The 57671-nt window shown below is 64.8% G+C and carries 46 protein-coding genes and 1 tRNA gene (2 of these 47 cut by a window edge); 23 read left to right on the forward strand and 24 right to left on the reverse strand.

From position 1 onward, the window contains the following. The 4 genes from htpX to purH all read left to right on the forward strand — a co-directional run. On the forward strand, positions 1-310 hold the 3' portion of the coding sequence (htpX, locus tag WHT83_RS02935) for a zinc metalloprotease HtpX (protein WP_406872920.1). The gene continues 710 nt to the left of window position 1, outside the view; the window shows 310 of its 1020 coding nt (coding positions 711-1020); its start codon lies off the left edge, out of view; its stop codon occupies positions 308-310. Further along, positions 307-1710, forward strand: a complete 1404-nt coding sequence (locus WHT83_RS02940; RefSeq protein ID WP_406872921.1) for an RsmB/NOP family class I SAM-dependent RNA methyltransferase — start codon at positions 307-309, stop codon at positions 1708-1710. The genes htpX and WHT83_RS02940 overlap by 4 nt, the downstream gene beginning before the upstream one ends. An 87-nt stretch (positions 1711-1797) precedes the next feature. Next, positions 1798-3519 carry a heparinase II/III family protein gene (locus tag WHT83_RS02945; protein WP_108606369.1) on the forward strand — a complete coding sequence of 574 codons (1722 nt, stop codon included), beginning with the start codon at positions 1798-1800 and terminating at the stop codon, positions 3517-3519. Positions 3520-3712: 193 nt separating this feature from the next. Next, positions 3713-5329, forward strand: coding sequence for a bifunctional phosphoribosylaminoimidazolecarboxamide formyltransferase/IMP cyclohydrolase (gene purH / locus WHT83_RS02950; protein ID WP_406872922.1), 1617 nt, complete (start codon positions 3713-3715; stop codon positions 5327-5329). A 203-nt stretch (positions 5330-5532) separates the two neighbouring features. Here purH and WHT83_RS02955 read toward each other — a convergent pair whose 3' ends face one another. The 3 genes from WHT83_RS02955 to WHT83_RS02965 form a co-directional block, all read right to left on the reverse strand. After that, positions 5533-6906 (reverse strand): MFS transporter, encoded by a 1374-nt coding sequence (locus WHT83_RS02955; protein WP_199914567.1) that lies wholly within the window; start codon positions 6904-6906, stop codon positions 5533-5535. A gap of 117 nt (positions 6907-7023) precedes the next feature. Beyond that, positions 7024-11808: an NAD-glutamate dehydrogenase gene (locus tag WHT83_RS02960; RefSeq protein WP_406872923.1), complete on the reverse strand. Its 4785-nt coding sequence runs from the start codon at positions 11806-11808 to the stop codon at positions 7024-7026. Positions 11809-11996: 188 nt separating this feature from the next. After that, positions 11997-12608: a LysE family translocator gene (locus WHT83_RS02965; protein WP_406872924.1), complete on the reverse strand. Its 612-nt coding sequence runs from the start codon at positions 12606-12608 to the stop codon at positions 11997-11999. Between the two features lie 203 nt (positions 12609-12811). Between WHT83_RS02965 and WHT83_RS02970 the strand changes: the two genes are divergently transcribed. After that, complete coding sequence (locus tag WHT83_RS02970) at positions 12812-13126, forward strand: YciI family protein (RefSeq protein WP_108606365.1); 315 nt, start codon at positions 12812-12814, stop codon at positions 13124-13126. Positions 13127-13201: 75 nt separating this feature from the next. Here WHT83_RS02970 and typA read toward each other — a convergent pair whose 3' ends face one another. The 3 genes from typA to WHT83_RS02985 all read right to left on the reverse strand — a co-directional run bounded on the left by typA (position 13202) and on the right by WHT83_RS02985 (position 18201). Next, entirely contained in the window at positions 13202-15022 is a 1821-nt protein-coding gene (typA, locus tag WHT83_RS02975) for a translational GTPase TypA (RefSeq protein ID WP_108606364.1), read from the reverse strand. Between the two features lie 132 nt (positions 15023-15154). Then, positions 15155-16114: a small ribosomal subunit Rsm22 family protein gene (locus tag WHT83_RS02980; protein WP_318763391.1), complete on the reverse strand. Its 960-nt coding sequence runs from the start codon at positions 16112-16114 to the stop codon at positions 15155-15157. A 32-nt stretch (positions 16115-16146) separates the two neighbouring features. Continuing rightward, entirely contained in the window at positions 16147-18201 is a 2055-nt protein-coding gene (locus tag WHT83_RS02985; RefSeq protein WP_406872925.1) for a M3 family metallopeptidase, read from the reverse strand. 131 nt (positions 18202-18332) lie between these two features. Here WHT83_RS02985 and WHT83_RS02990 point away from each other — a divergent pair, with 131 nt between their 5' ends. After that, positions 18333-18809 carry a MarR family winged helix-turn-helix transcriptional regulator gene (locus WHT83_RS02990; protein ID WP_108606361.1) on the forward strand — a complete coding sequence of 159 codons (477 nt, stop codon included), beginning with the start codon at positions 18333-18335 and terminating at the stop codon, positions 18807-18809. Next, the gene (locus tag WHT83_RS02995) at positions 18806-20062 is read left to right on the forward strand and encodes a multidrug effflux MFS transporter (protein WP_406872926.1); all 1257 of its coding nucleotides are present in this window, start codon (positions 18806-18808) and stop codon (positions 20060-20062) included. The genes WHT83_RS02990 and WHT83_RS02995 overlap by 4 nt, the downstream gene beginning before the upstream one ends. A 2-nt stretch (positions 20063-20064) precedes the next feature. On the opposite strand, the gene WHT83_RS03000 is transcribed toward WHT83_RS02995, so the two are convergent. Genes WHT83_RS03000 through WHT83_RS03015 form a run of 4 tightly spaced genes read right to left on the reverse strand, consistent with a single transcriptional unit; the run spans position 20065 to position 22395 of the window. Continuing rightward, positions 20065-20469, reverse strand: coding sequence for a nuclear transport factor 2 family protein (locus WHT83_RS03000; protein WP_406872927.1), 405 nt, complete (start codon positions 20467-20469; stop codon positions 20065-20067). 27 nt (positions 20470-20496) lie between these two features. After that, positions 20497-21249: a DUF429 domain-containing protein gene (locus WHT83_RS03005; protein WP_108606358.1), complete on the reverse strand. Its 753-nt coding sequence runs from the start codon at positions 21247-21249 to the stop codon at positions 20497-20499. After that, positions 21246-22133, reverse strand: a complete 888-nt coding sequence (pdxY, locus tag WHT83_RS03010; RefSeq protein WP_406872928.1) for a pyridoxal kinase PdxY — start codon at positions 22131-22133, stop codon at positions 21246-21248. Before pdxY ends, WHT83_RS03005 begins: the two co-directional genes overlap by 4 nt. Before the next feature lie 4 nt (positions 22134-22137). Further along, positions 22138-22395 (reverse strand): hypothetical protein, encoded by a 258-nt coding sequence (locus tag WHT83_RS03015; RefSeq protein ID WP_055975022.1) that lies wholly within the window; start codon positions 22393-22395, stop codon positions 22138-22140. 103 nt (positions 22396-22498) lie between these two features. Here WHT83_RS03015 and WHT83_RS03020 point away from each other — a divergent pair, with 103 nt between their 5' ends. The 5 genes from WHT83_RS03020 to ppa all read left to right on the forward strand — a co-directional run bounded on the left by WHT83_RS03020 (position 22499) and on the right by ppa (position 26137). Then, the gene (locus tag WHT83_RS03020) at positions 22499-23134 is read left to right on the forward strand and encodes a LemA family protein (protein WP_183262831.1); all 636 of its coding nucleotides are present in this window, start codon (positions 22499-22501) and stop codon (positions 23132-23134) included. 234 nt (positions 23135-23368) lie between these two features. Beyond that, on the forward strand, positions 23369-24196 hold the full coding sequence (locus tag WHT83_RS03025; RefSeq protein ID WP_406872929.1) for a TPM domain-containing protein: 828 nt from the start codon (positions 23369-23371) through the stop codon (positions 24194-24196). 6 nt (positions 24197-24202) lie between these two features. Next, entirely contained in the window at positions 24203-24841 is a 639-nt protein-coding gene (locus WHT83_RS03030) for a TPM domain-containing protein (protein WP_406872930.1), read from the forward strand. Positions 24842-24981: 140 nt separating this feature from the next. Continuing rightward, positions 24982-25488 carry a GNAT family N-acetyltransferase gene (locus WHT83_RS03035; protein ID WP_055975030.1) on the forward strand — a complete coding sequence of 169 codons (507 nt, stop codon included), beginning with the start codon at positions 24982-24984 and terminating at the stop codon, positions 25486-25488. Between the two features lie 115 nt (positions 25489-25603). Then, positions 25604-26137 (forward strand): inorganic diphosphatase, encoded by a 534-nt coding sequence (gene ppa / locus WHT83_RS03040; RefSeq protein ID WP_108606355.1) that lies wholly within the window; start codon positions 25604-25606, stop codon positions 26135-26137. Between the two features lie 63 nt (positions 26138-26200). Here ppa and WHT83_RS03045 read toward each other — a convergent pair whose 3' ends face one another. The 3 genes from WHT83_RS03045 to WHT83_RS03055 all read right to left on the reverse strand — a co-directional run bounded on the left by WHT83_RS03045 (position 26201) and on the right by WHT83_RS03055 (position 27530). Then, positions 26201-26806: a hypothetical protein gene (locus tag WHT83_RS03045; protein ID WP_406872931.1), complete on the reverse strand. Its 606-nt coding sequence runs from the start codon at positions 26804-26806 to the stop codon at positions 26201-26203. A gap of 102 nt (positions 26807-26908) precedes the next feature. Continuing rightward, on the reverse strand, positions 26909-27229 hold the full coding sequence (locus tag WHT83_RS03050; RefSeq protein WP_406872932.1) for a DUF167 family protein: 321 nt from the start codon (positions 27227-27229) through the stop codon (positions 26909-26911). A gap of 10 nt (positions 27230-27239) precedes the next feature. Further along, entirely contained in the window at positions 27240-27530 is a 291-nt protein-coding gene (locus WHT83_RS03055; protein WP_055975475.1) for a YggT family protein, read from the reverse strand. A gap of 311 nt (positions 27531-27841) precedes the next feature. Here WHT83_RS03055 and WHT83_RS03060 point away from each other — a divergent pair. Continuing rightward, positions 27842-27917, forward strand: a tRNA-Ala gene (locus WHT83_RS03060). Between the two features lie 266 nt (positions 27918-28183). Beyond that, entirely contained in the window at positions 28184-29257 is a 1074-nt protein-coding gene (locus WHT83_RS03065; RefSeq protein WP_245439644.1) for an AraC family transcriptional regulator, read from the forward strand. 88 nt (positions 29258-29345) lie between these two features. Here WHT83_RS03065 and WHT83_RS03070 read toward each other — a convergent pair whose 3' ends face one another. Beyond that, on the reverse strand, positions 29346-30362 hold the full coding sequence (locus WHT83_RS03070) for an outer membrane protein (protein WP_406872933.1): 1017 nt from the start codon (positions 30360-30362) through the stop codon (positions 29346-29348). A gap of 191 nt (positions 30363-30553) precedes the next feature. Here WHT83_RS03070 and WHT83_RS03075 point away from each other — a divergent pair, with 191 nt between their 5' ends. Both WHT83_RS03075 and WHT83_RS03080 read left to right on the forward strand, forming a co-directional pair. Next, positions 30554-30778 (forward strand): hypothetical protein, encoded by a 225-nt coding sequence (locus tag WHT83_RS03075; protein WP_108679418.1) that lies wholly within the window; start codon positions 30554-30556, stop codon positions 30776-30778. Positions 30779-31001: 223 nt separating this feature from the next. Then, entirely contained in the window at positions 31002-31376 is a 375-nt protein-coding gene (locus WHT83_RS03080; RefSeq protein WP_108606351.1) for a hypothetical protein, read from the forward strand. Between the two features lie 141 nt (positions 31377-31517). Here the strand turns inward: WHT83_RS03080 and WHT83_RS03085 are convergent, their stop codons facing one another. Continuing rightward, on the reverse strand, positions 31518-32594 hold the full coding sequence (locus tag WHT83_RS03085; RefSeq protein WP_108606350.1) for a substrate-binding domain-containing protein: 1077 nt from the start codon (positions 32592-32594) through the stop codon (positions 31518-31520). Between the two features lie 231 nt (positions 32595-32825). Between WHT83_RS03085 and WHT83_RS03090 the strand changes: the two genes are divergently transcribed. Together WHT83_RS03090 and WHT83_RS03095 are read left to right on the forward strand one after the other, a co-directional pair. After that, entirely contained in the window at positions 32826-34280 is a 1455-nt protein-coding gene (locus WHT83_RS03090; protein WP_406872934.1) for an aldehyde dehydrogenase family protein, read from the forward strand. Positions 34281-34396: 116 nt separating this feature from the next. After that, positions 34397-35380 (forward strand): methionyl-tRNA formyltransferase, encoded by a 984-nt coding sequence (locus WHT83_RS03095; protein ID WP_406872935.1) that lies wholly within the window; start codon positions 34397-34399, stop codon positions 35378-35380. Positions 35381-35476: 96 nt separating this feature from the next. Here WHT83_RS03095 and WHT83_RS03100 read toward each other — a convergent pair whose 3' ends face one another. After that, the gene (locus WHT83_RS03100) at positions 35477-37846 is read right to left on the reverse strand and encodes a DUF1989 domain-containing protein (protein WP_406872936.1); all 2370 of its coding nucleotides are present in this window, start codon (positions 37844-37846) and stop codon (positions 35477-35479) included. 133 nt (positions 37847-37979) lie between these two features. After that, positions 37980-39062, reverse strand: a complete 1083-nt coding sequence (torT, locus tag WHT83_RS03105; protein WP_108609655.1) for a TMAO reductase system periplasmic protein TorT — start codon at positions 39060-39062, stop codon at positions 37980-37982. 53 nt (positions 39063-39115) lie between these two features. Here torT and torS point away from each other — a divergent pair, with 53 nt between their 5' ends. Next, on the forward strand, positions 39116-42034 hold the full coding sequence (torS, locus tag WHT83_RS03110; RefSeq protein ID WP_406872937.1) for a TMAO reductase system sensor histidine kinase/response regulator TorS: 2919 nt from the start codon (positions 39116-39118) through the stop codon (positions 42032-42034). Between the two features lie 15 nt (positions 42035-42049). Here the strand turns inward: torS and torR are convergent, their stop codons facing one another. Then, positions 42050-42784 carry a two-component system response regulator TorR gene (torR, locus tag WHT83_RS03115; RefSeq protein ID WP_318763345.1) on the reverse strand — a complete coding sequence of 245 codons (735 nt, stop codon included), beginning with the start codon at positions 42782-42784 and terminating at the stop codon, positions 42050-42052. Positions 42785-42996: 212 nt separating this feature from the next. On the opposite strand from torR, the gene WHT83_RS03120 reads away from it, so the two are divergent. The 3 genes from WHT83_RS03120 (at position 42997) to WHT83_RS03130 (ending at position 47041) form a co-directional block, all read left to right on the forward strand. Beyond that, positions 42997-43923: an ABC transporter substrate-binding protein gene (locus WHT83_RS03120; protein ID WP_108606345.1), complete on the forward strand. Its 927-nt coding sequence runs from the start codon at positions 42997-42999 to the stop codon at positions 43921-43923. A 104-nt stretch (positions 43924-44027) separates the two neighbouring features. Next, positions 44028-45056 (forward strand): glycine betaine/L-proline ABC transporter ATP-binding protein, encoded by a 1029-nt coding sequence (locus WHT83_RS03125; protein WP_406872938.1) that lies wholly within the window; start codon positions 44028-44030, stop codon positions 45054-45056. Then, on the forward strand, positions 45053-47041 hold the full coding sequence (locus WHT83_RS03130) for an ABC transporter permease (protein ID WP_406872939.1): 1989 nt from the start codon (positions 45053-45055) through the stop codon (positions 47039-47041). The genes WHT83_RS03125 and WHT83_RS03130 overlap by 4 nt, the downstream gene beginning before the upstream one ends. Before the next feature lie 42 nt (positions 47042-47083). Here the strand turns inward: WHT83_RS03130 and WHT83_RS03135 are convergent, their stop codons facing one another. The 5 genes from WHT83_RS03135 to WHT83_RS03155 all read right to left on the reverse strand — a co-directional run bounded on the left by WHT83_RS03135 (position 47084) and on the right by WHT83_RS03155 (position 54201). After that, complete coding sequence (locus tag WHT83_RS03135) at positions 47084-47542, reverse strand: TetR/AcrR family transcriptional regulator (RefSeq protein ID WP_406872940.1); 459 nt, start codon at positions 47540-47542, stop codon at positions 47084-47086. Beyond that, positions 47539-50682 (reverse strand): multidrug efflux RND transporter permease subunit, encoded by a 3144-nt coding sequence (locus WHT83_RS03140; RefSeq protein ID WP_406872941.1) that lies wholly within the window; start codon positions 50680-50682, stop codon positions 47539-47541. The genes WHT83_RS03135 and WHT83_RS03140 overlap by 4 nt, the downstream gene beginning before the upstream one ends. Before the next feature lie 12 nt (positions 50683-50694). After that, the gene (locus WHT83_RS03145; protein ID WP_406872942.1) at positions 50695-51912 is read right to left on the reverse strand and encodes an efflux RND transporter periplasmic adaptor subunit; all 1218 of its coding nucleotides are present in this window, start codon (positions 51910-51912) and stop codon (positions 50695-50697) included. 79 nt (positions 51913-51991) lie between these two features. Then, on the reverse strand, positions 51992-52579 hold the full coding sequence (locus WHT83_RS03150) for a TetR/AcrR family transcriptional regulator (protein WP_406872943.1): 588 nt from the start codon (positions 52577-52579) through the stop codon (positions 51992-51994). 527 nt (positions 52580-53106) lie between these two features. Beyond that, on the reverse strand, positions 53107-54201 hold the full coding sequence (locus tag WHT83_RS03155; protein WP_406872944.1) for a fatty acid desaturase: 1095 nt from the start codon (positions 54199-54201) through the stop codon (positions 53107-53109). A gap of 216 nt (positions 54202-54417) precedes the next feature. On the opposite strand from WHT83_RS03155, the gene WHT83_RS03160 reads away from it, so the two are divergent. Then, positions 54418-55683, forward strand: coding sequence for an AGE family epimerase/isomerase (locus WHT83_RS03160; protein ID WP_406872945.1), 1266 nt, complete (start codon positions 54418-54420; stop codon positions 55681-55683). A 29-nt stretch (positions 55684-55712) separates the two neighbouring features. Here the strand turns inward: WHT83_RS03160 and WHT83_RS03165 are convergent, their stop codons facing one another. Continuing rightward, positions 55713-57671, reverse strand: the 3' portion of a protein-coding gene (locus WHT83_RS03165; protein WP_406872946.1) for an acyltransferase family protein. The gene runs 24 nt beyond the window's last position; only the last 1959 of its 1983 coding nucleotides appear in the window; its start codon lies beyond the right edge, outside the window; the stop codon is at positions 55713-55715.

Consider the following 57671-nt stretch of genomic DNA (forward strand, 5'->3'; position numbering starts at 1 on the left):
CGAGCGCAATCCTGCCATGGCTCCCCTCTTCATCATCAATCCTCTATCCGGCGAGCGCATGGACAATCTCTTTTCGACCCACCCCAATACCGAAAACCGCATCGCCGCCCTTCAGGCGATGGCGAATGAGGGTGTCAGTCGTCCTGCATCGCGCACGGCACCACAGCAACCGACCGCCCAGCGCACCGCTCCTTCCAGCCAGCAGGGCCCGTGGGGCGGTCGCCCCTCCGAGGAGGCGGCACCCGAGCAGCCGCGCCCGTCCGGCCCATGGGGCCGCAATCCGACCGGGCCGAAAGGCCCGAGGTCGTGAGCGCCGACCAGCGCGACCCCAAGCGCAACCGCGCACGCACCGGCGACAGCAAGGGTAACCGGCCATCCATCGTCCCCGATGTCCCCGGCATCGCCGCGCGCATGGCCGCCGCGCGCCTGCTTGCCGCCACAATTGACGCCAGGACGCCGCTCGACGGCTTGACCGATCACGAGCACGGCCATCCGCAGTTCCGGGCGCTGGACCTGCGCGACCGCGGTCTCGTCCGCGCCATCCTCGCCACGGCGCTGCGCTATCGTGTCACCATCGCCAAGCTGCTCGCGCGGCGCTTGGAGAAGCCGCTCCCGGCCAACGCCACGGTGCTCTCCCATATCCTGCATGTCGCGGCGGCCCAGATCCTGTTCCTCGACATCCCCGACAGCGCTGCCGTCGACCTCGCTGTCACCCACGCCAAGGCGGACCCGCGCACCGTGCGTTTTTCAGGCCTGGTCAACGGCGTGCTACGCACCCTTGCCCGTGCCAAGGATGCCGAGCTTCCCGAGATGCTGGCGGCGACAAACGACGCCCCGGGCTGGTTCGTCGAGCGGCTGACCGCAGCCTATGGCGCGGACGAAGCTCAAAAGATTCTCGCAGCGCATCGCATCGAAGCACCTGTCGACTTCTCCATCAAGGCCGATGCCTCGAAATGGGCCGAGCAGTTGGGCGGCATAGTCCTGTCCACCGGCTCGGTGCGCATCGAGCGCCTCGCCGGTCCGGTCGCCGAATTGCCCGGTTTCGCTGAAGGCGCCTGGTGGGTCCAGGACGCCGCCGCAGCGCTCCCGGCAAAGCTGTTTGGCGATGTCGCCGGCCAGCGCATCGCCGACCTGTGCGCCGCTCCCGGCGGCAAGACCGCCCAGCTCGTGCTCACCGGTGCCAAGGTCACTGCGGTCGAAGCCTCGAAGAACCGCCTCGCTCGCCTTGCCGGCAATCTCGAGCGCCTTGGCCTCGACGCCGACAAGGTCAATGCCGACATTCTCGCCTACGAGCCGGAGGAATTGTTCGACGCCGCGCTGCTCGACGCGCCGTGCTCGTCGACCGGCACCGTGCGCCGTCACCCCGACGTGTTGTGGACGAAATCACCTGATGACATCACCAAGCTCGCCGGCGTGCAGCGCGGCCTGCTCGACCGCGCGGTGAAGCTGGTGAAGCCGGGTGGCCGGATCGTCTTTTCCAACTGCTCGCTTGATCCCGAGGAAGGCGAGGCGCTCGTCGCCGGCTTCCTCGCCGATCACAAGGGCAAGGTCGAACTCGATCCGATTCGCGTCGGCGAGGTCGCCGGTATCGACGATTTCGTCACTGCCGCAGGATATTTGCGTACCACGCCGGCAGGCCTCGACCTCGGCAATCCCGCCGTCTCCGGCCTCGACGGCTTCTTTGCCGCGCGCTTCCGTCGTCTCGCCTGATCCACGCATTTACCAAAAATTCACCCTCGCGCCCGCCATTGAAACAACCTAATTTGAACCATGACGTGGGTTGCGTCGGGAGGGCTTTTGTCGATTACGGCGGACAACACGACGCGCCTGTGGACGCTCGTCGCCAAGGAGTTCTGGCGCAAGGCACGCCGGCGTTTGCGCGCCGGCCCGGCCTATCGCTGGCGCTACTCCGGGCGCACGCCCGAACGCGTGCTCATTGCGCCGCCCGACCTGCGTCTCGCCGATCCCCAGATCGCACTTGAGATTTACTATGGCCGCTTTCCGCTGTCCGGCCATCTGGTCGAAACAGGCGGCCAGTCGCCCTTCCTCGTCGACGTTCCCAATCGCGGCTGGCAACGCAGCCTGCACGGTTTCCGCTGGCTGCGCCACATGCGCGCTGCCGGCACTGAACTCGCCGCGGCGAACGCGCGGGCGCTCGTCTCCGACTGGATCGCCATGCATGGCAACCGCATTTCAGGCGTCGCCTGGGAGCCGGCGACCACCGCCAAGCGCATCATCGCCTGGCTGCAGCATTCCTCGGTAGTGCTCCAGGGCGCCGAATTCGCCTTCTACCGGTCCTTCCTGCGCTCGCTGGCGATGCAGATTCGTTACCTCCGGTCGATGGCGCGCGAAATGCCCGCCGGCAAGGACCGGCTGAGAGCCCGCATAGCGCTTGCCTTCGCCGCCCTTTCCCTGCCAGCACCGGTCTCGGCGCTGCGCTCGGCCACGCGCAGTCTCGCCGAAGAACTCGACCGCCAGATCCTGCCCGACGGCGGTCATGTCTCGCGCAACCCCATGGCGGTGCTGGAGATCCTCGCCGACCTCCTGCCGCTGCGCCACACCTATGCCAATCAGGCCGAACAGCCGCCCTTGGCGCTGATCAATGCTGTCGAGCGCATGCTGCCAGCGCTGCGCTTCTTCCGCCACCAGGACGGCAGCCTCGCGCGCTTCAATGGCATGGGCGCCACCATCCACGACCGCATCGCCGCGATCCTGCGCCACGACGACACCGCCGGCTCGCCGCCGCTGCATGCCACCCATTCCGGCTACGAGCGCCTGGCCATGGGCGGCACGACGGTCATTGCCGACACCGGCACGGCCCCGCCCATCGACGTGTCGAACCACGCCCATGCCGGCTGCCTGTCCTTCGAGATGTCGTCGGGCCGGCAGCACTACATCGTCAACGCCGGCGTCGACACCTATGGCATCGCCGAACTGAGGCCGCTGGCGCGCGCCACCGCCGCGCATTCGACAGTGACGATCAACGACACCTCGTCGGCGAGTTTCGCCCATTCGCAGCGCGTCAGCGGCCTGCTCGGCAGCCCGCTGTTCGGCGGCCCCAAGTCGGTGCCCACCCAGCGCCTCGACAAGCCCGGCATCCATGGCTTTGTCGCCAGCCACGACGGCTACGCCCAGCGCTTCGGGCTCCATCATGAGCGCGAGCTCAGCCTGTCGGCCGGCGGCAGCATCCTGTCGGGTTGCGACCGCCTGCTTCGCGCCGGCAAGGCGCCAATCAAGAACGACGGCCGCGATCTCGTTGCCGTGCGTTTCCACGTCCACCCCGACGTCCAGCTGTTCCGTGACCAGAAGGAGCGGCTGGTGCTGACCGGCCCGGATATCGACACCTGGGTCTTCATCTCCCCGGACATTCCTGCCGAGGTCGAGGAATCGATCTATTTCGCCGGTCTCGGCGGGCCCCGCCGCTCGCGCCAGATCGTGCTGTCGTTCAAGGCTTCGGAAGTCTCCGAGGTGCACTGGCAATTCTCCCGAACTCGCATCATCAGCCGCCTCGAAAACTGAGCGAAAGGCGCTGCGCGCCTTGATTTCCAAGCGTCATATGGTACGCCGCCCTAGTGCATGACCCCGAAAATCGGTAACGATTTTCGGAAAGGATCATGCACCAATTAATTTGCTACAGCGTCCTTTGCGCGTCCCAAAAGACGCGCGGCGCTGTAGTCGCGTCTCTCATCCAGCCGTGAAAGGCCCCCTCGCCATGGCCGTCGTATCCAAGAAGATCCCCGCTCCCGATCTGGTGCCGATCCGCCGCGCCCTGCTGTCGGTTTCCGACAAGACCGGCCTGATCGAATTCGCCAAGTGCCTCGCCAATGTCGGCGTCGAACTCGTGTCGACGGGCGGCACGGCCAAGAGCATCGCAGCCGAAGGGATCGCAGTCCGCGACGTCTCCGAACTGACCGGCTTTCCCGAGATCATGGACGGTCGCGTCAAGACGCTGCATCCATCGGTCCACGGCGCGCTGCTCGGCGTTCGCGACGATCCCGAGCACGCTGCCGCCATGGCCGAACACGGCATCGAGCCGATCGACCTTGTGGTGGTCAATCTTTACCCGTTCGAAGAGGTCCGCGATTCCGGCGCCCACTACGCCTCGATCGTCGAGAACATCGACATCGGCGGTCCGGCCATGGTCCGCGCCTCGGCCAAGAACCACGCCTATGTCGCCATCGTCACCGATCCGGCCGACTACAAGGACGTGCTCGACTCCATCGTCGCCAACAATGGCTGCCTGTCCTACGAGGCGCGCAAGAAGCTCGCCGCCAAGGCATTCGCCCGCACCGCCGCCTATGACGCCGCGATCTCCGGCTGGTTTGCCGAAGCGCTCGAAATCGACACGCCCGACTGGCGCGCATTCGGCGGCAAGCTGCAGAGCGTCATGCGCTACGGCGAGAACCCGCACCAGTCGGCCGGATTCTACCTGACCGGCGACAAGCGCCCCGGCGTTGCGACCGCAACCCAGCTGCAGGGCAAGCAGCTCTCCTACAACAACATCAACGACACCGATGCCGCTTTCGAGCTCGCCGGCGAGTTCGATCCGGTGCGCACCGCAGCGGTGGCCATCATCAAGCACGCCAACCCGTGCGGCGTCGCCGAAGGTGCCTCTCTTGCCGAGGCCTATGCCAAGGCGCTGGCCTGCGACCCGGTCTCCGCCTTCGGCGGCATCGTCGCGATGAACCGCATCCTCGATGCCGAAGCGGCCGACGAGATCGTCAAGATCTTCACGGAGGTCATCATCGCGCCCGACGCCACGCCGGAAGCCCAGGCCATCGTCGCCGCCAAGAAGAACCTGCGCCTGCTGGTGACGGGCGGCCTGCCCGATCCCGATCGCGCCGGCCTTTCGGTCAAGTCGGTTGCCGGCGGCCTGCTCGTCCAGTCGCGCGACAACGCCATCGTCGACGCCCTCGACCTCAACGTCGTCACCAAGCGCCAGCCGACCCAGCGCGAGATCGAGGATATGAAGTTCGCCTTCCGTGTCGCCAAGCACGTCAAGTCGAACGCCATCGTATATGCCCGCGACCTTGCCACCGTCGGCATCGGCGCCGGCCAGATGAGCCGGGTCGATTCCTCCCGCATCGCCGCGCGCAAGGCCCTCGACGCGGCAGAGGCTGCCGGCCTCGCCGAGCCTCTGACCAGGGGCTCTGTCGTTGCCTCCGACGCCTTCTTCCCCTTCGCCGACGGACTGCTGTCAGCCGTCGAGGCAGGCGCCACCGCCGTCATCCAGCCGGGCGGCTCGATGCGCGACGAAGATGTCATCGCCGCGGCCGACGAGCACGGCATCGCCATGATCTTCACCGGCGTCAGGCATTTCAGGCACTGAGGCAACGTTCCTTCTCCCCTTGGGGGAGAAGGTGGATCGGCGCGAAGCGCCGAGACGGATGAGCGGTGTTGGACGGAGTACTGCAGGTTCGATGCGTCCACCGCTCAGCGCGCTCGCCGCAGCTTCTCATTTCTTCCAGCACGCTTCATCCGTCGCCTGCGGCGACACCTTCTCCCACAAGGGGAGAAGGAAGTACGCGCTTACTACACCTCGTCCGCCGGATAAGGCGTCCGCAGCAGCACCGCCAGGCCGACGGCAAAGAAGATGATGATCATCGCCATGCCCAGGCGCGGCGAACCGCTCAACGCGGTGACGGTTGCGACCACGAAAGGCGCAACGAAGCTCGTCGCCCGGCCCGACAACGCATAGAGGCCGAAATAGCGCCCGGCCTCATCGGCCGAGACGCTGCGGGCCATGTAGGAGCGCGACGAGGCCTGCACCGGACCGAAGGCGATACCGACCAAAAGGCCGAAGGCGATGTAGGCCTTTTCCGCCGGGGTGCCGAACAGCCCGCCGGTGTCGGCGCCTGGCATCTGCCAGATACCGAACAACGTGTAGCCCGGCCCGGTCGAGACGATGCCGATGGTGGCAATCGTCAGCAGCACCAGTGAAACCACCACCACCACCTTCGAGCCGAAACCAGTGTCGAGCCTACTAGCGACGAGGCAGCCGAAGATCGCTATGACGTTGAGAATGATGCCGTAGATGCCGATCTCGGTGATGGTCCAGCCAAACATCGCTGCGGCGAACGCGCCGCCGAGCCCGAGCAGTGCATTGACGCCGTCCTGGTAGATCATGCGGGCGACAAGGAAGCGGAAGATGCCGGTGCGCTGGCGCACCTCGCCCAATGTCGATTTGAGTTCGCTCAGGCCCAGGCGCACGGCCGGGCGGATGGCAATGCCCTTGCCGCTGTCGGGCGTGAGCAGGAACATGGGCAGGATGAAGATCAGGTACCACAGCGCCGAGATCGGGCCGGTGGCACGTGCATCCTCGCCGAGTTTCGGATCGATGCCGAACAGCGGGTCGGCGCCGATGATGGTCTTGCCGGTTTCGGGCGATGCCGCCAGGAAGCCTACGACGAAGATCAGGACGATCATGCCGCCGAGATAGCCGAGGCCCCACGCTATGTTCGAAATCTTGCCGATCTCGTCCTTCGACACCAGGCGCGGCATCATCGAATCGTTGAACACGATCGAGAATTCCGCCGCAACTGACGCCAGCGAAAACAGCAAAACGATCGGCACGAGCGGCGAGCCGGGTTCGGCAAACCAGAGCATGCACAGGCTTAGCACCTTGATCGTCGCGAAGAAGGCGATCCACGGCTTGCGCGGCCCGGTCTGGTCGGCGATCGAGCCGAGGACGGGCGACAGGATGGCGATGACGAAGCCCGCTGCAGCGATGCCGTAGCCCCACGCTGCCTGGCCCATGGCCGGATCGGTCGCCATGCGCGAGACGAAGTAGGGGCCGAAGATGAAGGTGGTGACCACCGTGAAGAAGGGTTGCGCCGCCCAGTCGAACAGCATCCAGCCCCAGACGCCACGCCGCGGCGTACGTTGAACCACCATCGTCTCAGCCATCGTCCCTCCACGCGCGCCGCATCTGCGCGTCGTTGCGAGCTATAGCGCAGTTCGCTTGCGTGGTCCTTGAGGAAAATGCCCGCCGCGATCTCCGCGGCAGGCCGGTTTGACGAGCCACTATCGGCCTGACAGGTCGCTCATCAGGCCCGCCGCGACGGTCAGGCGCGACACGCTGATATCACCGCCCTCGGTCAGCGCCTGCAGCCGTTCGCGGGTACGGTTGATGCGCTCGCCGCCCGCCTCGAGCCAGGCCGCGACAGGGTCGGCAGCCTTGCCGAAGCCTGTAAGGGCCGCCACCGCAATGCCGCGCCGTGCCGCCCCGATCGTGTCCGACGCCCTAGAGAGGGCCAGCCCCTCATAGTAGTCGGAGCTCGATATCGCATTGGCAGCGTCTTCGATGCGCGGGATGCGGAACGCCTCGCTGACGCCGAAGAACGACTTGGCGGCCGCGACGATATCGGCCTTGGCGGTCTTCGCCACCAACGCGATGTCGGGCACCAATTCGCCGACTTCGAGCAGCGACAGCCGCTCGGCCAGCTTCTCCGGCGCACCCGCCGCGGCAAAGCCCGCCTTCCGCTTCTGGATGCGGTCCTGGGTGAAGGCTGGCAGCATGCCGGCGAACTTGTGCTCGAGCGCCGCGCGTGCGCCATGCAACTCAGCGATGCGGCTTGCCAGCGGGGCGTCGCCGTGGTCGTTCCTGAGGTACCAGCCGCAGGTCACAAAGAGCAGCCTGCTCACCGCCTGGTAGAGATCGAGCTGCGTCATGCCATCGACGACATTGTCCAAAGCATCGATCTCGGCATAGAGTCCCGGCAGCGCAAAGCCGTCGCGTACAACCGCAAAGACGCGCGCCACATCCGCTGCCGACCGGCCGCTTGCTTCCTGCAGGCGGTTGACGAAGGATGGTCCGCCGCGATTGACGAGATCGTTGACCAGCACGCGCGTGATGATCTCGCGGCGCAGCCGGTGGCCGCCAATCTCAGCTTCGTATTTCTTGGCCATGCGGCCGGGGAAATAGCCCATCAGGTCGTGCGCGAACTGGGCATCGTCGGGCAAGTCGCTGGCGACGATATCGGAGAACAGCACGATCTTGGCATAGGCCAAAAGCACACCGAGCTCGGGCCGGGTCAGCGGTTCGTTGCGCGTCTGCCGCTCGGCGAGCGCTGCCGCGCTTGGCAGGTCCTCGACCGCGCGGTCGAGCAGGCCGCGCGTTTCGAGCGCACTCATGAAGCGGCCCTGGTGCGCGATGTCCTGCATGCCGCGGCGGGCGGCGAGAGACAGCGCCAGCGTCTGCTCGTAGTTGTTGGCAAGAACCAGCCCGGCCACTTCCTCCGTCATCTCGGCAAGCAGCTTGTTGCGCGCCGGGCGCTGGAGCGAGCCGGCGCGCATCGCCGAAGCCAGTGCGATCTTGATGTTGACCTCGACGTCGGAGGAGTTCACGCCGCCCGAATTGTCGATGGCGTCCGAATTGCAACGCCCGCCCTTGAGGCCGAATTCGATGCGCGCCCTTTGCGTTGTACCGAGATTGGCGCCTTCGCCGATCACCTTGGCGCGAACCTCGTTGGCTGTAGCGCGGATCGCGTCATTGGCCCGGTCGCCGGCCTCCTGGTTGGTTTCGCCGGTCGCCCGCACATAGGTGCCGATGCCGCCGAACCACAACAGGTCGACCGGCGCCCGCAGGATGGCGCTCATGATCTCGGTCGGCGAAGCCGTGGTCTTCTCCAGCCCGATCGCGGCAGCCGCCGCAGCCGGCAGCGACACCGATTTCTGCGCCCGCGAGACGATCACGCCATCCGCCGACAGCTTCGACTTGTCGTAGTCCTGCCAGCTCGACCGCGGCAGCGCGAACATGCGCTTGCGCTCGGCAAACGACGCCGCCATGTCGGGATCGGGATCGATGAAGATGTCGCGATGGTCGAAGGCCGCAATCAGCCGTGTCTGCTCGGAGAGCAGCATGCCATTGCCGAACACGTCGCCCGACATGTCGCCGACACCGACCACGGTGAAGGGCGAGGTCTGGATGTCGCGGTTCATCTCGCGGAAATGCCGTTTCACCGCCTCCCAGGCACCGCGCGCGGTGATGCCCATCTTCTTGTGGTCGTAGCCGGCCGAGCCGCCCGACGCGAAGGCATCGTCGAGCCAGAAGCCGTGCTTGTCGCTGATGCCGTTGGCGGTGTCCGAGAAGGTTGCCGTGCCCTTGTCGGCGGCGACAACGAAATACGGATCGTCGACATCGCGCCGCACCACGTCCTTCGGCGGCACAACCTTGTCGCCGTCGATATTGTCGGTGATCGACAGCATCGAGGAGACGAAGTTGACGTAGGCTGCCCTGCCCGCCTCGAAGATGGCATCGCGGCTGCCGCCGACCGGCAGCCGCTTGGGGAAGAAGCCGCCCTTGGCGCCGACCGGAACGATGACGGCGTTCTTGACCTGCTGCGCCTTCACCAGGCCCAGCACTTCGGTGCGGTAGTCCTGCGCCCGGTCCGACCAGCGCAGGCCGCCGCGGGCCACCGCGCCGAAGCGCAGATGCACGCCCTCGACCTCGGAGCCGTAGACGAAGATCTCGCGCCAGGGCCGCGGCTCCGGCAGGCCGTCGACGCTGCGCGAGTCGAGCTTGATCGCCAGCGACTGGCCCCGCTCCTTCTTGCCGGCGACGAAATGGTTGGTCCGGAGCGACGCCTCTATCAGGTTGACGTAGCGCCGGATGATGGTGTCGTCGTCGATGTTCGGAACGGCCTCCAGCGCATCCTTGATCTTGGCCTTGAGATGCTTTGCCGTGACCAGCCCGTCCTTCTCCTGTGCCGGGTCGAGTCGGGCGAGGAACATCTGGTGCAGGCCGCGCGCGATATCGGGGTAGCGGTTGAGCGCTGCTGCGATGAAGTCCTGGCTCTGCGGAATGCCGGCCTGCTGCAGGTAGCGGCCATAGGCGCGCAGGATGACGATCTCGTTGGAGCCGAGCCCCGCCGTCTGCGCCAAAGCGTTGTAGCCGTCATTGTCGGCGTCGCCGGTCCACACCGACAGGAACACCTCCTCGAACAGCAGTCCGCCGTCGGCGAGGTCGACCGGCTGGCCGTAGGCGTTCTCCAGTTCCATGTCGTGGATAAAGATCTGGTCTTCGCCCTTTTCGCCGAGCTCGAAGGTGCGCTCGCTGATGACGCGGAAGCCCATGTTCTCGAGCAGCGGCACACGCCGCGACAGCGCCAGCGGTGCGCCGTAGTGGTAGATCTTCAGCGAAGCCTGTTCCGGCGCCTGGCCGGCGTCGCGGTAGCAGTCGATGACGATCGGATTGGCGGCGCTGATCGTGGAAATCCGTTCGGCGTCGAGCAGGGCCGCGCCCGGCGAGAAGCTGTTCTGGTAGTCCTGCGGAAAATGGTTGGCGACGCTGACCAGCGACGCGGGCGAACCCGCCTCTGCCGAAGCTTCGCGCAGCCCGTCCTCCCAGGTGGTGACGATATCGCGGATCGCCGCCTCGATCGCTGCCTGCTCGACCTTTGGCGTCTTGCCGCCGGAGCGGCCGATGATGAAGTGAACGCGCGCCAGCCCGCCTTCGGGGAAGGCCGGGTAATAGGCTGACAGACGGCCTTCGAAGACCTTCCTGAGATAGGCGCCGATCCGCTCGCGGGCGACCGAATCGTAGCGGTCGCGCGGCACGAAGACGAGGATCGAGACGAAGCGGTCGAACTGGTCGACACGGACCAGCGCCCGAACGCGCGGCCGCTCGACCAGGCCGAGGATCGCCTCGGCATGCTTGCGCAGCGCCGGCACCGCTATCTGGAAAAGCTCGTCGCGCGGATAGGATTCGAGCACGTTGATCAGTGCCTTGCCGGAATGATCGGCAGGATCGAAGCCCGACTTCTGGATCACCGCTTCGGCCTTGGAGCGCAGATAGGGGATCTTCATCACTGAGCGGGTGTAGGCCGTCGAGGTGAACAGGCCGACGATGCGCAATTCGCCCGAAAGCTGGCCCTTGGCGTCGTAGGTCTTCACGCCGATGTAGTCGAGATAGGCGCGGCGGTGCACCGCCGACTTGGCATTGGCCTTGGTGACGATCAGCGGATCGGGGCCATGCAGGAAGACGCGGATCTCGGGCGTCGTAGAGATCGCATCGACGGTGTCGCGGCGCAGCACCAGCACGTCGGGGTCGGCAAGGATGCCCAGGCCCGGCTTGTCGGCGCGCTCCAGCGTGCCGCTCTTTTCGCCGCCCGAATATTTGAACTCGCGCATGCCAAGGAAAGTGAAATTGTCGTCGCGCAGCCATTCCAGGAAGGCGATCGCCTCGGTCACCGCGTTCTTGTCGAGCGGGATCGGCGCATAGCGGAATTCCGAGATCGCCTGGTCGAGCCGGGCCAGCATGCGCTTCCAGTCGGTGACGGCGGCGCGGACTTGGCCGAGCAGCTTCTTCAGCCGTTCGCGCAGCGCTTCGGCGGCGTCCTTGCCGAGCAGCGGGATGTGCACATGGATGACGCTCAGCTTGTCGACGCCCTGGTCGCCCTTGCCGTCGCCCAGGATTTCGTCGACGCCGGTGCGACCGTGGCGCACGTGGAGGACCGGATGGGTGACGAGTACCGGCTCGCCTGCAGCCTCGGTGATCTCGCCGAGGACCGAATCGAACAGGAACGGCATGTTGTCGTTGACGACGGTTACGACAGTTACCGGCCGGCCATGGCGGATAACCCCCGCCCCGGTCTCGATGTCGATCACCGAAGATCCCTTGCGATGCTTGAGAACGGCCTGTTCGGCCAATTGGGCGGCCCGTTCCAGCATGCCGGGTTCGTAGTCCGCCACGTCCTCGGCCGGAGCGCGACCAAGCAACAGTTCGAGAATCTGGGGAGGTCTGTTGGAGGATTTCGAGGAAGATGCAGTCTTGGCGGAACTCGCCTTCGACTTCATTGGTTCGGCCATGACGCTAGTTTCTCCCGTCCCGTCACATGCTTTTGCGACTATCGTAGCAGATGGCCCGCCTTTAGCGACAAAGGTTTGACGGAACGTATGGAAAAACGCCTAGGGAATGGGCAGAAAATGCCTGAATTCTAGGCTGACGCAGCGCCCGCAAGGCGCCCACCACCGACACGTTGCCGAAACCGTTGTCATTACCTCACGGCAATCGCGGCGGCGGCCCCGGCCATCGTCGTCGCACTCACCCGATTGGCGATTCGCATCGCCTGCTGGCTCCTCAAAAGCTTGCGCGCGTGCGCGGCCGCAAACACCCAACAGAGGTCGATGGCGATCAGCACGGCCGCCATGGTCAGCGTCAGTTCCAGCCAGCCGACAACAGTGACGGAAGCGAGGTCGATGATGGTCGGCAGCAAAGCGAGGTAGAACATCATGATCTTGGGGTTGCCCAGCGTCACCGCCATGCCGGCGGCAAACAGCCTGACGGCTGAATCCTGGCGCGGCATCTCGCCTTCACGCGCCTCGACCGGCGCAGTCCACATCTTCCAGGCAAGATAGACGAGATAGGCGACGCCGAGCCATTTCACGACCACGAAGGCCAGGTGGAAGGACTGCGCCACGAAGGCGAGCCCGAACACCGCCAGCGACAGCCAGATCGCCTCGCCGATCCACATCGCGGCCAGAAACGGCAGCACGTCGCGAAACCCCTTGGAAATCACCCGTGCAACCAGGGCGGCGATCGACGGGCCGGGCGAACCCGCGGCGACAAGCAGCGCACCGGCAAAGATCAGAAGCGACATCGGTTCCATCGTCTTTCCCTCAAACTGGCAGCCAGAGCTTATGGCAACGAGCGGAACTTGCAACTGGCGGACGATCGCCGGCCGTAATGGCGCAACTTGATAGAGCGGGACGCCAGGAGGCCTTGCTCGCGACAAGCTTCGGGCAGATGGTTCGTCCCGCGCTGGCAAGATGCCGGGTGGCCGGCCTGTCGGCACGCCACGGGAGATTGATCATGGCCAAGTTTCTCTTCGTCTATCATGGCGGTGCGATACCGCAGTCCGAAGAAGAAGGCGCAAAGGTGATGAAGGCCTGGATGGACTGGTTCGCCGGCTTGGGTGCCGCCGTCGTCGACGGCGGTGCACCGGTCGGCAAATCCCAGACGGTCGCCGCCAACGGCGCGGTCAGCAATGACGGCGGCGCCAATCCGGTGAGCGGCTATTCGGTCTTCGACGCGAAAGATGCTGCCGACGCCGCGCGCATCGCCAAGGGTTGCCCGATCCTTGCGGCCGGCGGTTCTGTCGAGGTGGCGCCGATCATCGAGATGTGACGCTGGACGCAATCTATCCTGCAAACAAAAAAGGCGCCTCCAGTGGAGACGCCCTTTTTGATCAAATCTGGTGGCTTACGCCGCGCCCTTCGACTTTTCGAAGCGCTTGCGCTCGTTCGGGTCGAGATAGAGCTTGCGCAGGCGGATGGTCTTCGGCGTCACCTCGACCAACTCGTCGTCCTGGATCCAGGCCAGAGCGCGCTCGAGCGTCATGCGGATCGGCGGCGTCAGGCGCACTGCTTCATCCTTGCCGGCGGCGCGGATGTTGGTCAGCTTCTTGCCCTTCAGCACGTTGACCTCGAGGTCGTTGTCGCGGCTGTGGATGCCGATGATCATGCCTTGGTAGACCTTGACGCCGGCGTCGATGACCATCGGGCCGCGATCTTCGAGGTTCCACATGGCGAATGCCACCGACTCGCCCTGATCGTTGGAGATCAGGACGCCATTGGTGCGGCCTGGCAGCTCGCCCTTGTAGGCCTGATAGGAGTGGAACAGGCGGTTCATGACAGCCGTGCCGCGCGTATCGGTCAAAAGCTCGGACTGGTAGCCGATCAGGCCGCGCGTCGGCGCGTGGAACACCAGGCGCTGGCGGTTGCCGCCCGAAGGACGCAGCTCGACCATCTCGGCCTTGCGCTCCGACATCTTCTGCACGACGATACCGGCATGCTCCTCGTCGACGTCGATGACGACTTCTTCGACGGGCTCAAGCAGTTCGCCGTTCTCGTCCTTTTGCATGACCACGCGCGGACGCGACACGGCAAGCTCGAAGCCTTCGCGGCGCATCGTTTCGATCAGCACCGCGAGCTGCAATTCGCCACGGCCGGAAACGAAGAATGAGTCCTTGTCAGGCGATTCCTCGATCTTGAGTGCGACGTTGCCTTCGGCTTCCTTGAGCAGGCGGTCGCGGATGACGCGGCTGGTCACCTTGTCGCCCTCGGTGCCGGCCAGCGGCGAGTCGTTGACGATGAACGACATGGTGACGGTCGGCGGATCGATCGGCTGGGCGGCCATCGGCGCGTTCACTGACGGATCGCAGAAGGTGTCGGCCACGGTGCCCTTCGAAAGACCGGCAATGGCGACGATGTCGCCTGCATGGGCTTCTTCGATCGGCTGGCGCTCGATGCCGCGGAAGGCGAGGATCTTGGTAACGCGGCCGTTTTCCAGCAGCGTGCCGTCATGGTGCAGCACCTTGACCGCCTGGTTGGGCTTCAGCGTGCCCGCCGCGATACGGCCGGTGATGATGCGGCCGAGGAACGGATTGGCCTCGAGAATGGTGCCGATCATGCGGAACGGGCCGGGGTTAACCGTCGGCGCCGGAACATGCTTGAGCACGAGATCGAACAGCGGCGCCAGGCCCTGGTCCTTGGGGCCTTCCGGATTCTCGGAAACCCAGCCATCGCGGCCCGAACCGTAGAGGATCGGGAAGTCGAGCTGCTCGTCGGTGGCGTCGAGCGCTGCGAAGAGGTCGAACACCTCGTTGATGACTTCCTGGTGGCGGGCGTCGGGGCGGTCGATCTTGTTGATCACCACGATCGGACGGAGGCCGACCTTGAGCGCCTTGCCGACCACGAACTTGGTCTGCGGCATCGGGCCTTCGGCAGCGTCGACCAGAACGATGGCGCTGTCGACCATCGACAGGATGCGCTCGACCTCGCCGCCGAAATCGGCGTGGCCCGGCGTGTCGACGATGTTGATGCGGGTATCCTTCCAGTCGACCGAGGTCGCCTTGGCCAGGATGGTGATGCCACGTTCTTTTTCGATGTCGCCCGAATCCATCGCGCGCTCGGCGACGCGCTGATTTTCACGGAACGAACCGGATTGCTTGAGAAGCGCATCGACCAGGGTTGTTTTGCCATGGTCGACGTGCGCGATGATCGCGATATTGCGGAGGTTCATATGTCTACTCGGGAGCGTTGCGGGCACTGCCTGACGACGCGCCGCGTTTCGTGTGGCCGGGCTCTTACAGCTTTTTTCGCAAATGCGAAAGGGGGGCGGACAAATCGACTGATTTTCCGTGCCCCCGCAAGGCTACAAAATGTCGCCCCAGTCGACCCGGCGCGCCGTCTTGAACAGCTCGCCGTCGCGCTTGGTCAAAAGCTTCTCCTCCACCGAACCGTTGGCCTGGCAGAGTTTGAGCTGGACCTTCCCCGACCCGCCGCGCGCCGGCGCCAGCACCCGGGCGGCAAAGGGTTCAACTGGCGCCCGTGAAGCTGCAAGGAAGATGTATTTCTCGTCTTCCCACGGCACGTCGCCGCGCTTGGTCAGGCGATGCAGGCGCGAGCGCGCCACGCGCCGCGAAAAATGGCACCAGTCGGGCTCGACGATCGGGCAGGTCTGGCTGTGCGGGCAAGGCGCCACCAGATGTGCTCCCAGCTCGATGAGCCGCGACCGCACCACCATCATGCGCCGCCAGCCGGCCGGCGTGCCCGGCTCCACGATCACCAGCAGTCCCGATGCGGCAGCCCAAAGCCGCTCGACCAACGCAAGCCCTTCCGCGGCCGACAGCTCGTCCAGCACATAGGCCAAGGTGACCAGATCGGCTTTTTCCGCCTCGAAGCTCTTGGAGGCATCTGCCGCGCGCCATTCGACCTTATCGACGCCTGAATGTGCGGAAAGCTCCGCGCCGACCTTGCGGATCGACTGGCTGGCCTCCAGCATGAGGGCTTGCGATAGCGAAGGCCAGCAATCCGAAACTGCCCAAAGTGCCGTTCCCGGTCCGGCACCGACATCGAGCAGGCTTTTCGGCGCGAACTCCGGCACCAGCTCAGCCGCGCTCTCGAGGCTCGCCCGCACGGCGGCAAAGGTCGCCGGCAGCCGTGTCGCCAGATAGGCGCGCGCAAACATCTCGTCGGACAGGTGCAGGCGGCCATCGCGCGTCTCGGCACGATAGCGCAAGGACAGCGTGTCGGCGGCGCGCTGCAACTCGGCGAGCGGCACGCCTTCCAGTGCACGGTCGACCGCCGCCCGCAATGTTGCTGGTAGTTCCATCTGCCTTCGGGATCCGCGTTAGCTCAGGAGATTCAGGTCAGGCCGCGCTTTTCCATCATCGCTTCGGGCGACGGCATCTTGCCGCGGAAGGCCTTGTAGAGTTCTTCCGGGTCGGCCGAGCCGCCGGCCGAATAGATGTGCTTGCGCAGCTTTTCGGCCATCGCCGGATTGAATGCGTCACCAGTCTCCTCGAATGCGGCGAAAGCATCGGCATCGAGCACTTCCGACCACATGTAGGAGTAATAACCGGCCGAATAGCCCTCGCCCGAGAACACATGCAGGAAGTGCGGCGTGCGGTGGCGCATGACGATGGCCTCGGGCATGCCGAGCTTTTCCAGCGTCTCCGCCTCGAAGGCCGCGGGCTCCGCCGGCGCATCGGGACGCGCGTGATAAGCCATGTCGACCAGCGCCGACGAGGTGAACTCGACGGTGGCGAAACCGGCGCCGAACGTCTTGGCCGCCAGCATCTTGTCGAGCAGTTCCTTCGGCATCGCCTTGCCGGTCTTGTAGTGCAGCGCGTGCTTTTCGAGCACCGCCGGAACTGTCAGCCAGTGTTCGTAGAGCTGCGACGGCAGCTCGACGAAGTCGCGGCTGACCGAGGTGCCCGACACCGACGGCCAGGTGACGTCGGTGAGCATGCCGTGCAGCGCGTGGCCGAACTCGTGGAACAGCGTCTTGGCCTCGTCGAGCGACAGCAGCGCCGGCTCGCCTGCCGCCGGCTTTGCGAAGTTCATGATGTTGTAGATGACGGGCGTCGAGCCCTTGCCCAGCCTGTGGCCCGATTGCAACGAACTCATCCAGGCGCCGGAACGCTTCGACTGCCGCGCGAAATAGTCGGCCAGAAACAGGCCACGCTTGCTGCCGTCGGCGTTGAACACCTCGAAAACCCGGGCATCCGGGTGCCAGGCGGCAATGCCCGGCTTTTCCTTGAAGGTGACGCCGAACAGCCGCGTCGCCACGTCGAAGCAGGCGTCGATGATCTTTTCGAGTTGGAGATAGGGCTTCAGTTCGGCCTCGTCGAAGGCATATTTCTCCGCCCGCAGCTTCTCCTGGTAGAAGCGCCAGTCCCAGGCGGCGAGCTTGTCGTTGCTGCCAGCCGCTGCCGCCAGCCTCTGCAGTTCGGCCTCGTCGGCGGCAGCCTTTTCGCGCGCCTTGTTCCAGACGGGCTCGAGCAGCTCCATCACCGCTTTCGGCGTCTTGGCCATGGTGTCGTCGAGCTTGAGCGCGGCATAGCTGTCGTAACCCAGCAGCTTCGACTTTTCCGCGCGAAGGCGAAGCGTATCGCGCACCACGCCGGCATTGTCGGTCGCACCGCCGGTTTCGCCACGGCCGGCAAACGCCTTGAAGGCCTTTTCACGCAGGTCGCGCCGCTCGGAGAAGGTGGTGAAGGGCTCATAGATCGAGCGCGACAGGGTGACGGCATATTTGCCCTTCTGGCCGCGCGTCTCGGCAGCCTGGGCCATCGCGCCGCGCACGAATTCGGGCAAGCCGGCAAGATCCTCCTCGTCGAGGAACAGCACCCATTCCTTTTCGTCGGCAAGCACGTTCTGGCCGAACTTGGCGCCGAGCGACGCCAGTTCCTCCTGGATGGCGGCCAGCCGCTTCTTGCCCTCGGGGTCGAGCTTGGCGCCGGAGCGGACAAAACCCTTCCAGGTCTTTTCCAGCACCCGCAGCGTCTCGGCATCGAGACCGAGCGCCGCCCGGCGGGCGTAGAGATCGTCAATGCGGGCGAACAGCTTCTCGTTCATCGAGATGGCCGAGAAGTGGCGGGCCATCTTCGGCGAGATCTCGCGCTCCATCGCCTGGATCGCATCGTTGGTATGGGCACCGGCCCGGCACCAGAAGATCGACGAGACACGGTCGAGCGCGACGCCTGCCAACTCCAGCGCCTCGAGCGTGTTGGCAACCGTTGCCGGTTCGGCGTTGGCCGCGATCGCGTCGACCTCTGCGGCATGCGCCGCGAGTGCCGCGTCGAACACAGGCCCGAAATCGCCGTCCTCGATCCTGGTGAAATCCGGCAGGCCAAGCGGCCCGGCCCAATGGGTCAGCGGATGACGCGCGAGATCGATTTTTGGACTGACGGACATGGAATGGCTTTCTCGATTGGCATTCGGTGCGGACAGCTTCGATGTAGGGCCGGACCGGAAGCTGCGCAACCGCATTGACTCGTCGCCCATGGTAAACTAAGCAAGCCATATAATAAGGATTACTTATTAATATGCCCGCCAGCAGCGAAACAGACACGTTCGGCTTCATCGTCAACGACCTGTCGCGCATCATCCGCGCCGAGATGGACCGCCGTACCGGAGAAGCGGGCCTTGGCCTGACCACCGGCGAAGGCCGCGTGCTGTTCAACGTCCGCCGTGCCGGCCCGATCCGCCAGACCGCTCTCGCCGAGCGCCTCGGCATCGAGGCGATGACGCTGAGCGGTCTTGTCGACCGGCTCGAAGGCAAGGGCTATGTCGCGCGCCAGCCCGACCCGGCCGATCGCCGCGCCAAGCTCGTGACGCTGACCGACGCGGGCGCGGCCGTTGTCGCGCAGATCGAACCCATCGCCGCCGGCATCCGCAGCGACGCGGCGCAGGGTATCGATCCCGACGACTGGCAGCGCCTTCTCGTTGCCCTCAGGGCTGCCCGCGCCAATCTGCTGACCTCCCGCTCCGAAGCCCAGTCGACCGAAAGCACGGCGGCATGAACATGCGTCCCGACGTTGCCGCTGCTGCCGAACAGCTGGAAGCTGCCCCCGCTCCGATCATGAGCGAACGCCGGGTTTCCCTGATCGGCGGCCTGATGGTCGCCATCGGCCCGATCTCGCTTGCGCTCTTCACCCCGGCCATGCCCGAGATCGTCCAGGCCTTCGGCACCACCGAGGCGGCGGTCAAGATGACCCTGTCGCTCTATTTCGGCGGCTTCGCCTTCGCCCAGCTCGTCTGTGGCCCGCTTTCCGACGGTTTCGGCCGCCGTCCGATCACCCTCGTCTTCATGGCGATCTATCTCGCCGCATCGGTGCTTGCACTGGTCGCGCCCAACATCGAGACACTGGTCGCCGCACGCTTCCTCCAAGGCGTTGGTGCCGCAGTCGGCGTTTCGGTGGCGCGCGCGGTGGTCCGCGACGTCTTCACCAGCGAGCGCTCTGCCCGCATCATGAACATGATCGGCATATTGCTGGCGCTCGGCCCCGCAATCGCCCCGACACTGGGCGGCCTGACCATGGAATTCTTCGGCTGGCACGCCATCTTCATCGTCATGGTGCTGCTCGGCATCGTCGTCATGCTGGTCGCCATCTTCGCCCTGCGCGAAACGGTGACGCGCGATCTCGGCCGCATCCGCCCGGCAGCACTCGCGAGTTCCTACGGCTCGCTGCTGCGCAGCCCCTACTTCGTCCTGTGCAGCCTGGTCATCGCCGGAACCTCCGGTGCGATCTATACGCAAGCGACGGTGCTTGCCTTCATCCTGATGGACCGTGTCGGCCTGACCGCCACCCAGTTCGGCGTCGGCATGCTGATGCAGACGGCAAACTTCATGGCTGGTGCCCTGATCATGCGCAGGCTGATGCCGCGCTACGGGGCGGCACGCATGGTGCCGGTTGGCCTGTTCTTCGTCGCCGTCGGCTCGATTGCCATGGCCATCGTGCTCAGGACCTCCGAACCCACTTTCCTGCGCGTCATGGTTCCGGTCGGCATCTACGCCTTCGGCATTGCCATGGTCATGCCGGCCATGATGACGGCAGCCCTTGCTCCGTTCCCCAGCAATGCCGGCGCCGCCTCGGCGATGATGGGCTTTTTCCAGATGGGCGCGGGCATGGTCGGCGGCGCTGCCGCAGCCTGGATGGGCGATCCGGTCAACGCGCTGGCCACCGTCATTCCGCTGATGGGCCTCACTGCCATCCTGTCATGGCTGACCTGGCGCCGACTGCCCGAGCCGGCGCTGATGACCCGCCTGAAATAGGCTCAGAACCCGTCACAATTCTCGCCGATGGTCATCTGCGTGTTGGCGACGATGACGCCGTCCTTGGTGGTGAAGGTCTCCCGCATCGTCATGTCGTTGTTGGGGAAGTCGTAGCAGGTGCGCACGGCCACCGTGTCGCCCATCTCCGCTTCGATCTTGTGGCGGATCGTGGCGCCCTTCACGGCCGATTGCCACTCGTCCATGGAGGCCAGAAATTCCTGCTTGCTCTGGGTCACGCCGATGTCGTCGAGCCGGATCGTGGCATTCTCGGCCAGCAGCTCCGAAAGGGCCGCCCCGTCAGCCTTGAGCAGCGCCGCATACCAGCGGTCGACGATGCTCTCCTGTGCAACCCCACTGACAGTCACCAGCAACGCCAGGGCCACCGCCATCGCACGAATGGGTCTCATCGCACGCCTCCGTGTCGGATGACGGCATTAAACCCAGATCGCGACAGGAATGCCATGGCTATCCCGCCCGGGCGGCGACGGAAAACTCACCGTTTCTCCGCGCCGGTGCCGCTCGGCAATCAGCATCATCGCGCAGGCGTCGAGGAAATCGTCTGTCGCCGCCCCGCGCGGCAGCGCCTGATCGAGAAAACTGCGCTCATGACCGCAGCGTGCCAGCAACGTCTTGCGCTCTGCCATGCCGGCGGGATTGACGCTGCCCTTGATCTTCTTCGGCAGGCTCATCGCCTGTCCTCCGTTCAGTCGCCAGAACGCCACCTCAGGATGCGATTCGATCACCCGCCCGCGCAGTTCCGGCCGGGCGATCATCAATGCATCGATCTCGCGGATCTTGGAAAAGATGCCGAACGCCTGGATCGACACGCCGCGCCGCGGCACCGACGTGCGCATCGCCACGTCGCTCGACCGGCGATGGGCGGCATACCAGGCCTCGATATCGGTGAAGGCTGCCGCCTCGGCATGGACCGCTGCCCGCGACGGGATCGAAAACACGCTCGACTGCCGTTGGCCGAGCAACGGCCGCACCAGTGCCTCCGGCCCACGCCCGCCCTTGGTCGTGAAATCGGGAAGCCCGATCGGCATGTCGACCGCCACCACGGTGTCATCGGGCATCGCCGCCAGCAATTCTGCGAAGCTACCGAAGACTTGAGCGTACGTCCCGGCGTCGTTGCGGATCACCGCGATCCAGCCGGCCTTGCAGCCGTCGACGCCGGCAATCGTCACGCCTTGCGGCTCCTGGAGGGGTGGATCAGCGTGCGCAATTCGACCATCGCCATCGGATGCGACAGGCTCTGCGCATCGGTTTCGAGCTGCAGTTCGTCACCGCCGCGCTTCGACGTGCGGGCAAGAATCTCATAGACCGAGGCCGTGGTCGACTGCAGAGCCTTGGCTGCCGGCTGCCCGGCCAGCAGCCGCGCCAGGAACACGGCTGCACTCAGGTCGCCGAGCCCGTTCGGCGGCCGCTCAACGGTGCGATGTTCGGCCAGTAGCGCCTGTGTCTGCGTGACCAGCAGGTTGCCGGTGCCGCCAGCCATCATCGCCGGGGCCGAAGTCACCAGCATGGTCGGAGGCGGTGCCGCCAGCGCTGCCGCCATCGTCGCCCGCATGTCGTCGAGCTTGCTATCAGTCAGCCATTCCAGCTCATAGCGGTTGGGCGTGGCAATATCGGCCAGGGGCAGCAGCCGGTCGCGAATGCCGGACGCCAGCGCCTCTGCGACGTAGAGCCCGCCGGAATCGCCGATGACGGGATCGCAGACATAAAGCGCCTTCGGGTTCCTCGCTTTCACCGTCTCGACCAGCGAGGCCACCGCCTCTACCTGGCCGGCTTCGCCGAGATAGCCGGAAAGCACCGCCGTCACCTCGCCCAGCCACGGCGCCCGCTCGAGATCGGCCATGAAGGCGGAAAACTGTTCGGTCGGCGGCACGATGCGCGTCGCCCGGCCATGGCCGGGATGCCATGGCAGCATGACGGTCGGCACCGCCCAGACCGGGTGCCCCAGCGTTTCCAGCGCGAACACCGCTGCACGGTTGCCCACCGAGCCGCGCGCGACATGGCTCGACACGACGATCACCGCGCGTGGCGCGGCTGTCTCGGCTTGAATTGTCATGAAGTCATCCGCCTCGAACGAGATAGTTGATCAGCCACAGCACCAGGCCAACCGTCAGCACGAAGCCGAGGATGCGGCCGATACGCGTTCCCAGATGCTCGATCGGGTCGGCCTTGTCGACATCTGCGGCAGCGAGATGATTGCGCATCTCGTCGGCCTTGCGCGCCACGAAGGAGGCGCCGCCGGGATCGCTCTCGCGCGCGATGCGGTCGAGGATGCGGCGGGATTCCTTTTCGCCGTCGCTGTCTCTCGGCGAAGCCATCGTCAAAACTCTCCCGGCATCATCGCCATGGCGCGAACGGTTTTCTCCGCGCATGTTTGTGATAATGCTGTGCTATCAGTCGCTTTGTCGAGGGGACATTCCAATGCAGATGCAAGCTTCGCCGGCACTTCCCGCTTTCCGCCTTCTCCCGGCGTTTCTCGTTTTGATGCTTGTCGTGCCGTTCCTGTCGGCCTGCGGCTACAACACCATCCCGACCCAGGAAGAGCAGGCCAAGGCCGCATGGAGCGAGGTGCTGAACCAGTACCAGCGCCGCGCCGACCTCATCCCAAATCTCGTCGAAACCGTGAAAGGTTACGCCTCGCATGAAAAGGACGTGCTCGAAGGCGTCGTCGAGGCCCGCGCCAAGGCCACCCAGGTCACCGTCACACCCGAGACGCTGACCGACCCCAATGCCTTCAAGGCCTTCCAGGAAAACCAGGCCGGCCTGACCAGCGCGCTGTCGCGCCTGCTCGCCGTCGTCGAGAACTACCCCGACCTCAAGGCCAACCAGAGCTTCCTCGCCTTGCAGGCGCAGCTCGAAGGCACCGAAAACCGCATCGCCGTTGCCCGCCGCGACTACATCGAGACCGTTCGCGTCTACAACACCTCGCTCAAGACCTTCCCTGCGATGCTTTGGAACACCTTCTGGTTCCGCAACGAGCCGTTCCAGAACTTCACCGTCGCCGAAGACAAGCTCGAGGCGCCCAAGGTCAACTTCGGCACCAAGCAGGGCGGGTGAGCGGGCAAGAGCTGACTTCGCAGCGAATTGGCTGACATAACTATGGAAGCGGGCGTCTGGACACCCCCCTCTGGCCTGCCGGCCATCTCCCCCTCAAGGGGGGAGATCAGCCTACCGCACCGCCTCGGCCAATCACAACAGTTGAAGGACCAGCATGACGGCCGACACTGCCAATCTCCCCCCTTGAGGGGGAGATGGCCGGCAGGCCAGAGGGGGGTGCTCAAGCACTGCCTGATGATCATCAGCGCATGGCTGTTGATTCTGTCGCTACCCTTCGCCGCCGTCGCCGCCGAGTTGCCCGCCCTCACCGGTCGCGTCGTCGACGATGCCGGCATCATCGATGCCGCCACCGAAGCCGAACTGGTCCAGAAGCTCCAGGCTTTCGAGCAGAAATCTTCCGACCAGATCGTCGTCGCCACCATCCCCAGCCTCGACGGCGAGGAAATCGAGCCCTACGCCAACCGCCTGTTCCGCGCCTGGAAGCTCGGCCAGGCCGGCGAGGACAACGGCGTGCTGCTGCTCGTCGCGCCCAACGACCGGCGCATGCGCATCGAGGTCGGCTATGGCCTGGAAGGCGTGCTGACCGACCTGCACACCAAGCTGATCATCGAAAACACCATGGTGCCGGCCTTTCGCGGCGGCGATTTCTCCGGCGGCATCTCCAGCGCCGTCGACGACATCGTCATGGTGGTCGAGGGCGAAGGTGCCGAACTCGAGGCCCGCGCCAGGCGCAACGAGCAGACCGGCATCTCCGGCATGAGCGAAGACGACATCATCTTTTTCGTCTTCATCGCACTGTGGGCAGCTTTGTTCTTTGGCGGCATGGCCATGGCCATCCTGCCGCGCATCTATGGCCGCAAGCTGGGTCCTGGCCGCTACGAATGGCTGGGCATGACCTTCAACTACAACCAGCGCTCCGGCTCCTCGTCCCGCGGTGGCTGGACGTCGGGCGGAGGTGGCTGGTCTTCGGGCGGCGGTGGCGGCGGATGGTCGTCGGGCGGCGGCGGCTTTTCCGGTGGCGGTGGCTCCTCCGGCGGCGGCGGCTCTTCGGGAAGCTGGTAGGACGAAATGGCTGAAGCGACCCTCAATTCCGGCGACCACGAACGCATCGCAGCGGCTATCCGTGCTGCCGAAGCCGAAACGTCGGGCGAGATCTATTGCGTCGTCGCCCGCCGCAGCGACGGCTATTTCTTCGCCGCGGCCTTCGCAGTCACTTTGGGCATCCTGCTCGTCAGCCTCGCGGCGGCTTTCGCGCTCGAATACTGGTGGATCGCGGTCCGGCTGCCGCACTTCGTCGTCGTCCAGTTGCTGGCGGTCGCCGCCGCCTGCGCATTGCTGTGGTGGTTGCCCGGCTTGCGCCTCTGGCTGGTACCGCGCCGGCTGCTCTGGCGCGCGGCCCATGCCAATGCGCTCAGGCAGTTTCTCGCCCGCAACGTTCATCTGACCAGTGAGCGCACCGGCGTCCTGATCTTCGTTTCGCTGGCCGAGCGCTATGCCGAAGTCGTCGCCGACGCCGGCATCAACGCCAGGGTGCCGCAGGACACCTGGGACGGCATCGTCCGCGATCTCACCACCCAAGCCCGCGACAACCGCCTCGCCGACGGTTTCGTTGCGGCCATCGCCACTGTCGGCGGCCTGCTGTCCCGGCATTTCCCCGTGTCGACAACCGACGTCAACGAACTCGACGACCACCTCGTCGAAATCTGAAACGGCCGGCGTCAGGCGCCGACTGCTGAGTCCATTCGGACACACTGGGCGCCGATCTCGTTCCCAATCCTGTGAAAGGCCGGCCAGCGCGTCGGCGGACTCTTTGCAACGGCCGAAACGCGGTTTATGGTTAAGAAACTATGAACACGCTGACAATCGACATCAGGAAGGCCGAGCCCCGCGACGCGGATGCCATCGCCGAAGTGCATCACGAAGCTTGGCGCGGCGCCTACTCCGGTATCATCCCGCACCGCGCCCTGACCGCCATGATCAACCGCCGTGGCGGCGAATGGTGGGCCAACGCGATCCGTCGCGCCGCCACCGTTTTGGTCATCGAAATCGGCGGCAAGATTGCCGGCTATGCCACGCTCGGCCGCAACCGCGCCCGCGAACTCAAGCAGCAGGGCGAGATCTACGAACTCTACCTGCGCCCCGAATGCCAGGGCATCGGCCTCGGCAGCCGCCTGTTTGCTGCTGCCCGCCAGCGCCTCGCCGACCACGGCCTCAAGGGCATGGTGGTCTGGGCACTCGAGGAAAACGAGAACGCCTTGTCCTTCTATGCCGGTGCCGGAGGCCGCGACATCGCCGAGGGCGTCGAAGTCTTCGACCAGAAAGCGCTGAAGAAAGTCGCGTTCGTCTGGGAGTGACCCCGGCGCGGCACGCTTGTTAGGCCCGCCACTGGCCTTTGGTCGAATCAATATTGCATTGCACACGCGGCCCAACGCGTTTATCGGGAGGCACCTTTAATCTGGAGCTTCCCTCATGCGCATCGATGCAATCGCGATCGGCAAGAATCCACCCGAAGACGTCAACGTGATCGTCGAGGTGCCCGTTGGCGGGCAGCCGATCAAGTATGAGATGGACAAGGAAGCCGGCACGCTGGTGGTCGACCGTTTCCTCTACACCCCGATGCACTATCCGGGTAACTACGGCTTCGTGCCGCATACGCTTTCCGGCGACGGCGATCCGATCGACGTGCTGGTCTGCAACACCCGCCAGCTCATCCCCGGCTGCGTCATCAATGTGCGCCCGATCGGCGTGCTGGTGATGGAAGACAATGCCGGCCAGGACGAGAAGGTCATCGCCGTGCCCTCGCCCAAGCTGACCCGCCGCTACGAGGACGTGTTCGAATACACCGACCTGCCCGAGATCACGCTCAAGCAGATCGAGCACTTCTTCGCGCACTACAAGGATCTCGAGCCCGGCAAGTGGGTCAAGATCGAGGGCTGGCACGACGCCGCCTACGCCAAGAAGATGATCGTCGAGGCGATCGAGCGCGCCAAGCAGAAGGCCTGAGGCCTTTCGCTCCTAGCCGGAGCCGATCAAATCCCGGGCGCGGGCGGTCCAGCCGTCCGCGCCTTAATTCGCCGTCTTGTCGACCGAGATGAATTCGGGAATGGGCTCGCCGATAAGCACGCGCTCATCGGCCCCGCAGGCAAAATCGCGGGCCTGCTCGTCGGCGATCTTGCGTGCCAGGTCGTTGGCGTTGGGCTTTCCTGTCGCCAGCACCAGCCCGACCGCGCAGCCATCCGCCTTGCCCGGCTGGCCGACCTTCGCCACCACCAGCACTTCGATCTGCTTGGCCTCGCTGGCTTCGTCCTGCACGTACCAGCGGTGAATGGTCGCGAACGGCACCGACAGTCCGTCATGACTTGAGATGCGCCATTCGATCTTGCCGCCGGTCGAGTTGAAGGTGCCGAAGCTCTGCCACGGCACGCCGTCGAGCTTGGCGGGCGGGAAGCCGTAGAACATCGACACCCTGAGATCGCCGGTGAACATCAGCACCGGATATCCGCGATATCCGGGACAGGCGAAATTGGCGAAATCGCCATCGTCGGTGCCGGACTTCTCGTAGGTGACGCAATCCTGCTCGGCCCCGATCTCGGTATAGGCGCTCGAGATTTCTTCCGCCGCCGCCATGTGCCACGGCACCACCAGCGCGATTGCGAGAACCAGCCTGCGCATCTCAGCCTCCCCGGGGATGGGCGATGGCCACATCGGCCCCGCCGGCGGCGTCACGCCGCTGGCCGCGAGTATGCCGCGCGGCAGCCCTTCGATCCAGAGATCTCAGTCTTTTCGTCCCGCCAGCCGGGCGAGCCTGGGTTCGAGGTCGCCCAGCGTAGCGGCAACCCGCACCGTCTTCAACCGAGAGGTACCACCGGCAATCACCGCGATCGATTTCTTGGGCATGTCGAGCGACGCAGCCAACAGCTTTTCCAGCGCTGCATTGGCCTCGCCCTTTTCGGGCACGGCGCGTACGCGCGCCGAAAGATGGCTGCGCCCGTCGGCGATCGTCTCGATACCTTCGACCGCATCCTTTGCGGCACGCGGCGTCAACCGCACGAACAACTCGACACCGTCACGGCATTCCCTGAAGAAGCCGGACACCGCAGGCCGCTCAGATGACGAGCGGCAGCACGGTGGTCAGGATGAACTGACGCACAAAGAACAAAAGCAGCAAAAGGATGATCGGCGAAATGTCGATGCCGCCAAGATCGGGCATGAAGCGGCGGATCGGCTTCAGCGCCGGCTCGGTCAGGCGGAACAGCATGTTGCCGATGGTGCCGACGAACTGGTTGCGCGAGTTGACGACGTTGAAGGCATAGAGCCAGGAGAAAATCGCCGAGGCGATGATGATCCACCAGTAAAGGTCGAGGGCCAGAACGATCGTCTGAATGAGGGCGAGCATGCCGTTCTCCAATGTGTTGCCGACATTTAGCCATTGCACGCTTTTGCGGCAAGCCCCGGTCGTCTGGCCGCATCGATCGAGGCGCCGAGGTCGAGCGAATGAGCCGCGGAGGATCAGGCCTGAGCAAGACCACGGAGCAAAGGTCCTCCCGGCGAAGGATGAATGCCGGCGCTGGAAAGGACATGGTCAGGCAACGGGAGCAAAGCCTTGCGATTGCCACCACGGTTGGTGGCGCCGGCCATGTCGCCCCTGCGTCACGTGCCGCTTGACAGAAGCCGCGCGCAGCCAATAAATGCGACCTTCCGCTGGACGGGGCTGTAGCTCAGCTGGGAGAGCGCGTCGTTCGCAATGACGAGGTCAGGAGTTCGATCCTCCTCAGCTCCACCAGCGGATCAATTCCACTAAATCAGCAGCACAATCGGTCCGCACGCTCCGCGCAACGAGATCCGGGCTCGTTCGCCGTTTCATCGAAGCGACGAGCCGAACCTGGATTCGGTGCGCCGGTTCGGCAGGCTGTCGGCTTGTCACCATGACTGTACGTCTCAACTGCTTGACCGAGCGTCCCAAGGCTATTGACTACTTCGACATTACCTCACCTCATACCGGTCGATCGGTGCTGTACCGGCCACAAGAAGTAGAGACACCGGTTGCGGATGGGCAAGGGCGACAGCACATTTGGTATGGCGACGCCACAGCGCGACGAATGGCCATTCCCGCCTGGCGCAGAATGTTTCGCCGCCTGGAAGAATGCGCTTTCTCTCTTGGTCGACTGTTCCATCCCTGAAGAATCCGACCCGGCGCTTTTCGATTTCCATGGCTACAGCTGGCAACTTCCGGGAGCGTTCCTGCACGTGAATGGCGGTTCGGCGTTGTCGATGTCGCGGACGCAACAGGTCATCGACGATCGACCGACCCCGCATATGGTGCTGTTCATGGTCCTGGAAGGACAGGTCACCGGCAACTACGACGGGTTGATCCAGGAGCACGAGCCCGGCGACATCGTCGTCGTCGACTATTCGTTGCCCTATGAGAGTGAAACTTCAGGCTTTGAAGCGATCGCGCTGACCTTCGACAAGGCCAGCGTGCCGGCCGAGTTCCAGAACAACGCTCACGGCCTCGTGCTGACGGCGAACGACCACGCCGGCGCCATGCTGGGGATCCAGATCAAGGCACTCGTGGAGCATATCGAAGGTCTCAGCATCCACCAGAGCCAGGTGATCGTTGATGGCATCCTGCATTTTGCCGCTGCTGCGTTTGCAGCCCCGGCAACGCGCGAAAGGCGCGACAAGCGATTCCTTTTCCAGCGCGCATCGTCGACCGCGCGACTAAGGCTGTCCGATCCCGACTTCGGTCCGGATGAGTTGGCTGCCTTCCTGAACATTTCGCGATCGAAACTGTTCCGTTTGTTCGAGCCGCATGGCGGCGTACAGCGCTGGATGCTCGCCGAACGGCTAAGGGGGAGTTTGCAGGGCATCCTGCGGTCAACCCCGGATCACAAGATAGCCGCCATTGCCCGCAACCACGGGTTTCGCAGCGAGGCGCATTTCAGCCGGGCCTTCCAGAAGCGCTATCGAATCAGTCCGAGTTCCGTCCGCACGCTCGCCAGGGACTCATTGCGGATGGCAAAGTATGAGACCTTGCTGAAACAGGGCGGCGGCAACGGCGGCGCGATCGTCGAAGCCTGGCTTGCGTCTGCTCGAGGCGGAGAGTTGGAAGAGACAGGGTGACCTGTGCCGCAGGCCGACGATTTTGCAGGCCGCGCACCAAACGGAAAGGGCGGCCCGAAAGCCGCCCTTTGCGTCTCACGCTCCCTGATCAGAACTTGTAGTTCAGGCCGGTCTTGAGCGTGTGGAATGCGGTATCCATTTCGATCCGATCTCCAGTGTAGATAAGATTCGTCGCCTTCAGGCTGCCGAGATCGACGTAGAGATATTCTGTCTTCAGCGTGATGTCGTTGGTGATGCCATATTCGACGCCGGCGCCGGCGGTCCAACCCAGATTGGTGTCGGCAAGCGCCTCGTTGAACCCGTCGCTATCGCTGTCGGAATACGAAATCCTGCCATAGGCGGCGCCGCCCGTGCCGTAGAACAGGACATTGTCCTGGGCGTAGCCGAGACGGCCACGCAGCGTGCCGAACCAGTCGATCTGGATCGCGTAGCGAGAGCTGAAGCCTTCGCTCGACGACTCGCTGTGTTCGGCCTTGATCCCTGACAAGGAGAAATCCACCTCGACGCCCGCGACCCAATTGGGCGCGAGTTGGTGGTTGTAGCCGGCCTGAACACCACCGAAACCACCGAACGCCCTGTCGCTGACGTTGTAGCCAATCGGGCCAACCTCGGTTTCAATGAGGTAGGAATTATCGAATTCGCCACCGCCGATGCCGCCATGGACGCCGATGTAGAGACCGCTCCAGTCGTAGGCGAAGCGTTCAGCAACCGGCCCCGGAACTGGCTCGCTGATCACGTCTGCGGCCTGTGCCGAGGCCAGCCCCAGGATAAAAATGGCGTAAATCGTAGTAATTCTGGCAGGATTTTTCACAACAAACCTCAAGATTCGCACATGGGGAGTAATAACGTTCCTATCATGAGGGATTGATCGGGCGCCTTGACCGAGCGTCTCATCTTGATGACTGCACGTCCCAATGTGCGCGGCTGCCTCGTCCGGGGCAGTGACAGCGCAATCTGACGATGGCAAAGCCAGCACTGGCAGTTCACCGAATGCTCTGCCGGTGGCTGGCGCGCGCAATGTATGCTTCTTGCGTTGCGCCAGCCTCTTGCACCCTGGTTTGGCGGCGCCTGATCGAGCCGGCAACAAGCCGCGCGCCAAACGCATGACTGCGCGTCTCAACTTGATGACCGGACGTCCCAATGTGCTCGCTCGCCTCGCTCGAGGCAGTGACAGGGTGATCGGCATAACAGACAGATATCCTCGGTATTGCTCATAAGCCTGCTTGCCGGCCCGTGGTGGCCGGCGAGACATGCGCAAGATCGAGCAAGGGAGCGAGCGCCAGGGAGGGCACGAGCATGCCAGACGAAGCCGTTCACATGCAGCAGATCGGTGAATCACCGGTGGAGCAACCCGCTCACCAGCAACCTTCATATTGGGGCCGGGCACTTGGCAAGGCATGGGCATATGTCACGTTGACCGGCTCACCTTCGCAGCAAGACCAACCGGCGGACGGGCTGGAGGCATTCGACATGCTCGGCGGCTGGAAGGGTCCCGACGCCAGGCGGCGCAACATCGGCTAGCAGGTGCCTCGCCGGTCACTTTGCCGGCAACGGCATGAGGATATGACTGCTCGTCTCATCTTCATGACCGGACGTCCCAATGTGATGTTCAAGGAAGTGACAGCGCAAACCTGACCGTGCGAGAGCAACTGCGGCAGCCAAGCGAACGCTCTGCTGGTGATCGGAGCGCGCAAATATTTGTCCCGTTGTCGACTTTTGAAAACCATGAAATCTTGAGGGGAAAATGCCAAATATTTCCAGAATGTACTTCATTACCGCCATCTGCTTCCTGGTGGCCGGAATTCTGGTCGGTCTGCATATGTCGATTACTCAAAACTTCGCTGCGACTGGCGCGCACGCGCATACAAACCTGCTGGGTTGGGTGACAATGTCCATTTTCGGGACATTTCACGCGCTTAACCCGCGTGGCGCCGGGACCCGTTTAGCGAAAGCGCAGTACTATGTTTACACGGGCGGAGTGATCGTGATGACGCCCGCTCTCTACCTGCTCTTGACCGGGAACCCGTCAATGGGGCCAGTAGTTGCCGTGTCGTCCTTCGTGGTGTTCGCCGGCGTTCTAATGTTCGCTGCCATCATATTTCGCGCTCGCGCAGAATAGGCTGTCGGCGTCGCCGCGCGCTAGCGGCGACTGCCTTGGCTTGGTCCATCCAGCCGGCGCCGAGTGGCGTCTGCTGGATGGCGTCGACGAGTGATGGCGACCTCGGGTCCGGACAAGCCGCTGCCCGCCTCGCATGCACCGCTACTCCGTCGTCCGGAACACCTCGCGCACGGTCTTGATCGAGCCGGCGTCATTGACGCTGTAGCCCGGCAATTGCGAGATCGCGGCGTGGAATTCCTCGCCGCGCATGATCGACAGCACGCGCTTGACGGCGTCGACTTCCAGGATCTCCTTGCGGCAGACGAAGAAGTAGTCCTCGGTCACCAGCCGGACGAAGTCGAGATCGAACTGCCTCGCCGCGGCTTCGACGCCGAAGGCGACATCGGCCATACCGCTGGCAACATAGGCGGCAACGGCGGCATGGGTGAATTCGGCATGCTCGTAGCCGTTGATGCGGGAGCTGTCGATGTGGTGCTGGGCGAGCAGGTGGCCGAGCAGCATCCGCGTGCCGGAATCCGGGTCGCGGTTGACGAAACGGAGCTGCGGATCGAGCAGCCGCTCGAGCGAGGTGATGCCGAGCGGGTTTCCGCGCGCCACCATCAGCCCCATCTCGCGCGTCACGAAGCCGATGACGCGATGCGCGCTCGGCGTCAGCCAGCCCTTGCTCGCCGCGATGGCGCGCTTGCGCAGTTCGCCCTGCGGCAGGTGCATGCCGGCCAGGTCGCAACCGTCATGCGCCAGCGAGGCCAGCGAATTCTGGTTGCTGACATAGCGGAAATCGACCCCGATATCTGGCTCGCGGCTGAGCAGTTCCCTGAGTTTTGGCACCGCAAAACCATGGCTGGCGTGGACCCGCAGGATCAGCGGGCCATGCGGCAGCAACTGGTTGATCTCGGTCTCCAGTTCCTGCGACAGGTTCTGCAGCAATGGTCCCAGGCGCGCCTCAAGCCTCTGGCCGGCCCACACCAGCTTGTCGCCAAAGGGCGTGAGATTCGTGCCGCTGCCCTGCTTGCGCACCACCAGCGGCGTGTCGAAAAAAGCCGACCACTTCTCGATCAGGTTCCAGGCGTGGCGGTAGGAGACGCCGGCGAGATCGGCGGCCTTGGTGATCTTGCCGCTCGCCCGTATCTCGGCGAGGAAACCGAGCATGATCTGCAAGGATTGTGAATCCGCGCTGCGCCTGAAGCGCCAGACGGGATCGATCTCGATACGGATCATCGCTACCTCTCAACCGCCTCGGCCGAAGCAGATATGAACTAACATTCATATCTTCTCTATCGGCAAACCGGCAGTCGAGATCATGTCTCAGGGCGCAAAGTTAGGCAATAAATATCTTATTCCCACAGGAAAATATCTTTCCTACGGTGAGATCAGTCTCGCGGCGGTGGCTGGAGGAACCGAGCTTCCATCGCGATATAGGAACTGCAGTTCATATGTGGAGGAAGACCCGTGGTATACGCCTTTTCCGACTGGACCCAAAAGCTGCTGATTGACGGCAAGCGGGTCGACGCGCTCTCCGGCCGCACCTTCGACACGCTCGACCCCTCGACAGGCAACGTCATCGCCAGGATCGCCGAGGCCGACGCGGCCGATGTCGATGCTGCCGTACGCTCTGCCCGCGCCGCTTTCGAGGGCGACTGGGGACGGATGCGCGCGAGCGAGCGCGGCCTGCTGATGCTCAGGCTGGCCGAGCTGATCCGCCAGAACGAGGACGAGCTGGTCAACCTGGAAAGCCTCGACAGCGGCAAGCCGGTTTCGGCCATCCGCCGCCAGGACCTGCCGGCGGTCATCGACACGCTGGTCTACTATGCCGGCATGGCCGACAAGATAAACGGCCAGGTCATTCCGGCGCGCCAGGACGCGCTGACCTACACCGTGCGCGAGCCACTCGGCGTCGTCGGCGCCATCATCCCGTGGAATTTCCCGCTGATGATCGGCATGTGGAAGATCGCGCCCGCACTGGCCTGCGGCTGCACCGTCGTGCTGAAGCCGGCCGAAATCACCCCGCTGACGGCGCTCCGCATCGGTGAGCTGGCGCTCGAAGCCGGTTTCCCCGCCGGCACCCTCAATGTCGTGCCGGGCTTCGGCAAGATCGCCGGCCAGGCGATCGTCGACCATCCCGACATCGACAAGGTCACCTTCACCGGCTCGCCGGTCGTGGGACGGCAGATCCTGCGCGGTGCCGCCGGCAATTTGAAGCGGGTGACGCTGGAACTCGGCGGCAAGTCGGCCAACATCATCTTCCCCGACGCCGACCTCGATGCCGCGGTCAAGGCAGCCGGTGCTGGCATCTTCTTCAACACCGGCCAGGTTTGCTCGGCCGGGTCGCGCATCCTCGCCCATGAATCCATCTATGACGAAGTTGTCGAGCGTCTAGCGGCACGAGCGAATTCCACCCGCATCGGCGATCCGCGCGAATCCTCGACCGCCATGGGCCCACTGGTTTCCGAAGTGCAGATGAAGCGCGTGCTCGACTACATCGAGATCGGCAAGAACGAAGGCGCCACCCTGGTCGCCGGCGGCAGCCGCCATGGAGACGTCGGCTACTACGTCCAGCCGACCGTCTTTGCCGGCGCCGAGCACGAGATGCGCATCTCGCAGGAAGAGATCTTCGGGCCTGTCGCCACCGTCATCAAGTTCAAGGACGACGAGGACGCCCTGCGCATCGCCAACGGCACGGTCTACAGTCTCGCCGCCGGCGTGTGGACCAGCGACATCGGCCGGGCCCATCGCTTCACGCGGCGGCTGAAGGCCGGCACCGTCTGGGTCAACACCTACGGCCCGACCGACATCAGGTTGCCATGGGGCGGCGCCCGCGATTCCGGCTTCGGCCGCGAGCATGGCGACATGGCGGTCGAGAATTTCACCGAACCCAAGGTCGTCTGGATCAACACCGGCCGCTGACACCGCGCCTCGCCTGAAGGCGGGGCGCTCCCCAACCATCCCTGACGACATCGGCAACCCTGCCCCCCGGCAAGGCCCGGAGAAGCTTTGCCAAGATTCTGGAGGAGTACAGCATCATGCGAATTGCAATCATTGGACAGCAGGCATTCGGACAAAGCGTGCTGGAGGCGTTCCTGGCCCGCGGCGATGAAGTCGCCGGCGTGTTCTGCGCTCCCGAAAAGGCCGGCGCCAGGCCAGACCCGCTGCGGGTGGCGGCCGAAAAGGCCGGCCTCAAGGTCTTCCAGTTGCCGAGCCTCAAGGGCGAAGCGGCGGAAAACGCGCTGCGTGCGCTCGATGTCGATCTCGCCGTCATGGCCTATGTGCTGCAGTTCGCGCCGCAGGCCTTCGTCAACATCCCCAGGCACGGCACCATCCAGTATCACCCCTCGCTGCTGCCGAAGTATCGCGGCCCGAGCTCGATCAACTGGCCGGTCATCAAGGGCGACGCCCAGACCGGGCTCACCATCTTCCGCCCGACCGACGGCCTCGACGAAGGCCCGGTGATCCTGCAGAAGAACGTCGACATCGGTCCCGACGACACGCTCGGCAGCGTCTATTTCGACTGGCTGTTCCCGCTCGGAGTCGACGCCATGCTGGAGGCGGCGGACCTCGTCGTGGCGGGCAAGCACAGTGAAGTCGAGCAGGATGAGAGCCAGGCCTCCTACGAGGGCTGGTGCAAGGATGCCGAAGCCAGGATCAACTGGCACGCCCATGTCGACACCGTCCACAACCTCATCCGCGGCTGCGACCCGGCGCCAGGCGCATGGACGACGGTCAACGGCACCAAGGTGCGGCTGTTTGAGGCGCGCAAGCACCTGGCGCGCCGGTTCGAGGACGTCACCGGCAAGCCCGGCGAGATCGTCTCGATCGGCGAGCGCAGCATCGGCATATCGGTGCAGGGTGGCGTGGTGGAGATCTTCAAGGTCCGTACCGAAGCCGGCCAGAAGCTCTCCGGCGCGGGCCTCGCCGACACCTTCGGCTTGAAGCCGGGCATGAAGCTCGGCACTGACGCGCCCGCACCGGCCCCAGTCCCTGCAAGGATTGCCGAGCCGGTCAGCTGAAACATGTTCCCCGCGTCGGCCATCGGCCGACCATCCTCCCGCGAAGCCGCCGAGCAATCGGCGGCTTTTGCTTTGCGTGGCCTTTGGAGCTTACGCCTACGACCGTGGCTTTTCCTTCTTGGGATCGTAGTGGGCGAAGGGCACGATCCTGGCCGGCAGGCGCTTCTGGTGGCCGTCGAGCTTGCCGATCTCGACCTCGGTGCCGACATTGGCGTGGGTGGCGTCGACGCGGGCGAGCGCGATGTTCTTGTTGAGCACCGGTGAGCGCATCGACGAGGTGACGATGCCGATCTGGGCGCGGCCGATATGGACGCAGTCGCCATGGCCGACGACGACGTTACTGTCGATGTCGAGGCCGACCAGCTTGTGGATCGGGTTGTCCTTGCGCCTGATCAGCGCCTCGCGGCCGATGAAGTCGTCGGTCTTGGTCTTCAGCGGCACGGTGAAGCCGATGCCGGCCTCGAACGGGTCGGTCTGGTCGGAGAACTCGTAATTGGCAAAGATCAGCCCGGCCTCGATGCGCACCATGTCGAGCGCGGCAAAGCCCATCGGCTTGAGCCCATGCGGCTGGCCCGCTTCCCAGACCGCGTCGAAGACCTTTTCGGCGTCGCGCGGATGGCACCAGACCTCGTAGCCGAGCTCGCCGGTATAGCCGGTGCGCGAGACCACGATCGGCACCCCTTGCGCATCGCCGATGCGGCCGATGGTGAAGCGGAACCATTCGAGCTCCGACAATGCCGGCTGGTGCGGCGGCGTCCAGACGATCTCCTTGAGGATGTCGCGGCTGTTGGGGCCCTGCACGGCGATGTTGTGCATCTGGTCGGTCGAGGAGCGGATGAGCACCTTGAGACCGAGCTTTTCCGCCACTTCGCGCAGCCACACGCCGGAATAGTCGTCACCGCAGATCCAGCGGAAATTGTCCTTGCCGAGGCGCAGCAAGGTGCCGTCGTCGATCATGCCGCCATGCTCGTAGCACATCGCGGTATAGACGACCTGGCCGACGCCGAGCTTCTTGACGTCGCGGGTCAGCGTGTACTGCATCAGGGCTTCTGCATCCGGGCCCGTCACCTCGAACTTGCGCAGGGCGGAAAGATCCATCACCACCGCCTTCTGGCGGCAGGCCCAGTATTCCTCGATCGGGCCTTCCTTGGCGAATTCCTGCGGCAGCCAGAAGCCCTTGTATTCGATGAAGTTGCGCGTGTGCTTGGCAAAGCTTGAATGGAAGGCGGTCTCACGGGTCATTTTGGGTTCGGCCTCCGGGGTCGTGCGTCTGGCGATCGCGCGCGAGAATTTGTGCTGGCCGGAATAGGTCCGGACGTGGATGTCGGTGAGGTTCCAGCCATTGGCCGGGGTGGTGTCGTCGGGGCAGGCCGAGGAGACGCAGACGATGTCGGTCAGGGCTCTCAGCAGCACATAGTCACCCGGCCGCGACCAGGGTTCGTCGGAGAACATCACGCCATGGGCGTCGATGCCGGTGTTGAAGAAGAAGTTGACCGCCATCCAGCCGGCGCGGGCATTGACGCCATGCGGGGTCAGTGCGCCGTTGAAGTTCTCCGAGCAGTTGATGTGGCCGGGATAGCCGATGTCGTCGTAATATTTGGCGTAGCAGGCGAGCGCGAACGCATCGTGGCGGCCGCAGGTGTCCTGGATGACCTCGACCAAAGGCTCGAAATCCTGGTCGAAATATTTGGCATGCAGGCCGGGCATCGGATAGGCGTGGCCCATCAGCGAGCGGGTGGCGGTGACGTCGAGGGCAAGGTCGCGGCCCTTGTCGAGCTTGCGCGCCGAAAAGCACTGGAAGTCGGTGCACTGGCGACCGTCGACGTCGATGATCTGGATGTAGTCGCCGGCCTTGACGAAGAAGGACTCGGCCGTCTTCGACTTGACCCTGAGGTCGAGCAGCGGGTCGGCGAGCGGATCGGGCAGGTCGGACTTGCCGGCGGGCCTGATCGTTGCGCGCTTGATCATCACCGCAAGCGGCGTCGAGGTGTCGTGGCTGTCGATCGCCATCGCCGCACCGGGGGCTGCCACCACCAGCGTGCCCGGACGGGTGACGGTGAAGCTCTCCTCGGTGCCCGCAGCGGTCGCACCATCGAAGAAGCGCACGGCCTCGACACGGCCGAGTTCGAGCTTGCGCCGCGCCAGCCCGGCGCGGAACGCCTGCAGGCTGTCGTCGCCGTCGACCAGCAGCGCCTTCAGCCCGGCAGCGTCGCTGTTCGAGCGCGTGCCCAGGATGCCGGGATCGGCCTTGCCGGCGGCATCGAAGGCCACCAGCTCGCAAGCCTGGCCGCCCTCGAGATTGCGCACCGTCACGCGGTCGCCGGCCTCGATCTCGATCAGTGCGGCGCCCAAGCCCGGCACATGGTAACGCTCCATGCCCGGCAACAGCAGCCCGGGCTGCAGGATGAGACTCGGCCGCGGCGGGCCGGAGGTCACGGCGGGGTAGTTTTCACCTGTCGTAGCCATCACCGCTCTCCTCGCAGCAATCGTGAGATCCTGAACGTCAGGCTACCTGCAGGCTGTGAACCAGTCCGCCGAGATACGTGAAAATCGGCGGCGCTTATGTGAAAAATTGTAACCGGACAGCGGTCACGCCGCCTCACTGGACCTGGAAGGTCGGCTTGAACCAGGCCGGCGCCAGGCTTCGCTCGAGATCGAGCGACTGCACGTTGGTCCGGTCGACAATCTCGACCGGCGGCCCGACATGGCGATAGCGCAGCGTGCCTTCGATCGCCCGGATCGCCTGGTCGATGGCGATGCGGCCCTGCAGCGGCGGCGAGTCGGTGGGCGCGGCCACGACCTTGCCCCGGTTGATTTCCCGAAAGGTGCCATGGGTGAAATAGTCTGCCAGGATTCTCACCTGGTTTGCCCGCCCCTGGGCCCTGAGAATGCTGACTGCGGCGTCCGCCGTCGGCGCGCTGCCGACGATGTAGTCGATATTGGGCTGCGTCTCGAGCAGTTCCTCGATCAAAAGCAGCTGGATCTCTACGCCGGTGTCGCCCCATTTGACGGCGGCGATTTCGGCCGAACTCTGCTTCAGCGCGCCGCGGAAACCGGCCTCGACGAACTTGACCCAGCCGGCCCCCTTGGGCCCGGGAAACCACGCCACCCTGACCGGCATGGTGCCGGCGGGATGAAGGCGAGCGAGATAGGCGCCGATCGACCGCCCCATCTCCTCCCACGAAACGCCCGACTTGGCCGTGATGCCGGCGCCGTCGATGTCGTTGACCGAGGCGATGACCGGGATGCGACGGGCGATCTCCTTGATCGTCGGCGTCAGCCCTTCATAGGACACGGTCCCGACGATCAAGGCGTCGGCGGTGGCGCTGCAGGTCCTGATCTGTTCGATCTGGCGGTCGAGATTGGGATACCCGCCAGCTTCGACGACGGTCAGTTTCACGCCGGCCGAGCGCGCCTGCTCGACCATGCCGTAGTTGACGCTGACCCAGTAGGAATCCTTGAGATGCGGATAGGAGGCGCAGATGCGCCAGGCTTTCGCGGCCTTCGCCACCGGCTGGTAGTCGATCGCCGTCGCCGGCCGGGAATAACCGAACGGCTCCTCCCACGCATTGAGCTTCCATGTGCCCGCAGCATCCTCGGCCATGGCTGGATGACCGCCACCGAGCGCCAGCAAGGCGGCAACAAGGAAGCTCGATCGATCAAGGCGTGCCGGCAATTTCATCGGCGCAAGCTAGACAGCTTACGTCGGCAGCGCAAACCATGGTTATATGGACCATGCTTCATCGTTTCGGTATCGGCGGAAGGCTGTTTCTCGCCTTCCTGTGCATCACTGGATTGTCGTTGTCGTCGGGCATCGCCAGCTGGCTGATCCTGCGCAACATCGCCGACGCCCAGGCCGTGGTGAACGCACAGGCGCTTCCCGCGGTGGCGGCAACCCAGCACACCGCCGAACTGAGCGCCAAGCTGATTGCCACCGCCCCGGCCCTTGCCGCCGTGCGTTCGCCCGACGAACTGCTGGCCGAGCAAGGCAAGCTCTCTGAGCTGTCGCAACAACTCGTCAAGTCGCTGACCGAGGTCAGGCGGCTGTCGATCGATCCCAAGCTCGTCGAAGAGTTTGCCGGCTCGGTCGAAAAGATGCTCGCCAACCTCAAGGAGAACAACGAGCTGGTGCGCCAGCGGTTGGACGAGGACAAGGCCTATCGCGAAGGCGCGGAGGCTGCGGCAACAGCTGCCCAGTCGATCCTGCTGCTTTCCGAGACGCTGATTTCCAACGCGTCCGCCGGTGCCTCGGCTGTGACGGCCAATCTGTACGGACTGATCGGCGATCCCGCGCGCCGCGAAGACGCCTACACCGCCGTCGACCGGTTGATCGAGCACGACATCTACCTGATGGAGCGCATGTATGAGCTGCGCCACCGCAGCGCCCAGGTAAGCCTTTTGATCAACCGGCTTGGCCGGGCAGAGTCGCGCTCCGAGATCAGCGAGATCAGCGGCATCTTCCAGGACCACATGAAAGTCATCCGGCGCCGGATCCTGAGCATCGACGATCCGGTGCGGCGCAAGCAGGGCGTCGCCTTCTTCGGCGCCATCGAGGCCGCCGCCGGCGAGGTGCCGGTGTCGGGCTCGATCTTCGGCCGCCGCCAGCAGGTCATCGACCTAGCCGGCAGGCTCGACGCCATGGCCCAGGCAAATCGCGATCTTGCCGTCACCCAGAACCAGGTCGCCCGGGACATTCTCGACCGCTCCGACGAGTTCGCGAGGACAACGGCCGACCGCGCCGACGACGCCGTCCGCATCGGCGTCATCGTGCTCGTCGTGACCCTGCTGGGCGCCATCCTGGCTTCGGGCGCGATCGTCTGGCTCTATGTCGAGCGCAACCTTGTCCGCCGTTTGAGCAGCCTGTCGCGCGCCATGCAGCGGCTGACAGCAGGCGACCTCGATGTCACCGTGACCGACACCGGCGACGACGAACTGCGCACCATGGCCGTCGCCGTCAACCAGTTCCGCGACGAGTCGCGCCGGCGCCTCGAACTGGAGCAGGACCGCGAACGCATCACCGACGAGCTCAGGCGCCACCGCGAAGAACTCCAGCAACTCGTCGAGGAGCAAACCGAGCAGATCAGGCAGGTCAACACCCGCCTGCGCCAGGAGGCGATCGACCACGACCAGGCGCGGGCGCGGGCCGAGCAGGCAAGCAGCGCCAAGTCGGCGTTCCTCGCCACCATGAGCCACGAGATCCGGACGCCTATGACGGGAATGCTCGGCATGATGCGCCTGCTCGCCGACACCAGGCTCGGCCCCAGGCAACGCGAGCACCTGTCGGTCGCGGCGAATTCCGGCGAGGCGCTGCTCGGCATCCTCAACGCCATCCTCGACTACTCCAAGGTCGAGTCGGGCAATGTCGCCGTCGAGAAGGTCGACTTCGACCTGTCGAAGCTGGTTACCGGCGTCGTCGCCTTCATGCGCCCGATGGCGACGGAAAAGGGCCTCGACCTTTGGCTCGAAATCGACCCGAAGCTGGCCCCTGCCTTTACCGCCGACGCCGGCAAGATCCGCCAGGTCCTGTTCAACCTGGTCAGCAACGCGATCAAGTTCACCGAGCACGGCCATGTCCGGGTCAAAGTGACGCTCGCCGCCAGCGCCAGGCAGGCGCAGACCGTGCGGCTCGCCGTTTCGGACTCCGGCATCGGTATTTCGCCGGAACGGCAGGATGACATCTTCCAGGCCTTCACCCAGATGGACGCCTCCATCACTCGCCGTTTCGGCGGCACCGGACTGGGCCTGGCGATCAGCCGCGAATACGCCCGGCTCATGGGTGCCGATCTCTCTGTCAGTTCGCGCCAGGGCGCAGGCAGCATCTTCACGCTTGAGATGCCGTTACAGAAGGCCGCGCTCGAAGCCAGCCTTCCCACCGTCAGAAGCCGCCGTACACGCAAGGCCTCAGCCTCGCCGCGCCACATACTGCTCGTCGAGGACGACGACGCCACCAGGCTGGTCTCGACCACGCTGCTGTCCCAGGCCGGCCACCATGTGAAGGCGGTGAGTTCGGGCTACCTTGCCCTGGAAGCCATTGCCGACTTCAAGCCCGAGATCGTGGTGATGGACGTCAGCCTGCCCGGCATAGACGGCATCGAGACGATGAAACGGCTGCGCACCGCGCTGTCGGCGCCCGACCTGCCCGTCATTGCGATGTCGGCGCATGTGTTCAAGTCCGATATCGACCGCTACCTCGATTCAGGCGTCGATGCCTTCGTGGCAAAACCCATCGTCCACGAGCATCTGCTCGATGCGGTGGCAGCACTGGCCAAGCGCCCGGCCGCAACCCGTCAGCCCATCGTCGCGCTCGACGTTGCGGCCTGCCAGGCCGATCTCGACGCGCTCGGCGCCGAGACGGTGCAGCGGCTGCATCGCATCGCCCACGACAGCCTGCCCGGACGTTTTAGGTCCATGCACGATGCCCTGGAAACCGGCGATCGCAAGACCCTCGGCGATCTCGCCCACGCGACGCGAAGCTCGGCCGGTTCGCTCGGATTTCCGCGCCTGCTGCAGGCTGCCGAAGCGCTCGAAGCGGCTGCGGCCGATGAGCCCGTCGCCGGGCTGAGGCGCATGGTCAAGGATTGCGAGGCAGCCTTTGCCGAAGGCACGCGGCAATGGCAGAAGATGCTGGAGGCCGACCCGGCGCATTCGGCCTGAGGGCCGACCCGGCGCTCAGAAACCGGCCGAGCCGCGCACCGCCTGGTTCGCGTCGGGCGCGAAGAAATAACCCTCGCCGTGAGCGGTAACGATGATGCGCGGCGTGCGCGGATTGTCGTTCAGCTTCTGCCGCAGCCTTCGCACCAGCACGTCGACGGTGCGGTCGCTGGCGTCCCATTCGCGCCGCGATATCTCGTGCAGCAGCCGCTCGCGCGACAGCACCTGCCCGGGATTGGCGGTCAGCACCGACAACAGCTTGAACTCGGCGCCGGTCAGCTCGACGAAGGTGCCGTCGGCCGCCTGCAGCGTGCGCCGCGCCACTTCCAGCGTCCAGCCGTAGAAATGGCGCGTGCCCGAGGCAGCGGGAGGCAGACGCCCCTTGCCGACGCGGCGCAGCAGGCCCTTGACCCGGGCCAGCAGCTCGCGGTGCTCCACCGGCTTGGTGACATAGTCGTCGGCACCGATCTCGAGACCGACGATGCGGTCGACCGTGTCGGTCCGGCCGGTGACCAGGATGATTCCGACGTCAGACCGTTCGCGCTGCTCGCGGGTCAGCTTGAGGCCGTCCTCGCCGGGCAGGTTGATGTCGATCATCAGCAGGTCCGCCGGATGCCTGCCCATGATGGCGCGCATCTGCTCGCCGTCGCCGGCCTCGCTGACCTTGTAGCCCTCGGCCAGGAAATAGCCGGCGAGCTTCGCCCGGGTGACCGGGTCGTCCTCAACGATCACGATGTGGTGCTGAACCCGCATGCCATCTTATCCTCCCAAGCCTCGATTAACATCTTTTCACAAGTCAGACCACGACTTTTACACCCCGCCCGACACCGGTTCACTTCTCACCGCTATGTTTGCTGGGCTGGAGTGGAAACAGGTCCATAGAGACCGACCTCCGCATCCCGTGGGAACGATCGCAACACAAAGGAAAGGGAGGTTCAATGAGGAATTTCACGAAGTCCGCAAGTATGGCCACGATTTTGGCTTTCGCTACGGGCACGGCATTTGCCGAGGATTCCACCGACGCCATCAAGATCCCGACGCACAACTGGTCGAGCCAGATCGTTGGCGCCCACATCGTCGGCAAGCTGCTCGAAAAGGGCGGCGCGAAGGTCGAGTACGTTTCCGCCGACAGCCAGGTCGTCTACACCGCGCTTTGCGAGGGCGACGTCAGCCTCGTGCATGAAGTCTGGGAAGGCGCCTTCGGCGTCGCTTTCCAGAAGGTGGTCAAGGAAGGCTGCGTCGTCGATGCCGCCACCCACGACGCCAAGACGCGCGAGGAATGGTGGTACCCCACCTATGTCGAGGAAGTCTGTCCCGGCCTGCCCGCATGGGAAGCGCTGAACGCTTGCGCGGACAAGTTCGCCACCGCCGAGACCTCGCCGAAAGGCCGCTTCCTCGGCGGTCCGGTCGACTGGCTCAAGCATGACTCCGAGCGCGTCGAAGCCCTTGCCATGAACTTCGAGGTCGTCAATGCCGGTTCGGCCGCAGCGCTTTGGGCCGAGCTCGACTCCGCCGTCAAGCGCAAGGAGCCGATCGTCCTGTTCAACTGGACGCCGAACTTCGTCGAAGCGCTTTATGACGGCAAGTTCGTCGAGTTTCCGGCCTTCGACCCCAAGTGCAAGGACGATCCGGCCTGGGGCAGCAACAAGGACCTGAGCTACGACTGCGGCAACCCGAAGGACGGCTACCTCAAGATCGCCGCCTGGAAGGAATTCCCGACCAAGTGGCCCAAGGCCTACGCTATCCTGCAGAAGATCAACTTCTCCAACATGGATATCGCGGTGCAGGCAAAGCTTGCCGACATCGACAACATGGAGCCCGAGCAGGCCGCCGACAAATGGCTGGCCGACAACGAGGCTCGCTGGAAGGCCTGGCTGGGTTCCGCCAGCTAACCCTGCACTAAACGACATCGCGCGGTGAAAGTGGCGCCTGCACAAGCAGGCGCCACCTCGCCCCTGCACATCCATCGGCCACCTTGGCGAGAGGCAAACTCGACATGACCGAAGCAAAAATCGCATGCCGCAATCTCTGGAAGCTCTACGGCGCCGACCCCGCCGGCTTCCTGCGCCGCCACGGCGGCAACCCCTCGATCGAAACCATCAGGGCCGAAGGTTACGTCCCCGCCGTCCGCGACGTTTCCTTTGAGGTCATGCCCGGCGAAATCCTTGTCGTCATGGGCCTGTCGGGCTCGGGCAAGTCGACCCTGCTGCGCTGCCTCGCCCGCCTGATCGAGCCGACCTCTGGCGAGGTCATGTTCGAAGGCCGCGACATCCTCGCCGCTTCCGAGCGCGAGCTGATCGAGCTTAGGCGCCACAAGATGGGCATGGTCTTCCAGCACTTCGCCCTGCTGCCCCACCGCACCGTGCTCGACAACGTCGCCTTCCCGCTCCAGGTCCGCGGCACCGATCGCCAGAAGCGCGAGGCCAGGGCCCGCGAAGTGATCGAACTCGTCGGGCTTAAGGGCCGCGAGGCCTATTATCCGCGCGAACTCTCAGGCGGCCAGCAGCAGCGTGTCGGCATCGCCCGCTCGCTCGCCGTCGGCCCCGACGTCTGGTTCCTCGACGAGCCCTTCTCGGCGCTCGACCCGCTCATTCGCCGCGAGATGCAGGACGAGTTCCTGCGCCTGCAGAAGATGCTCAACAAGACGATCGTCTTCATCACCCACGATTTCGACGAGGCGATCCGAGTCGCCGACCGCATCGCCATCATGAAGGACGGCGTCGTCGAGCAGCTCGGCACTGCGGAAGAACTGGTGACCTGCCCGGCCACGCCCTACGTCGCCGAATTCACCCGCAACGTTTCCCACGACCGCCTGCTCTCGGTGCGATCGATCATGGCGCCGGCATCCGCCCGCACGCCTGATGCGGCAGCGGTGCAGGTCGAGGCGCTTTTGGCAAGCGTCGCCCGCCAGGTGCTCTCGTCGGAACGCCCGGTCGACGTCGTCGACGACGGCGGTGCACTCGTCGGCACGCTCAGCCGCGACAGCCTGATCGATGCGCTCTACGGCAAGGAACAGTGCGCATGAATGCCGCGACCCTGACCCGCGCCACCGAGATGGAGCCGCAAAAACCCCTGGCATCTCTGGCGAAGCCGCTGCTCGTCGTGCTGCCCTTCCTCATCCTGCTGCTCGCGGCCTCGCTTCTCCCGGCCTGGGCCGTGCAGGTGCCCAAGGGTTGGACGATCCCCTTCGTCGACTGGGCGAACACGCTGATCGGACACATGCGCGACGACGCCATCTTCGGGCTGTTTTCGTTCCGTGACCTGACGCGCGGCATCGCCGAACTCATCACCTGGCCGCTGGCCTTCGTCGAAGGCTTGCTGGTTTCGGGCTTTCCGAAGATCGGCCTGGCGGCGATGCCATGGGTCATGACCGCGGGGCTGTCGGGCGTGCTCGGCTGTTATCTCAAAGACTGGCGCCTCGGCCTGCTCTCCGCCGGATGCGTCGCCTACATGGCGATCTTCGGCAAGTGGGAGCTGTCGATGATCACCCTTTCGGTGGTGCTTGTCGCGGCCCCCATCGCCGGTCTCATCGGTTTCGGCATCGGCATTCTCGCAGTGAAGAAACAGTGGTTCGAAGCGCTCATCGTGCCGCTGCTCAACGTCCTGCAGTCGCTGCCGCATTTTTCCTACCTGATCCCGATCGCTGTGTTCATCGGCGTCGGCCACAAGGCCGGCACGATCGCCACAGTCATCTTCGCCATTCCGCCCATGGCGCGGCTCACCATCCTTGGCCTCAAAGGTGTCGCCGAAGAGGTTCGCGAGGCCGGCAAGATGGCCGGCTGCACGCGTTTCCAGACACTGTGGATGGTCGAAATCCCCTCTGCCCGCCAGCCGCTGCTGGTCGGCGTCAACCAGGTCATCATGCAGTGCCTGGCGATGGTGGTCATCGCCTCCTTCGTCGGCGCCCGCGGCCTCGGACACGACCTCCTGTTCCGGCTCCAGGCGCTGAAGATCGGCCAGGCGCTGGAAAGCGGCGTGGCCATCGTTTTGATGGCGATCACGCTCGACCAGCTGAGCCGGGCCGCCGCCTACAAGGAGCCATCCCGCAGAGAGGACGACGCCACCTTCCTGCAGCGTTACCCGTTCCTCGGCGCATCGGCACTGGTCGTCGTCGGTTCGCTCATGCTGGCCTCGATCACGCCCTATGCCCAGGCCTGGCCTGCGGATCTCGCTCTCAGCACCGCACCCTTCTGGGACGCGCTGGTCGACTGGGTCACCGTTACCTTCTACGAGCCGCTGCAATATGTCCGCAACGCCATGCTGCTCTATGTGCTGATCCCCGTGCGAGACCTGTTCCAGAGCATTCCCTGGACGGCGATGGTCGCGCTCGTCGCAGCTGCAGGCTGGTCGCTCGGCGGCCTGCGGCTTGCGCTCACCGTTTCCGGCTTCGTGCTCTTCATCGCCTTCGCCGGCTACTGGGAGCGGTCGCTGATCACCGCCTACATGGTGACGGTCGCCGTGCTGATCTGCATCCTGGTCGGCCTGCCGATCGGCATCTGGGCATCGCGCAGCGAGCGCCGCACCAGCATCGTCAAACTGCTGTGCGACACCTTCCAGACCTTCCCGTCCTTCATCTACCTGATCCCCGTCATCATGCTGTTCAAGGTCGGCGACGTCGCGGCGATTTCGGCGATCATCATCTACGCCATGATCCCGATCGTCCGTTACACCATCTTCGGGCTACGCAACGTGCCGTCCGAAATCGTCGAGGCCGGCATCACTTCGGGCTGTACCAGGCGTCAGCTGCTGTGGAACATCCGCATGCCGCTCGCCTTCCCCGAGATCATGCTCGGCATCAACCAGACGATCATGTTCGCGCTGTTCATGGTCATCATCGCCGCATTCATCGGCACCAAGGACATCGGCCAGGAGATCTTCAAGGCGCTGACCTTCAACGATGCCGGCAAGGGTCTGGTGCTCGGCTTGTGCGTCGCCTTCATGGGCCTCACCGCCGACCAGCTGATCACCGCCTGGGCGACCCGGCGGAAGCAGCGGCTCGGCCTGGCCTAGAAACGTGCCCGGCGGGCGTTTGCGCCTCCGCCGGGCATCGCCTCAACGCTCGCGCAGCACAAGCCGATTGGCAAAGCCGCACGTCAATGCCAGCTGCGTCGTCCGCTGCCCGCTGCCCGCAGGCCCCTTGCACCGGATGTCGAACCTCGAGTTGATCGTCTCGAGCAGCGCCGTGTCTTCGGCCGCCGCGACCAATGCCGCGACAGCCAGGGGGTCGACGTCAGTGAGCCCGTCGCCGCCCCGTTCCCTCAGGCTCCCGTCACCGGCTGCATCGGCATAATGCTTCAGCATCGCCCGGATCAGGTCGCCCTTGGTCGAGAAGTGATGGAGCAGCCCGCCCTTGCTGATGCCGGCCTGTCGGGCAACGGCATCCAGGGTGACCTTGCCGAAGCCGTTTTCCAGCGCGACGCAAACGGCCGCATGAAACAGGCGCTCCTTCTGTTCGAGGCGGCGCTCAAGCGCCGTCCGGCTGTTCGCCGGCTGGCTTGCGGAACCGTTCATTCCGCCGGAACCTGAGCCTCGGACGCATCCGCGCCTTCCCGCGTTTCCGCCTTCCCACGCCGCGTCAGCTTCATGACGGCGACGAAGAAGACCGGCACGAAGAACACGGCAAGCACGGTCGCCGAGATCATGCCGCCCAGCACGCCCGTACCGATGGCGTTCTGGCTGGCGGCACTGGCGCCGGTGGCGATGGCCATCGGCACGACGCCCAGGCTGAAGGCCAGCGACGTCATGATGATCGGCCGGAAGCGCAGCTTGGCCGCCTCCACCGTCGCATCGAGCAGCGACATGCCTTCCTTTCGCAGATCCTTGGCGAACTCGATGATCAGGATCGCGTTCTTGGCCGACAGCCCGATGATGGCGATCAGGCCGACCTTGAAGTAGACGTCGTTCGGCATGCCCATGACCATCACCGCCAACACCGAGCCCAGCACGCCCAGCGGCACGACGAGGATCACCGACACCGGGATCGTCCAGCTCTCATAGAGTGCCGCCAGGAGCAGGAACACGAACAGGATGCTGAGCACGATCAGGGCCGGCGCCTGCGAGCCGGACTGGATTTCCTGCAGTGACTGCCCGGTCCATTCATAGCCGAAGCCGGCCGGCAGCTGGTCCGCAAGGCGCTCCATCTCGGTGATCGCCGCACCCGAGGAATGTCCCGGTGCCGCCTGGCCGCTGATGCGCACCGCCGGATAGCCGTTGTAGCCGACGACCTGTGCCGCGCCCTTCTGCCATTCGACGCTGGCAAAGGAGGACAGCGGCACCATGCCGCCATGGGCGTTGCGCACGTTGAGGTTCAGCAGGTCCTCGGTCTGCATGCGCCGCCCAGCATCCGACTGCACCGTCACGCGCTGCATCCTGCCGGCATTCGGGAAGTCGTTGACATAGGCCGAGCCCAGGTTGGCCGAGATCGTCGAATTGATGTCGGCGAAGGTGACGCCGAACGTGTTCGCCTTCTCGCGGTCGATCAACAGGTTGGCCTGTGCGGCATCGGGCATGCCTTCGATGCGCAGGCCGGTGATGACCTCGCTCTTCGCCGCAGCCGCCATCAACTGGTCGCGCGCAGCGGCAAGCGCCACCTGTCCGCGGCCCGACCGGTCCTGCAAGCGGAACGTGAAGCCGTTGGAGGTGCCGAGGCCCTGGATCGGTGGCGGCGACAGCGCGAACGACACGGCATCCTTCATCTGGAACAGCGCCCGGTTCGCGCGGCCGGCGATGGCGGCGGCCGAGTTGTCGTCGTCTCGCTCGCTCCAGTCGTCCAGCGTCACGAAGGCCAGGCCGGCGTTCTGGCCGGCGCCCGAGAAGCTGAAGCCGTTGACCACCACCATGCGGTCAACCGCCTCCTCGCCCATGAAGATCGACTCGACATTCTCGGCGATCGCCCGGGTGCGGTTGCTGCTCGATTCCGGCGGGCCCTGGATGTCGACGATCAGGAAGCCCTGGTCTTCGTTGGGCAGGAATGACGTCGGCAGCTGGATGAACGACCAGCCGAGGCCCACCAGCAGCGCCAGGTAGATGACCATGAAGCGGCCTGTGCGCTTGACGATCCATCCGACGCTGGAGGTGTAGCTGCGCGTCGTCCGATCGAAGCCGCGGTTGAACCAGCCGAAGAAGCCCTTCTTCTCGTGATGGCCCTTGGCGACCGGCTTCAGGAAGCTGGCGCAGAGCGCCGGCGTGAGCGACAGCGCCAGGAAACCCGAGAACAGGATCGACACCACCATCGTCAGGCTGAACTGCCGGTAGATGACGCCGACGGCCCCCGGGAAGAACGCCATCGGCACGAACACCGCCGTAAGCACCAGCGTGATGCCGATGATCGCGCCGGAGATCTGCTTCATCGCCTTGCGTGTCGCCTCCCGTGGCGACAGCCCCTCTTCGGCCATGATGCGCTCGACATTCTCGACCACGACGATGGCATCGTCGACCAGGATGCCGATCGCCAGCACCATCGCAAACATCGTCAGCACGTTGATCGAGAAGCCCGTAGCCAGCATCACCGCGCAGGTGCCGAGAAGCGCCACCGGAACCACTAGGGTCGGGATGACCGTGTAGCGGAAATTCTGCAGGAACAGGAACATCACCGCGAAGACGAGCAGGATCGCTTCGACGAGGGTCGTGATCACCTTCTCGATCGAAACCTTCACGAACGGCGAGGTGTCGTAAGGGATCGCGTATTCCAGGCCCTCGGGGAAGTAGCGCGAGAGCTCCTCCATCTGCGCCCGGACCGCTTCCGACGTCGCCAGTGCATTGCCCGTGGGCGACAGCTGCACGGCGATCGCCGCGCTCGGATTGCCGTTCAATCTGGTCGAGAAGTTATAGTTTTCTGCGCCGACCTCGATGCGCGCCACGTCGGACAGCCGTACCGACGATCCGTCGGGATTGGCGCGCAGCACGATCGAGCCGAACTCTTCGGCGGAGGTGAGCTGGCCCTTCACCAGCACGGTGGCCGATATCTGTTGCGTGATCGGGTTGGGGTCGGCCCCGATGCGCCCGGCGGCAACCTGCGCGTTCTGGGACCGGATCGCGTTGGTGATGTCGTCTGACGTCAGGTTCAGGCCGACCATCTTGTCGGGATCAATCCAGATGCGCATGGCGCGCTGCGTCGCAAACAGCTGCGCCCGGCCGACGCCGTCGATGCGGCGGATTTCGCTGAGCACGTTGCGGCTCAGATAGTCGCCGAGGCCGACGACGTCGAGCGAGCCGTCCGTCGACGTCAGCGCCACCATCATCAGGAAGCCGCTTCCGGCCTCCTCGATGCGGATACCAACCTGCTTGACGACCTGGGGCAGCCGCGGTTCGACGCGGCGAACCGCGTTCTGGATGTCGATCGAGGCCTGGCCGCTGTCGGTGCCCGGCGCAAAGGTCGCGGTGATGCTGACCATGCCGGAGGAGTCAGACGTCGATTCGAAATAGAGCAGGCCTGGGACGCCGTTCAGTTCTTCCTCGATCGGCCGGGTGACGCTCTGGTAGATGTCTTCGGGCGCGGCACCGGCATAGGTGGCGCTGATCGAGACCTGTGGCGGCGCCACGTTCGGATATTGCGCGACCGGCAGGAACGGGATGGCGATGGCGCCGGCGAGCATGATGAAGATCGCCACGACCCATGCGAAGATGGGTCGATCGATGAAAAACTGGGGCATCTCTGATGATCCTTAGCCGGCCTTGGGCTCGCTGGCGGGCGTAGCCGCGCCGCTGCTGCCGGTTGCTGACGTCTTGTCCTTGGGCTTCCAAGCCTGGGCGGCGACCGCAGCGCCGGGCCTGACCTTCTGGAACCCTTCAACGACGACCTTGTCGCCCGCCTTGAGGCCTTCTTCGACGACCCAGCGGTCGCCGACCACGCGTCCGACCCGGACCGGGCGAAGCTCGGCCACGTTCTTGTCGTTGACCACATAGACCTGCGAGCCGCCCCCCGAATCGCGCTGGATCGCCTGCTGCGGGACTGCGACGGCGTTCTGCTGGATGCCCTGCTCGATCAGCACGCGCACATACATGCCCGGCAGCAGGTCGCCCTCGGGGTTGGGGAACTCACCGCGAAGCGTCACCTGCCCGGTCGTGGCGTCGACCGCGGCTTCCAGGAACAGGAGCTTGCCCGGATGCGCATATTCACTGCCGTCGTCGAGCCTAAGCATGACGCGTGCCGCGCCTTCTTCGGCATTCGTCAGCGCGCCGTTTTCAAGCGCGCGCCGCAGCCTGAGAAGCTCGTTCGCCGACTGGGTGAAATCGGCATAGACCGGGTCGATCTGCTGGATTGTCGCCAGGCTTTCGGGGCCATTGGCGCTGACCAGCGCCCCCTCGGTGACCATGGCGCGACCGATGCGTCCGGAGATCGGCGCCGTGATTTCGGCATAGTCGAGATTAAGCTGCGCCGTCGCAAGCCCGGCGGTGGCGATCGCCACGTCGGCATCGGCCTGCGCAAGGGCGGCAACGGCGTTGTCGAGCTGCTGGCCGCTGGAGACGTTGCGCTCGCGCAGTTCGCTCTGGCGCTGGGACTGCTGGCGTGCCTGCAGCTGGACCGCCTGCGCACGCTGCAGTGTCGCTTCGGCGCTCGCCACCTGCGCCTGGAACAGCGCCGGGTCGATGCGGTAGAGCACGTCGCCCTCCTTCACCAGGCTGCCCTGTTCGAAGACGCGTTCCAGCACGATGCCCGAGACGCGCGGCCGCACCTCGGCGATGCGGGTCGGGGCAATGCGCCCGGGCAACTCGTTCAGGATGGGCAGCGCTTCGGGCACCACCTCGATCACGCTCACCGGCGATGGCGGGGGTGCCGACGGTTTTGCCTCGGCTGAACCGTTGGCATCGCTGCATCCGGAGACGAGTGCGAGCAGGCCGACGGCCGCGGCAAGTTTGAGCGGCAAAGCGGGTATACGCATGGGAAAATCCAGAAAAGGTTGACGATGGCCGGAACGGCGAGTGATGGCTGTGATGATGGGGTGGTGTGATGGCGGGCGATCAATCGCCTGACGGAGGTCTGGGCGCTTGGGAACTCAGATGCTCGGCGTTGATCAGCCAGCCTATGTCGCGCAGGATGTCCGCGCGTTCGGCATCCGACCAGGGATGCAGATTATGCATTTCGAGGCGCTTGAGGCCTTCGAGTGCCAGAAGCGCAAGAATGGCGCCGCGCGGGTTGTCCGCGGTTTCCGTGACCGAGGCGATCATCCGTGCATAGACCGCTTCGATGATGCCGCGCGATTCGGCGTCCTGGGCGAGAGCGGAAACCAGATTTACCGCCACGGCGCGGGCATGGTCGCGCGGTCGCTCGGCCGCCGCCGCGACGAGGCCGTTGATCGCCGGGCTCGGAACCGGTCCAAGTTCGACCGTCGCCGCCTGGACCCGCTGTTCCTCGTTCTCGACGCGCCGCCGTATGACGGCATTGATGAGCTGCTGCTTGGATTTATAGTCGTAGACGACGCTGGCCTTGCTGATCCCGGCCTCGGTCGCGACTGCGTCCAGCGTCAGGTGTGCAGCGCCATCGCGCACGACCACGAGTTCCGCCGCATCCAGAATGTCGCTCTGCTCGATTACCCTGGGACGGGCCATATGTTCACGCCTGCACTGCTTGCAACAATTACCGAACGGTTGGTCGGTAACGGATAATAGGTGCGGTGCAGCGATAACTTCAATTCACCAATACGTGTACCGGAGCGGTCACGCCCCTTACCCTGCCATGTTCGCAGATACTCGTGTGGCATCGATTTGCCGGCAGGCTCAGCCTCGGCGGAGCCCCGACGCCCCGTCCGTCTGCCATGAAGCTTTCCTTCAACGGGAAGCCCCGAAAGCGGGCATTACACGCCTCTTTCAGTATGCGCCGGCTCAGCATCGATAGTCGAAGAAGGCGCGGGAAAGGGCCGTCTCGCAGTCCCTGCCCGCAGCCTTGTTTGCGCCTGGAAATGCGAGGTCAGGCTGACCCAGAGCCGGCGGCCTTCCATCACGGCATTGTGTTCCGCCGTTTCGACCGTCCAGCAGGCTGGCAGGCGCGCGATCCGAGGCGACCTCGCCGAGGCGCGCGGCGAGACCGCCGCGCTCTGGCGCAGTCGGTTGTCGCAGAGATGGAAGCTATTGCTTGGCTACGCCCGCACGTCGGCGAACGTCACCAGCCGGCGGCGGTCTTCGCACCAGAGCGCGAGGTTGATGCAGGCAACGCTCTTCCAGAAGGTCAGCTTGACGCTCTGGCTGGCGTCGCGCAGTTCCGCGTTGCTGTCGAAGCAGGCCTGCAGGCGATAGAACGGCACGCGGCTGCACAAATGGTGGATGTGATGCAGGCCGATCGAGCCGGTGATCCACTGGGCCACAGCGGGCAAGGCATACCAAGAGCTGCCGCCGAAGGCAGCGACATGCAGGTCCCAGGCCTCGCCGGCATCCCAGCGCGTCTCTTCGAACTGATGCTGGACGTAGAACAGCCAGCCGCCGGCCCAGGCACCCATCACCACGACAGGCAGGACCGCCAGCATCACCGCCCAGCCGGCCAGGAGAACGAGCCCGCCATAGACAAGCACCAACGCCACATTGAGGCCGCCGGCGCTACGCCATGCCTCGACGCGCGGAATGGCATCGTTGTAGGGCAGCCGGTGCATGATCAGGAAGTAGATCGGCACGCCGATCACGATCAGGATGATCGGATTGCGATAGATGCGGTACATCAGCCGCTGGCCGGTGGTCATCGCCTCGTATTCGGCAACCGTGCGGGTATCGATATCGCCGATGCCGCGCTTGTCGAGATTGCCCGACGAGCCGTGATGGACGGCATGGGCCTTCTGCCACAGCGTATAAGGCGTGAAGGTGAAGACGCTCAGCACCCGCCCGATGATGCGGTTTGCCTCGCGCGAACTGGTGAACGAGCCGTGGCCGCAATCGTGCTGGATCGCAAACAGCCGGACCAGGAAGGCCGCACATACCGGCGCCAGCAGCGCCAGCAGCAGCCAGCGCCAGGCGCCGAGCAGCGGCTCGGCATAGGCGGCGAGCCAGACAAGTACCGTCCCCATCGCCAGGAATGGCACCAGCGTCACAGCCAGTTCGAACGCCGCGCGGCGGTCGTCGGGATCGCGGAAGCGATTGCAATGCGATGCAAGCCGGCGAACAAGGGCCTTTTCGGCCGCGTGTTCACTTGCAGCCACAGCCCCGGTGGGCTGGCCGTCCGCCTTGGACGACATCAATTTCGTCATTTAGTCCCCGAAATCTCGCTGCCAACTCGGTCAAGCGCGCCATTTGTCCATAATGCGCGGCAAGCGCCGTGACTAGTGGGTCCACCGTGGCATATTGGCTAAATACAGTGCTGTTGCACCGCTGCACGTAAATCATGGCGTTTTCCTGTTGAGTGCGGCGGCCATTACGTCTTAGGTCGCGGAAATCACGCCATCGGCTGCAGGGGAACGTCATCCATGACTTCTTTGGAAATTTCCACCGGCTCGGCCAGATGGACCACGCTCGCCAGCCACCGCCTGTGGCTCCTGCAACAGGCCGACGCGCTGTTCTCCTTCTTCGAGCGCGAAAGCCTCAATCCGCTCGGCGGTTTCCACGACCTCGACGACCAGGGCCGCCCGCTGGCGCCAGGCGCCGTGCCGGGCAACTTCGCTGGCCGCCAGATCCATGTCACCACGCGCATGGTGCATTGCTTTTCGATCGCCCATTTGCTCGGCCGGCCGGGCGCCGACACACTTGTCGACCACGGCATGGAGTTTCTCTGGAACGGCCATCGCGACACCGCCAATGGCGGCTATTTCTGGGGCGTCGGCTATGACGGCCCGACCAACGACACCAAGCAGGCCTATGGCCACGCCTTCGTGCTGCTTGCCGCCGCGAGCGCCAAGGTCGCCGGCCACCCCGATGCCGACCGCCTGCTGACCGACATCTCGACCGTCCTGTCCGAAAAATTCTGGGAAGACAGCCACGGCGCCGTGGCCGAAGAATTCACCCGCGACTGGAAACCTTTCGACAGCTATCGCGGCCAGAACTCCAACATGCACCTGACCGAGGCGCTGATGGCCGCCTTCGAGGCGACCGGCGACAGTACTTACCTCACCATGGCCGAGCGCATCGCCGATCTGGTCATCCGCCGCCATTCGGCCGCAGCAGGCTGGCGTCTGCCCGAGCACTTCACGTCCGACTGGAAGCTCGACCGCGACTACTCCGGCGACCCGATGTTCCGCCCTTACGGCACCACGCCGGGCCATTCGCTGGAATGGGCACGGCTTTTGCTGCAGCTCTGGGAACTCGGCGGCCGCAAGCTCGACTGGTTGCCGGATGCGGCCAGGAACCTGTTCGGCCAGGCAACGGCGGATGGTTGGGACACCGCCAGGGGCGGCTTCTACTACACGCTCGAATGGGACGGCTCTGCCCGCATCAGGGATCGCTACTGGTGGCCGTGCTGCGAGGCCATCGGCGCCGCCAGCGTGCTCAACGCCATCGATGGCAATCAGGCCTACGAGGACTGGTATCGCCGCATCTGGAGCTTCTGCGCCACCCGCTTCATCGACCGCCGCAACGGCGGCTGGCACGCCCAGCTCGACCACGAGCTCAAGCCCAATGCCGGCCCCTTCTATGGCAAGCCCGATATCTACCACGCGCTCCAGGCCTGCCTGATCCCGCTATTGCCGACCACCGGCAGCATCACCCGCGGCCTCAGCACGGTCAGCATCCAGCTCTAGCAATTCGGACGCGCGGTTGACGGCGACGCTCACGGCCAACGCGCCGCAACCTGGTTGCCGAAGATCGCGCGCTGCATGGAGCCTGCCAGCGTCGCCGCGTAGGGTGTGGCGATGTGGTGCCGGTCGCGGAACGTCAGCTTGCCGCCGATCATCGCCGGGCATGTCGTCTCGTTGCAGAACAGTTCGGTGAGGTCGACATATCTCACACCAGGCAGTCTTGACGTCGCGGCCTGTTCGGTCTCCGACACCCGCTCGTCGATCGCCTGGTTTCGCGGCGTATCGCACACCGCGGCACTCCGGCCCTGCCACAATGAACGGGCGACGCAGCGATCAAGATACGACTTGTGCACCGGAACGTCCCTGAGCAGCACAACCTCGGCGCCTGTCTCGCTCAGCGCTGCCAGTGAGGTCCTCAGGCCATTGGCCCAGACGTCGCGCGTGACCAGGTGATCCAGGTCGCCATTCACGTCGTTCTCGACATAGCTGTACGAAAACTGCGCAACGATCACGGCGTCGGGTTTCAGATCGGCGATTTCCTTCATCGCCGATTTCCGCCACGCATCGCATTCCCCATAAGCCCGCATCAGGCGCACGTTCCAGGTCGGCACCGCGGCGACCGAACAGGAGGATTTCAGGTAAGTCACCACGCGCCAGTTGTTCGCCTCGGCGATCTTCGCCAGCGGCGTCGACCAGTGGTCGGCGTGTGAATCGCCGAAAAGCACGATCGTCTTTCGCGGCTGCGATGCCCCGAGGCTGCAGCTGCGCGGCTCGGTCTGCTCCAGGCTGGCGACGCAAGCGGTGTCGATCTGGCGCGCCGACGACGAGCGCGCGGCACTTTCCGCGATGAGCCTCTGGTCTGGATCGACGCTTCGAGCCGCCAGTTGGGCAGTGCCATAGGACAACGTTACGCCAAGCGACGTCAGCAGGACTGCAAGCCCCAGCGAGCGCGCCGAACCGGCCGAAAGCCAGCCGCTCAGCCGCACCGGATTCTCGACGAAACGATAGCTGAGAACGGACAAGCCAACCGTCACCAGCAGGCAGGCCAGCCGGCCGCCGAGCGTAAGGTCGGGCCACAGGATTGTCGCATAGACGATCACCGGCCAGTGCCAAAGGTAGAGCGAATAGGAGAGCTTGCCGGTCCACTGGAAGGGCGCAAGCGACAGCAGCGCCGCCGGCCCGGCGGCGCTTTGGCGCGCGCCCGAAAGCAGCAGCATGGCCGTGCCGATCACCGGCAGCAGTGCAAGGAAGCCCGGGAATGGATCGGCTTCCGAGACAGTCAGATAGGTTGCCCCGATCAGCGCGAGGCCGGCCCAGCCCATGACAGGCGCGAAGCGGAAGCCCGACGCCCAGCGCTCGGCGACCGTTAGCGACACCAGCCCGCCGACGGCGAATTCCCAGGCCCGCAACGGCGAGAAATAGAAGGCCCAGGGTTGCGAAACCGTGGTCATCCAGGCGCAGGCGGCAAACGACGCCACCGCCGCGACGCCGAGGAAAACGGCCACGCCCCTTTCGCCCGGCCGGAACCGCGCCACCAGCAGCAGGAACGCCGGCCACAGCAGGTAGAATTGTTCCTCGACCGACAACGACCAGAAATGCAGGAACGGGTTGTTCGCCGTGTCGGCCGCGAAATAGTCGAACGACCACCTGAGCAGCCAGAGATTGATGACGTAGCTCGAGGCAAACAGCGCCCCCTTGGCGTAGAGCTGCTGCTCCGACGGTGCCAGGATGAAATAGCCCACCACCAGCGTAGCCACGATCACCAGCAGCGATGCCGGCAGCAGCCGGCGCGCGCGGCGTCCGTAGAAGCGCCAGAGGTCGACAGTGCCGCTGCGGCCGATCTCCTGCATCAGGTGCCTGGTGATCAGGAAACCCGAGATGACGAAGAAGATATCGACGCCGATGAAGCCGCCGGGCAGGTTCGACATGCCGAAATGGAACGCCACCACGCCGCCCACGGCGATGGCGCGCAGGCCCTCGATGTCGGGCCG

Origin of the sequence: Aminobacter sp. P9b (assembly GCF_045345995.1) — a bacterium.
Classification (GTDB): domain Bacteria; phylum Pseudomonadota; class Alphaproteobacteria; order Rhizobiales; family Rhizobiaceae; genus Aminobacter; species Aminobacter niigataensis.

Excerpts from the sequence above, each read along its gene's own strand:
- ppa (WP_108606355.1), top strand. The coding sequence starts at position 25,604 with ATGCGCATCGATGCAATCGCGATCGGCAAGAATCCACCCGAAGACGTC.
- WHT83_RS02990 (WP_108606361.1), top strand. The coding sequence starts at position 18,333 with ATGCCCGCCAGCAGCGAAACAGACACGTTCGGCTTCATCGTCAACGAC.
- torR (WP_318763345.1), bottom strand. The coding sequence starts at position 42,784 with ATGCGGGTTCAGCACCACATCGTGATCGTTGAGGACGACCCGGTCACC.
- WHT83_RS03095 (WP_406872935.1), top strand. The coding sequence starts at position 34,397 with ATGCGAATTGCAATCATTGGACAGCAGGCATTCGGACAAAGCGTGCTG.
- WHT83_RS03085 (WP_108606350.1), bottom strand. The coding sequence starts at position 32,594 with ATGATCCGTATCGAGATCGATCCCGTCTGGCGCTTCAGGCGCAGCGCG.
- WHT83_RS02965 (WP_406872924.1), bottom strand. The coding sequence starts at position 12,608 with ATGGAACCGATGTCGCTTCTGATCTTTGCCGGTGCGCTGCTTGTCGCC.
- WHT83_RS03135 (WP_406872940.1), bottom strand. The coding sequence starts at position 47,542 with ATGAACGGTTCCGCAAGCCAGCCGGCGAACAGCCGGACGGCGCTTGAG.
- torS (WP_406872937.1), top strand. The coding sequence starts at position 39,116 with ATGCTTCATCGTTTCGGTATCGGCGGAAGGCTGTTTCTCGCCTTCCTG.
- WHT83_RS02995 (WP_406872926.1), top strand. The coding sequence starts at position 18,806 with ATGAACATGCGTCCCGACGTTGCCGCTGCTGCCGAACAGCTGGAAGCT.
- WHT83_RS03025 (WP_406872929.1), top strand. The coding sequence starts at position 23,369 with ATGATCATCAGCGCATGGCTGTTGATTCTGTCGCTACCCTTCGCCGCC.
- WHT83_RS03125 (WP_406872938.1), top strand. The coding sequence starts at position 44,028 with ATGACCGAAGCAAAAATCGCATGCCGCAATCTCTGGAAGCTCTACGGC.
- purH (WP_406872922.1), top strand. The coding sequence starts at position 3,713 with ATGGCCGTCGTATCCAAGAAGATCCCCGCTCCCGATCTGGTGCCGATC.
- WHT83_RS02985 (WP_406872925.1), bottom strand. The coding sequence starts at position 18,201 with ATGTCCGTCAGTCCAAAAATCGATCTCGCGCGTCATCCGCTGACCCAT.
- WHT83_RS03045 (WP_406872931.1), bottom strand. The coding sequence starts at position 26,806 with ATGCGCAGGCTGGTTCTCGCAATCGCGCTGGTGGTGCCGTGGCACATG.
- WHT83_RS03055 (WP_055975475.1), bottom strand. The coding sequence starts at position 27,530 with ATGCTCGCCCTCATTCAGACGATCGTTCTGGCCCTCGACCTTTACTGG.
- WHT83_RS03030 (WP_406872930.1), top strand. The coding sequence starts at position 24,203 with ATGGCTGAAGCGACCCTCAATTCCGGCGACCACGAACGCATCGCAGCG.
- WHT83_RS03150 (WP_406872943.1), bottom strand. The coding sequence starts at position 52,579 with ATGGCCCGTCCCAGGGTAATCGAGCAGAGCGACATTCTGGATGCGGCG.
- WHT83_RS03145 (WP_406872942.1), bottom strand. The coding sequence starts at position 51,912 with ATGCGTATACCCGCTTTGCCGCTCAAACTTGCCGCGGCCGTCGGCCTG.
- WHT83_RS03020 (WP_183262831.1), top strand. The coding sequence starts at position 22,499 with ATGCAGATGCAAGCTTCGCCGGCACTTCCCGCTTTCCGCCTTCTCCCG.
- WHT83_RS03100 (WP_406872936.1), bottom strand. The coding sequence starts at position 37,846 with ATGGCTACGACAGGTGAAAACTACCCCGCCGTGACCTCCGGCCCGCCG.
- WHT83_RS02970 (WP_108606365.1), top strand. The coding sequence starts at position 12,812 with ATGGCCAAGTTTCTCTTCGTCTATCATGGCGGTGCGATACCGCAGTCC.
- WHT83_RS03120 (WP_108606345.1), top strand. The coding sequence starts at position 42,997 with ATGGCCACGATTTTGGCTTTCGCTACGGGCACGGCATTTGCCGAGGAT.
- WHT83_RS03155 (WP_406872944.1), bottom strand. The coding sequence starts at position 54,201 with ATGACGAAATTGATGTCGTCCAAGGCGGACGGCCAGCCCACCGGGGCT.
- WHT83_RS03035 (WP_055975030.1), top strand. The coding sequence starts at position 24,982 with ATGAACACGCTGACAATCGACATCAGGAAGGCCGAGCCCCGCGACGCG.
- WHT83_RS02960 (WP_406872923.1), bottom strand. The coding sequence starts at position 11,808 with ATGGCCGAACCAATGAAGTCGAAGGCGAGTTCCGCCAAGACTGCATCT.
- WHT83_RS03015 (WP_055975022.1), bottom strand. The coding sequence starts at position 22,395 with ATGGCTTCGCCGAGAGACAGCGACGGCGAAAAGGAATCCCGCCGCATC.
- WHT83_RS02980 (WP_318763391.1), bottom strand. The coding sequence starts at position 16,114 with ATGGAACTACCAGCAACATTGCGGGCGGCGGTCGACCGTGCACTGGAA.
- torT (WP_108609655.1), bottom strand. The coding sequence starts at position 39,062 with ATGAAATTGCCGGCACGCCTTGATCGATCGAGCTTCCTTGTTGCCGCC.
- WHT83_RS03065 (WP_245439644.1), top strand. The coding sequence starts at position 28,184 with ATGGGCAAGGGCGACAGCACATTTGGTATGGCGACGCCACAGCGCGAC.
- WHT83_RS03070 (WP_406872933.1), bottom strand. The coding sequence starts at position 30,362 with ATGCGTTTGGCGCGCGGCTTGTTGCCGGCTCGATCAGGCGCCGCCAAA.
- WHT83_RS03075 (WP_108679418.1), top strand. The coding sequence starts at position 30,554 with ATGCCAGACGAAGCCGTTCACATGCAGCAGATCGGTGAATCACCGGTG.
- WHT83_RS03160 (WP_406872945.1), top strand. The coding sequence starts at position 54,418 with ATGACTTCTTTGGAAATTTCCACCGGCTCGGCCAGATGGACCACGCTC.
- WHT83_RS03130 (WP_406872939.1), top strand. The coding sequence starts at position 45,053 with ATGAATGCCGCGACCCTGACCCGCGCCACCGAGATGGAGCCGCAAAAA.
- pdxY (WP_406872928.1), bottom strand. The coding sequence starts at position 22,133 with ATGACAATTCAAGCCGAGACAGCCGCGCCACGCGCGGTGATCGTCGTG.
- WHT83_RS03000 (WP_406872927.1), bottom strand. The coding sequence starts at position 20,469 with ATGAGACCCATTCGTGCGATGGCGGTGGCCCTGGCGTTGCTGGTGACT.
- WHT83_RS03140 (WP_406872941.1), bottom strand. The coding sequence starts at position 50,682 with ATGCCCCAGTTTTTCATCGATCGACCCATCTTCGCATGGGTCGTGGCG.
- WHT83_RS03080 (WP_108606351.1), top strand. The coding sequence starts at position 31,002 with ATGCCAAATATTTCCAGAATGTACTTCATTACCGCCATCTGCTTCCTG.
- WHT83_RS02955 (WP_199914567.1), bottom strand. The coding sequence starts at position 6,906 with ATGGCTGAGACGATGGTGGTTCAACGTACGCCGCGGCGTGGCGTCTGG.
- typA (WP_108606364.1), bottom strand. The coding sequence starts at position 15,022 with ATGAACCTCCGCAATATCGCGATCATCGCGCACGTCGACCATGGCAAA.